Here is a 42,362-nt window from a genome sequence, read left to right as displayed (position 1 = left end):
AATATAAAGACTGGGCGCCGGATCGACGGCCTGTAACGGTAATGCCACCGAGGCGCGGGTGGTGGGGTCGGCGCTGGGCAGGATGCCGGCTTCATAGGGTCGGCCGTCGCCTTCCAGGTAGACATGCAGCCGTTCCGATGTCGTCGAGCCGGACCGGGAATAGGTATCGAGCCGGAAGCCGTTGGCGATCACGGTTTCGGCGGTTAAGCCGAATTGGCGGGCTTGATTTTGGAGCTTGGCGGTGGGCGAGGCGCAAGCGGCCGTGACGACCGTCAACAGCAGTGCCGCCAGCCGCCGCCTAATCGCGCAAGCTCGGCGGAATGGCGCAAGGCTTATCGGCATCGGCGGTCGCCGGTTTGCCGACGGCCTGAGCCAAACAGGCTAAAATCCATCATCGTCTTTAAACTTTGCATACTGTCATGTCCGCCTTTGATAACGCATTCACCGCCTTTCGGCAATCGCAAATCAGCTTAGCGCAATTGCTGGCGGCGGCCGAGGCCTTAAACGCCGGACCGGAAGCGGATTTGGCCGCCGCCCGGCTGAGCCTGGAGCAAGCGCTAGCCGAGGGTGAACTCGAAGGCGCGACCTACCGACTACTTGTCGGCATTTGGGATGACCGGACCCGATTGGCCGAGAGCACGAGTACGCCGCCGACCGCGGCCGACGATGCAACCTTGGTGGCGATGCCGGCGGATGGCCGGAAACTCGCCCAAGCCAAAAAACCGGAGGCGGGCGACGACCCGACGTGGGTCGCAACAGCGGCCGGCGACGGGGACGCCACCGAACTTCTGAACCCGGCGGCGACCGACGACGCGACTCGAGTTGGCGAGGCCGTGGTGCCGGACGCCGCGCCGGCTTCGACCACCAAGACGCCAACCTTGAATACCGAGTCCTTGCTGCAAGGTCTGGATCCCAATCTGCCGCGCACCGATCTGGTGGTCGGCGATACCGTCAAGAAACGTTTCGTGCTCGAGGAACTGCTGGGCGTCGGCGGGATGGGGATGGTATTCAAGGCCACCGACCTGCGTAAGGTCGAGGCGGCCGATAAGGATCCCTTTGTCGCGCTAAAGGTGCTGAACCGGGATTTTCAGTTCAACCCGATGGCCTTGGTGGCCTTGCAGCGCGAGACCAAGCGTGCTCAGACCCTAGCTCATCCGAATATCATTAAAGTCTACGACTTCGACCGCGACGACGCCGGCCACGTGTTTATGACGATGGAATATCTGCAAGGCCGGCCGCTCAGTCATTTGATCAGGGATCATGTCGATAGCGGTTTGCCGTTCAAGAAAGCTTGGCCGATCATTCACGCGATGGCCGAAGCGCTGGGTTACGCGCACAAGAAGAAGATCGTTCATTCCGATTTCAAGCCTGGTAACGTGTTTTTGGGCGACGACGGCGAAATTCGGGTGTTGGACTTCGGTATCGCTTGCGCGATCGGCCGTTCCGAAGCCGGCGGCGAGGACGCGACCGTGTTCAATGCCCGCGACTTGGGCGCGCTGACGCCGGCTTACGCCAGCTTGGAGCAATTGCAAAACCGCGATCCGGACCCGCGCGACGATATTTACGCGCTGGCCTGTATCAGTTACGAGCTGCTGACCGGCAAGCATCCGTTCGGTAAGTTGTCGGCGGAGAAAGTACTGGAAGTCAATTTGCAGCCCAAGGCCATTCCCAAGCTGGGTCGGCGGCAGTGGAAAGGCTTGCAAAAGGCCTTGGCCTTGCGTCAGGACAAACGCACCGCGACGATACGCGAGTTTTTGGCGGTGTTAGCGCCGCGTTCGGCGGCCTTCTTCGCGTTGTGGGGCGCGGCGGTGCTGGTGGCGCTGTCCGGCGGATTCAGCATTTACTGGCGTTTGGCGCATCCGCCCGGCGAAACCGTGCCTCAGGTCGCGATCAAGGCCTTGACGCCGGAAGAAGTACAGAAAATCCAGGATTTACAGGAATTGGCGGCGATTCATTTGGATGTCGGCTATCTAACCGCACCGACCGGCAGCAACGCCTGGTGGGCCTATCAGGAAATCTTGAAAATCGACCCCTACAATCAGGTAGCCGTCGACGGCATCAATAAAATCGCCGATTTGTTGGAGCAGCAAGCCTGGGAGCTTTACGAAAAAGGCCAGCGCGCCGAGGCTTTGAAAAAAGTCGGCGAAGGGTTGGAGGTCAATCCCGGTCACAAGGGCTTGCTGAGCTTGCAAGACAAATTGCGGAGTTAGTGAATCTGCGTGATTCTTATTTTGGCTTATAATTCAAGATGATTAATTACATTCTTAAATTTTGTCGAAATAGATTTGGCATGTAAGATGCCCGCATCGACTTAGAGGAGACATACTATGAAGAATAAGCAAAATACCGTTACGTCAATGTCGCCGACGGCGAGCCGGATCGGCGTGGGCGTCGCGCTGGCTCTGTGCGGAGCGGCGATGTCTACCGCGCGGGCGACGCCGGCCAGCTTCAACGAAAACCAGAGCTCGGTGGACAACGCCATTTCCAAATGCTCGAATTTTTACAATCAGCAGGAATCCAACGCGCCATCCGCGTGTAATATCGAGAGCATCTCGGACTTAAAGAGTCTGACGCCGGATCAGGTGTTCGGCATGGGCAGTATCGCTACACGGGTCAACGGCGGCAAGAATAGCTTGCCGTTCGGACAATCCGGCAAAATCAATTTGGGCGGTGGGGCCGGCGACGGCGATTTCTCGAAACTGTCGTTTTGGGGCAAGGTCGACAGTAGCTTCGGTTTGCACGACAACACGGCCGTGAATTTGGGCGGTTTTAAATTCGACAATCATAATTTCATGGCCGGCGCCGATTACCGTATCAGCGACCGCTGGTCCGCCGGCGCCGCCTTCAATTACAAGCGCGGCAATGCCACGTTTAACAGCGGTCGCGGCGAGACCTTGAGCGACAACTACATCGGCACGCTCTATAGCAGTTACTTCATTACCGATGCCTTGCACGTCGAGGGTACCGCGTCATACGGCGGCGTCGATTTCGAAACCAGCCGCAACATCAAGTTGGGCGGAACTTCGTCGATTGCCAGCGCGGCGCCGAGCGCCGATCAGTATGCTTTCAGCCTGGGCGGCGGCTACGACTTCAATTTCAAGGCTTTGACGGTCGCGCCTTATGCGCGCGGCGAATATACCGGTCTGGATATCGACAGCTATAGCGAGACCGGCAGTCCCGGCGCGGTGCGTTTCGGCAAGCAAAATATTCAATCGCTGATTTCGACGGTCGGCGTGCAGACCGCGTATTCGGTCAGCGTGCCGTGGGGGGTAGTGATTCCGCAGTTGCGCGGCGAATGGCACCATCAATTCATGGACGGCCGCCGCCAAGTCACCGGCAGCTTTGTCGCCGACGGCAGCGGCAGCACCTTTACGTTGGTCAACGACGCGCCGAGTCGCGATTACTATACCTTCGGCGCGGAAGTGTCCAGCGTGTTGCCGGGCGGCGTGTCGGCGTTTTTATCCTACGAAACCCTGCAAGGCTACCGGCATATCGACAGCAACCGCTTCATGCTGGGCGGCCGGATGGAGTTTTAAGCCGATTGCGTCCGCCAAACGCCGTCCGCGCCGCCTGGCGCGGCTGGCGTTTTTCGATGGGGCTCAATGCCTCGCCATGTTAGAATCCCGGCCATCATGACTTTCAGTTCGGCGAGTCCAGTGGCCAATTCATCCTTCCTAAGCGACCACACCGCGCCGGCGCGCGTGCGGGAAATCCCCTATAACTACACTTCGTTTTCCGACCGGGAAATCGTCATCCGCCTGCTCGGCGAGGACATCTGGTGGGTGTTGGATTCGCTGCGCGGCGAACAAATCACCGGTCGCTCGGCGCGCATGCTTTACGAAGTGTTGGGCGATATTTGGGCGGTGCGCCGCAATCCCTATCTGGAAGACGATTTGCTGAACAATCGCGACCGGCGCCGGGCCTTGCTCGATGCGTTGCGTCACCGGTTGCGGCAAATGGAGACGCGACAAGCGGAAATCGCCGGCGATCCCGATCGCGCCGAGCGCGTCGGTCAGTTGATCGCCGCCGTTCAGCAAGCCGTCGCCGATTTCGAGGCTCATTTCGAGCAAACCGGCCAGTTACGGCGTAGCGTATTGAGTTTGTTGACCCAATATACCCGCAAGGACAACATCTGTTTCGACGGTTTTGCCAGGGTCAGCCATGTTACCGACGCCACCGACTGGCGGGTCGAATATCCCTTCGTCGTGTTGTATCCGTCCAGCGAGGACGAGATCGGGCATTTGGTGCGCGGCTGCATCGAACTGGGTTTGACCATTATTCCGCGCGGCGGCGGCACCGGCTATACCGGCGGCGCGGTACCGCTGACGCCGTTTTCGGCGATCATCAATACCGAAAAACTGCTGGAAATGACGGCGGTCGAGCGCGAATCCCGCTTGCCGGGCGTGGATAGTCCGTACGCGACGATTTTCACCGGTGCTGGCGTCGTGACGCGCCGGGTCATGGAAGCCGCCGAGCGCTCGGGATTGGTGTTTGCCTGCGATCCAACCTCGGCCGATGCGTCTTGCGTGGGCGGCAATATCGCGATGAATGCCGGCGGTAAGAAAGCGGTGCTTTGGGGGACCGCGCTGGACAATCTGGCGTCGTGGCGGATGGTGACGCCGGACGGCAATTGGCTGGAAGTCGAGCGGCTCAATCACAATCTGGGCAAGATCCACGAGCAGGAGCAGGTCAGTTTTAACTTGAAGCGCTACGACAGTAGCCGTCGCAATCTGCTAAGCGAAGAACGCCTGGATCTGCCTGGCGCGTTGTTCCGCAAGGTCGGCTTGGGCAAGGATGTGACCGACAAGTTTCTTGGCGGTTTGCCGGGGATACAGAAAGAGGGTTGCGACGGCATTATTACTTCGGCGCGCTGGGTGCTGCATGAAATGCCGCCGCACGCGCGCACCTTCTGTCTGGAGTTTTTCGGGCAAGTGCGCGAGGCGGTGCCGTCCATCGTCGAAATTCGCGATTATCTGGCCGGGCTGCCGAAAGACGGTCCGGCGCGGGTGATGCTGGCGGGTCTGGAACACCTGGACGAGCGCTACGTCAAGGCGGTCGGTTACGCCACCAAGGCCAAGCGCCACGGTCGGCCCAAGATGGTGTTGATCGGCGACATTGTCGGCGACGACGAACAGCAGGTGGCGCTGGCCGCGTCCGAAGTGGTCCGCTTGTGCAACGCGCGCGGCGCCGAGGGTTTTATCGCGGTCAGCCCGGAAACCCGAGCCAAGTTTTGGCTGGATAGGGCTAGAACGGCGGCGATCGCTCGTCATACCAACGCCTTCAAAATCAACGAAGACGTGGTGATACCGTTGCCGCGCATGGGCGATTATTGCGACGGCATCGAACGCATCAACATCGAATTGTCGCTGAGCAATAAACTGCGGCTGTGCGATGCGGTGAGTGACTTGTTGCGCGGCGACTTGCCGTTACGCGCCTACGAAGACAGCGTCGACAAAAGCGAATTGATCGGCGATCGCCGGGCGTTGGCACTGGAGACGGTGGCGGCGGTGCGCGAGCGCTGGCAGTGGTTGTTCGACCATCTGGATTTGCCGCTGGCGCGGGCCGAGGCTGAATTCGAGCGTTACGGCATCAGCGTCGGTCCGTTGACCAATCGGGCCACGGAGCCGACCTTGTTTCACCGGGTTCAGGACTATTCGTTGCGGATTTCCTGGAAGACAGAGCTGTTGCCGCGCTTGCGGGAGATCTTCGAGGGCGACAACTTTCGGCCGGTCGTCGAACGGATCGAGGCCGCGCACAAGGAGATTTTACGTGGTCGAGTGTTCGTGGCCTTGCATATGCACGCCGGCGACGGCAATGTGCACACCAATCTGCCGGTCAACTCCGACCATTACCAAATGCTGCAGGAAGCCAACGCCGCGGTCGCCAGAATTATGGCGCTGGCACGCTCGCTGGGCGGGGCGATTTCCGGCGAGCACGGCATCGGTATTACCAAGTACGAATTTCTCGACGCGGCGGAACTTGCCGAGTTTCATCGTTATAAAAATCAGGTCGATCCGGAAGGGCGCTTCAATCGCGGCAAGTTGATGCCGGGCGGCGATCTGAGCTCGGCTTACACCACATCCTTCAGTTTGATGGGATTCGAGTCGCTGATCATGCAGCAGAGCGACATCGGCGCGATTTCCGATTCGGTCAAGGATTGCCTGCGTTGCGGTAAGTGCAAGCCGGTCTGCGCGACTCACGTGCCGCGCGCCAATCTGCTCTATTCGCCGCGCAACAAGATTTTGGCGACGTCGCTGTTGATCGAGGCGTTCTTGTACGAGGAGCAAACCCGGCGCGGTATTTCGATTACGCATTGGAAGGAATTCGAGGACGTCGGCGAACACTGCACGGTGTGCCATAAATGTTTCAACCCTTGTCCGGTCGATATCGATTTCGGCGAGGTGTCGATGAACATGCGCAATTTGCTGCATAAAATGGGCAAGCAGAGTTTCAACCCGGGCAAGGCGCTGGCGATGGCGTTTTTGAATACGACCAGTCCGGGTACCGTGAAGGCGCTACGCGCGGCGATGGTGGATTGGGGATACAAGGCGCAGCGTTTGGGAACGACGATGCTGGCACCGTGGGGCAGGGCGCAGAACCGCCAGCCGCCGGCGTCGGTGGGCAAGCCGGACGTGCGCGAGCAAGTCATTCATTTCATGAATCGGAAGATGCCGGCCAAGCTGCCGAACAAGACGGCCAGGGCCTTGCTGGACATCGAGGATAATCAAATCGTGCCGATTATTCGCGATCATGCCAAGACCCGTTCGGATTCCGAGTCGGTGTTTTATTTTCCCGGTTGCGGCTCCGAGCGCTTGTTCTCGCAAGTTGGTCTGGCGACCCAGGCGATGCTTTACGAGGTCGGCGTGCAAACCGTTTTACCGCCCGGTTATTTGTGTTGCGGTTACCCGCAGCGCGCGGCGGGTCAGTTCGACAAGGCCGAAAAAATCACCACCGATAACCGAGTGTTGTTTCATCGGGTGGCGAATACCTTGAACTATCTGGACATCAAGACCGTGATCGTCAGTTGCGGCACTTGCCTGGATCAGTTGGTCGATTACGAGTTCGAAAAAATTTTTCCGGGCTGCCGGCTATTGGATATTCACGAATATTTGTTAGAAAAGGGCGTTAGGTTGGACGGGGTCGACGGTGCTCGTTATCTGTATCACGATCCTTGTCACAGTCCGTTTAAGCAGCAAGAGCCGTTGAAAGTCGTCAGCGGCTTACTGGGCGCGCCGGTCGGCAAGTCCGACCGGTGCTGCGGCGAATCCGGTACTCTGGCTGTGGCGCGGCCAGACATCTCGACGCAGGTCCGCTATCGCAAGGCCGAGGAGTTGCAGAACGACGCCGCCAAGCTGCGCGCCGACGGTTACGATGGTGCGGTGCGAATGTTGACCTCCTGTCCGTCCTGCATGCAAGGATTGCAGCGTTATCAAGACGATGTCGAACAACTGGAAGTCGATTACATCGTCGTCGAAATTGCCAAGCATGTGTTGGGCGAAAATTGGATGGCCGACTATTTGACCAAGGCCGGCAGCGGCGGCGTGGAGCGGGTGCTGCTTTAGTCCAACAAGCGGAAGTGATTTTTTGCTTTGGAGAATATAATCGGCGGGCTTGGCGGCGGCTTCAGTCGCGCCGAAGATATTCCGACACCAGTGTTTCCGTACTTTGCCCAACGGCTTTCAACGTAAAACTACTGTCGGTCTTGAAAAGAACTGTTCGCTCAAGACCGGAGATTTTTCGGTCACCAAGTGACGGCGTTGCAGGCGGTTTATATAGGGTGTGTACTCGAACGAAGGGGTTTGAGTTCTGGCTTCCGAGGCGCGTTCCGCCCTACTCCAAATACTGATTCGCTCCCGGCGGGTTTGGCTCAATCCGATATGTCGCTGAATCCAGCCTGTACGAGGGGCTCGGATGCGATAAGAGTGACGAAGAAATGGACGATTTGGAGCGGGAAACGAGACTCGAACTCGCGACCCCAACCTTGGCAAGGTTGTGCTCTACCAACTGAGCTATTCCCGCTTGAAGATGACATTGCCCGCTTGGGAAAATGTCGGTTTGATATCGACATCGGTCCAATACCTATGGAGGCTGCGACCGGAATCGAACCGGTGTATACGGCTTTGCAGGCCGCTGCATAACCACTTTGCTACGCAGCCGTTTAAGGTCCAACAAAAAAGCCGCGTAGCGGCGCGGCTTTAAAATTTGGAGCGGGAAACGAGACTCGAACTCGCGACCCCAACCTTGGCAAGGTTGTGCTCTACCAACTGAGCTATTCCCGCTTTGTTTCCGATCCGGCGTATTATAGGGTGTAAATTTTTTTAGTCAACAGTTATTGCAGGTTGATGCCGGAAGTCCAGGCGCGACGGCCTTGGCATTCGCCGCTGGCGGTAATTTCGACTTCGGCCCAAACCAGGTTTTTGTCGGTGGTATCGTTCTGGATTTGTAGCAACTTGACCGGCGAATTCATCGGCATATGTTTGCATGCGCCGTCGCGGTCATTTTCCTCGGTATCGTCGTAAGCCGCCAAAGAGCCAGGGACGCCAACCAGTCTGACCGTGGCATTCGGATCGTAAGTATTCGGGCTTTTCAGAACGTAACTTTGTCCAACGACCAGCGGTTTTTGCTGATGAACGGGCAATTTGGGGTTCGATCCACCGCTAAAGATCATCAAGAGCAACAGCAAGGCCACGCCGCCGACGCCGCCGTAAAATACTTTCGGATTGGATTCCTTCAGGGCCAATATGGTCGCCAAAGCGTTAGCCGCTCCGGCTTCGACAGGGGCCGCGGCAGGTTCCGCAATTGATGCCGGTTGATTGGGTTCCTCGGCAGGGCTGCTGTTCTCTGTGTCGTTGGTGTTTTCTTCAAGGCTCATGCGATGTTTCCTCTTAAGCTAGTTATTATTATGGGACGGGCCGCTAAAGTTACCATGCTGACCAAACATTTCAAGCATTCGTTTAAAAGTCGTTTATTTTTGAGGAGTAGCTTGCGAGGTCTTATGAATTTAAGGCTGGAAAAATGCTCGGCTTGGCTATATATTAGGAAATACTTAATTACCCCCATTTCAACGCCATGCACACAACAGGTACACGTTTCGCAGTCTTGCTGATGGCTTCGTCGTTGGGTTTGACGGCCCATGCCGAGTCGGCCGGCTCGGTTTACACATTGGAGCGGGCCATTGATCAAGCGTTGGCCGGCAATCCCGAACTCAGCATTCTGCAAGCTAGAATCGAGCAGGCGAATGCTCAACTCGGCGAAGCCTTGGCCAGTTTTTATCCGCAGGTCAAAGCCAGCTTGTCCTACCAGCACAGCGACAATCCGGCGCAAGCGTTCGCTATGATCATCGCTCAGCGGCGGCTCGATTTTAACAGCGGTGATTTTAACCACCCAGGCGGCGTGGATAACTATCGCCCCCAAGTCACGGCTAGTTATTCGCTGTTTCGCGGCGGTCGGGATTACTATCTCGGTAAGGCCGCAGAGCTGGGCGTTGAGGCGTCGGAGCTGGAAAAATCGGCGCTTCGCAATCATTTGCTGAATAACGTGACCGCCGCCTATTACGGCGAACTGGCCGCGGTCGCGGCGCACAAGGTCAGTATCGGCGCGGTCGACGCGGTTGACAGCGAGTTGCGCCAATCCCGCTTGCGTTACGAGGCGGGCACCTTGCTGAAGTCGGAAGTCTTGTCGCTGGAGGTCCAATTGGCCGAAGCCAAGGATGCGGAAATTCAAGCGGCCAACGCCATCGAACTGGCACAGAACATGTTGAAAACCTTGCTCGGCTTGGGTGCCGGCGAGCCATTGTCGATAGCGGAGGCGGAGGCCGCGTTACCGGCCACGCCGGCGGCTTACGACGAGCTGTTGAATCAAGCGCGGACCCATCCGGAATTACAGGCGGCCCAAAAACGAGTCGAAATCGCCGAACGGCAACTTTCGGCCGCGCAAGGCGCGCATTTACCGCGCGCCGATGCTTACGTCAGTTACGGCTCCGATAGCCGGGACTTGGCTTTCAGTGCCAATCGCGACAATGTCACTGCCGGCGTCACGGTCGAGCTGGACTTGTTTTCAGGTTTCGCCACGCAAGAACGCATCAAAAAGGCCGAGCACGAATTGATCGCCGCCCAAGAAGCGGCGCGTCAGACCCGGTTACGTATCGAAAACGAGTTGCACAGTGCGCGCCTGAAACTGTCGGAAGCCCTGAATCGCGTGCAAGTCGCGGGCGTCGCGGTGTTGGCGGCCGAAGAAGCTCTGAGGCAGGTCAGCGAGCAATATCAGGTTGGCGTCGTGACGGTTACCCGCTATATCGAAGCCGAAGTGGCTAGAGACAAGGCCCACACCAGGCAAATCAACGCCCGATACGACGCGTTGCGCGCCGATGCGGAACTCAAGCAGGCTTACGGTGCTTGGCAATAAACTTCAGGAAGGAACATGACCTCTTCGAATACTCATTCCGCGTTGCCTGCTTGGGCAATTCCGCTGGCCGCCGTTTCGGCGCTGTTGTTGGTGATTTTCGTCGCATTGGGCATCATCGGCGGCCCAGAAAAAACCGAAGTCGGCACTACTCCGGCCGCCGTTAATTCGGTGCCGTCCGGCGCTCGAACTTACCGGGTCTCGTTGGCCGGTGCCGATCGAATGTTGGAATGGCAGGGCGTGGTGCGCTCGCGTCAGGCTGTCAAGATCAGTCCGAAATTTTCCGCGCGAATAGTGGAGATTCCGGTTAAGGTCGGAGACAGGCTGAAAAAAGGCGAGGTGATCGCCAAATTGGACGACCGCGACCCGCGTGCCGCCTATAGTGCGGCGGTTTCGGCGCAGGCAGCGGCTCAGGCTCAGGCCGTGCAAGCGGCTGCCGACGAAAAACGCGCTAGCGAACTGTTCGAAAAACAAGCCGCGACCCGACAAAGCTATGACGCCGCGCTGGCTCGGGCGAAGGCGGCCAGGGCCTTGGCCGAACAGGCCGCCAGCTCGGCTCGACAAAGTCAGGTGATGATGGCCGAAAACGTGTTGTACGCGCCGTTCGACGGCGTGGTGGGCGAACGTTACCAAGATCCCGGCGATATGGGCGCGCCCGGTCAGGCACTGGTCAGCTTTCACCAGCCCGATGCGCTTCGATTGGAAGTGTCGGTTGCCAGCACTTGTAGCGGCCGCATCGGTTTGGGCGATACCGCGGCGGTGCGTATCGACGGCGTCGATCTGATCGGCCGAGTGGCCGAATTGGCCCCGGAAGTCGATCCGCAAACCCGCACCCGTCTGGTCAAAGTCGATTTGCCGGCCACGCCCGGTTTGCAGCACGGTCAGTTCGCCACGTTGGCGCTGCCTTGCGATACGGCCGAATCGGCCCTGTTGATCCCGGCCGGCGCGGTACTGAATTTCGGCCAGTTGCAGGCGGTGCGCGTGGTCGAAAACGGTGCTTGGCATATCCGGCACATTCGCACCGGAAAGCGTTACGGCGACCGGCTGGAAGTACTGACCGGCCTGCGCGACGGCGAAACCATCCTGGCTGATAGCGAGCTAGCCTCATGAGTTCGAGCAACGAGGCCAAAAAAGACACGCTGACGGTGGCGATTGTCCGGCTGTTTACCACGTCGCATCTGTCCCTGCTATTCCTGCTGATCTCGCTGCTGGCCGGCGCGGCGGCACTGATACTGACGCCGCGCGAGGAAGATCCGCAAATCGTCGTGCCGGTGATGGACGTGTTCGTCAAGTATCCCGGCGCTACGGCCGAGGAAGTCGAGAAACGCGTCACGACGCCGCTGGAAGTGTTCCTAAAGCAAATTCAGGGCGTCGAATACGTTTACTCAGCCTCCAGTCCCGGTCAGGCGCTGGTCACGGTGCGCTACGAGGTGGGCCAAAGCATCGTCGATAGCTTGATCAAGACTCACGATAAGTTGCAGGCCAATCTGGACATCATCCCGCCGGGCGTCACCGATTGGGTGGTCAAGCCGGTCGAAATCGACGACGTGCCTATCGTGCTGCTGAGCTTGTCCAGCCCTAGGGGCAGCGAGGATAGCATGGCGGTTCGCCGGATCGCCGAGGAATTGATCGAACGCCTGCGCGCGATCGATGACATCGGCAAAAGTTGGGTGGTCGGCGCGGCGCCCAGGATGATTTCGGTATACCCCGACCCCGCCAAGCTGCAAGCCGCCGGTCTGGATTTGGCGGAGCTGCGGCAGGCCTTGTCGCAAGGCAATGCCAATCTGCAAATCGGTCATTTCAATCAAGCCGGAAAAGACATCTTGCTGGAAGCGGGGCCACAGTATCAAAACCTCGAAGCCGTCGGCGCCACGGTGTTGAAAAACGTCGGCGGCCGTTTGGTTTATCTGCGTGACGTCGCCGAAATCCTCGACGGTCCGCAAGATACCGACTACTACACCCGAATTGGTTTTGGTCCGGCGGCGCATGAAGCGGAAACGGTTGGACATGCTTCCGGGCAACAGGTGCAAATCGGCGGCGGACCCGCTGCCGCATTTCCACCATCCCTGGCGGGCGAGGAAAGGCAAATGGCGACCATCGCCATCGCCAAGCGCAAGGGCGCCAATGCGGTAGCCGTTGCCGAACAAGTACTGGCGCTAACCGAACAATTACACGGCACGCTGATACCGGATGATGTGCAAATCAACGTCACCCGCAACTACGGCGAAACCGCCAACCATAAGGTTAACGAACTGGTGATGCACTTGAGCATCGCGATTTTGACCATCATCGTGTTGCTGGCCTTGTCCTTGGGTTTTAAGGAATCGCTAATCGTGTCGTTGGCGGTGCCGATGACGTTTGCGGTAACGCTGTTGCTGGATCTGATCTTCGGCTACACCATCAATCGGGTTACGCTGTTCGCGTTGATCTTGTCCTTGGGCTTGTTGGTCGACGACCCGATCGTCGATGTCGAGAACATCCACCGCCACTACAAAATGCGTAAGGAGCCGCCGCTGCAAGCCTTGCTGACCGCGGTCAACGAAATCCGACCGCCGACGATATTGGCCACCTTTGCGGTGATCATGTCCTTCGTGCCGATGTTTTTCATCACCGGCATGATGGGGCCGTACATGGCACCGATGGCTTTCAACGTGCCGATCGCGATGCTGATGTCGCTGCTGATCGCCTTTACCGTTACACCTTGGGCCAGCTACAAACTGCTGAAAGGCGATTACGGCAAGGATCATGGTCCCGAGTTCAAACTACACGACACGCGCGGCTTCAAGCTGTATCAAGCCATCATGCGGCCGCTGTTGGGCAATCAAGCCAAGGCCAAGGGGTTTTTGCTGATCGTATTCATTGCCTTCGTGTTGTCGGCGTTGATGGCGGTGTTCCGCGTCGTGCCTTTGAAACTCTTGCCGTTCGACAATAAAAACGAGCTGCAAATGGTCATCGACATGCCGCGCGGCTCGTCGCTGGAAGCTACCGACGAAGTCGCGGCGGCGGTCGGACGCTATCTGGCCACCGTCAACGAGGTCGCCAATTATCAAAGCTATGTCGGTTTGGCCTCGCCGATGGATTTCAACGGTTTGGTGCGGCATTACTATTTGCGCCAAGGCGCTTACGTCGGCGACATCCGCGTGGTATTCGTCGATAAGACTCGCCGCGAACAACAGTCGCATGCGATTGCATTAAGAATGAGGCCCGAGATCGACAAAATCGAACGACAATACGGCGCCAACATCAAGATCGTCGAAATGCCGCCGGGGCCTCCGGTATTGTCTAGTGTGGTCGCGGAGCTCTACGGTCCACCGGAAGCGAGCTATCAGGACATCATCAAGGTTTCCAACAGGGTGCGGGCTGAATTGGAACAAACCGAAGGCGTGGTCGATGTCGACGATTACGTCGAAGCGCCGCAAGACCGCTTGCACTTCATGCTCGATCAGGACAAGGCCGCGTGGCTTGGCATCACTACCGAGCAAGTCGCCAACAGTCTGAAATTGGCCGTAGACGGTGGGGTTGCCGGCACCTTGCATATTGCCAGCGAGCGCCAGCCGCTGTTGATCGAGCTGCGCTTGCCGCGTTCGGCCCGTTCGTCGGAGGCCGATTTGCTGGCGCTGTCGGTTAAAACCGGGCAGGGCAAGCTGGTGCGGCTGGGCGAAATCGGCCGCTTCGAGCACGATCACGGCGATCAGACCATCTACCATAAAAACCTGGAGCGGGTGTCCTACGTGCTCGGCGAAATGGCCGGCCGCAGTCCGGTCGAGGCGGTGTGGGACTTGGGCGACAAGTTGGAAGAAAAACCGCTGCCGCCCGGTTATCGTGCCGAAATGGCCGGTGAGGGCGAATGGAAAATTACCGTGGACGTGTTCCGCGACCTGGGCCTGGCCTTCGCGGCGGCGATGGTGATGATCTACATCCTGTTGGTCGGCCAAACCGGCTCGCTGGGCGTGCCGCTGATCATGATGATAGCGATTCCGTTGACCGTGATCGGCATCATGCCCGGCTTTTGGTTCATCAACCTGTTTGCGTCGGACGTCGGCCAATACGCCGATCCGGTGTACTTCACCGCCACCGCGATGATAGGCATGATCGCGCTGGCCGGCATCGTCGTGCGCAACTCCATCATTCTGATCGACTTCATCGAGAACATCTATCGGGGCAACCCGGACATCAGTCTGGCCGACGCCATTATCGAAGCCGGCGCCACCCGTTTGAACCCGATCTTTCTGACCGCCGCGTCGGCCGTGCTGGGCTCGGTGATGATCGTGCTCGACCCGATCTTTTCCGGCTTGGCCTGGAGCTTCATCTTCGGCATCATCGCATCCACGTTGTTCTCGCTGGTGGTGATTCCGTTGGTGTATTTTCTGATTAATAGGAATATGCCCAAGGAAGTCGCGCTCGAAGAGTAACTATTGGGAGAGGCCAACCTGCGGGAGGACAATGTATGGCGTCAAGACTGATAAAGGCCGCGGCCGCGTTGCGCTTCTTCTGGCACCGCGCGGAGCGGTGTTTGCCGATTCCCGCCCGGCGCGGGGAATCAGGGGAGAACGGCGTGTCTAAGCAAAAAACCGTCGCAAATACTTTCCGGTATGCGAAGTCTTATGTTTGGCAATTTGCTTGGGCGTGCCTTCCGCCATCAGCGTGCCGCCGCCGCTACCGCCTTCCGGCCCCATGTCGACGATCCAGTCGGCGGTTTTGATCACATCCAGGTTGTGTTCGATGACGATCAAGGTGTTGCCGTGGTCGCGTAGGGTATGCAGCACGCTGAGCAACTGCTTGATGTCGTGGAAGTGCAGGCCGGTGGTGGGTTCGTCGAGAATATATAGCGTGGTGCCGGTGTCGCGTTTGGATAGTTCTTTCGCCAGCTTGACCCGTTGCGCTTCGCCACCGGACAGGGTCACGGCGTTCTGGCCAAGGGTGATGTAGCTCAAGCCGACATCGATCAGGGTGTGCAGCTTGCGGGCCAGGCCGGGAATTGCCGAGAAAAACGCCGCCGCGTCTTCGACGGTCATTTCCAAGACTTCGTGTATCGTCTTGCCCTTGTAGCGGATTTCCAGGGTTTCGCGGTTGTAGCGTTTGCCGTGGCAGATGTCGCAGGGTACGAAGATGTCTGGCAGAAAGTGCATTTCCACCTTGATTACGCCGTCGCCGGCGCAGGCCTCGCAGCGGCCGCCCTTGACGTTGAAACTGAAACGGCCTGGATTGTAACCACGCGAACGAGCCTCCGGCACCGCCGAGAACAGCTCGCGGATCGGCGTGAAGATGCCGGTGTAGGTGGCCGGATTCGAGCGGGGGGTACGGCCGATCGGGCTTTGATCGATGTCCACCACCTTGTCGAATTGCTCCAAGCCTTCGATGGCCGCGCACGGCGCCGGAATACAACTGGCGCCGTTGATCAGACGCGCGGCGTGGCTATATAGGGTGTCGTTGATCAAGGTCGATTTACCGGAGCCGGACACGCCGGTCACGCAGGTCAACAGGCCGATCGGGAAACCGACTGTGACATTTTTAAGATTGTTGCCGGTCGCACCCTTGATGGTCAATTGCCGGGCTGGATCGTTGGGCGCGGTTTTTTTCGGAATATCGATACCGAGGCTGCCGGACAGATACTGGCCGGTCAGCGAATTGGCATCGGCCAGAATTTGCGCGGGCGTGCCTTGCGCGACGATTTGACCGCCGTGCACGCCGGCGCCGGGGCCGATATCGACCACGTGGTCGGCGGCGCGAATGGCGTCTTCGTCGTGTTCGACGACGATCACGGTGTTGCCCAAGTCGCGCAATCTGAATAGCGTATTCAGCAAGCGTTCGTTGTCGCGCTGGTGCAAACCGATTGACGGTTCGTCCAGCACGTACATCACGCCGACCAGGCCGGCGCCGATCTGGCTGGCGAGTCGGATGCGTTGCGCTTCGCCGCCGGACAGCGTGTCTGCGCTGCGGTCCAGGGTCAGGTAATCCAGACCGACGTTGACTAAAAACTCCAGCCGTTCCTGGATTTCCTTGTTGATTTTGGCGGCGATTTCGCCGCGATGGCCGGGAATCGTCAGCGTCTGGAAGAAAGCCGATGTCTCCCGAATCGGCAAGCGAGTGATGTGATGTAGGGGACGGCCTTCGACGAACACGTTGCGCGCCGCTAAATTCAGGCGCGCGCCGTCGCAGACCGTGCAGGTCTGCTGCGCCAGATACTTGGCCAGTTCATCGCGTACCATCTGCGAATCGCTCTCGCGGTAGCGGCGCTCCATGTTGGGAATGATGCCTTCGAAGCTGTGCCGGCTGGTTTTGGCCTTGCCGTTGCCCATTTGGAATTGAAAGGCGATGGCCTCGTCGCCGCTACCATACAGAATCGCGGCTTGGACGGTTTTGGGGATATGCGAGAACGGCGCTTCCGGATCGAAACCGTAATGCGCGGCCAGCGCGCAGACGATTTGGTAGTAATAGGCGTTGCGCCGATCCCAGCCGCGCACCGCGCCGCCGGCCAGGCTGATCTCCGGATTGTGTACCACCAGTTGCGGATCGAAATGCTGGCGCACGCCCAGGCCGTCGCAACTGGGGCAGGCGCCTTTCGGGTTGTTGAACGAAAAGATGCGCGGTTCGAGTTCGCTGAGACTATAGCCGCAGTGGGGGCAGGCGTAACGTTCCGAAAACAGCAGTTGCTGGTCGGTTTCCATCGACGCGGCGATCGCCAGGCCTTCCGACAGCCGCAATGCGGTTTCGAAGGATTCGGCCAGCCGCAGTTGGATGTCGTCGCGGATTTTAAAGCGATCGACGATGACTTCGATGGTGTGTTTTTTCTTTAAATCCAGGGCAGGGGGCTCGTCCAACTCGTAGACTTCGCCGTCGATGCGGGCGCGTAAAAAGCCCTGGGCCTTCAAGTCTTCCAGCAACAGCACATGCTCGCCCTTACGCGCGTTGACCACCGGCGCCAGCAGCATCCAGCGCTCGCCTTCGGGCTGCGCCAATACTTGATCGACCATTTGGCTGACAGTCTGCGCTTCCAGCGATACGCCGTGCTCCGGGCAGCGCGGAATGCCGACCCTGGCGTATAGCAGACGCAGATAATCGTAAATCTCGGTGATCGTTCCGACGGTCGAGCGCGGGTTGTGCGAGGTGGATTTTTGCTCGATGGAAATCGCCGGCGACAAGCCTTCGATATGGTCGACGTCCGGCTTCTCCATCATCGACAAGAACTGGCGGGCGTAGGCCGACAGCGACTCGACGTAACGGCGTTGGCCCTCGGCGTAAATGGTATCGAAAGCCAGCGACGACTTGCCGGAACCGGACAGGCCGGTAATGACGATCAACTTGTCGCGCGGTAGGTCGATGTCGATGTTCTTTAGATTGTGGGTGCGGGCGCCGCGTATGCTTATGGTGTCCATTGCTGAGCATTGTGAAAATTTACACAGCTCGATACTATAAAGGGTGGCCTGAGTCTGGGTAAAGAAGGCTGCGTAATTTATCCTTGATCCGGATAATGGCAAATTCTAAGTTTTCCCGCATTTGAACGTCTTTTGTTTGGTCATCCGGATTTCGGGGTGGCTTATTAGCGGACTCAGAATAGACTGTTTGTTGAACTCCGAAACCTACATTGGTTATCAATGGAATAGCAGTGCTATGATTCGGTCGTTGACGATGTATTTCAAAGCTTAAATCCGACCTTTGGGGGATTAATGTCCGGCAAGATCATGGATTTTTACAACTGGGCTCGGCCTTGGCGAGAGCGGTTCGGTATATGGCACGGCCTGAAAATTGCGATGGTCATGCGTAAAGCACTTTGGTCTTTACCTGCGAACAGTGAAGTTGTTGTTAAAGTGCCAGGTATTTCTAAACCGATAACTCTTCGGGCCGGTACTTCCGATCCGGAAGTGTTTATGCAGATTTTTAAGGAACTTCAAGCTGATTTCCCCATTTTTGGTGAACCTCGAGTGATCGTCGATGCTGGTGCCAACATTGGATTGGCTAGCGTCGTGTTTGCACATCGGTTTCCTCGGGCGGAAATATTGGCGTTGGAGATTGACCGGCAAAATTTCGAACTATTACGGAGAAATACTGCGGACTATCCTAATGTCAAGGCAGTTTTGAAGGGGCTTTGGTCTAAAAAAACCGATATTTTCGTCACAAATCCTGGGGCCGAATCCTGGGCTTTTCAGGTATCTGAGCAATCTGTGTCGGATGGTCGGTCGATAAGCGCGTTGGGTGTGAAAGATATATTGGAAGAATATTCATACGCTAGAATCGATTTACTGAAGATAGACATTGAGGGGAGTGAGTATGAAGTTTTCAAGGATGGTGTTGACGATTGGATAGACCGGGTTGGAATGCTCGCCATAGAAGTACACGATAGATTCCGTCCCGGTTGTACGGAGGCGATTCGGCGAGCTCTGCAGCCTTATGGTTTTATTGAGTCAAACTGGGCGGAATACTTGCTGTTTACCCGCGATTATTTGCCGGCGTCGGCTCGAAACGGGTAGTCGATTTCCATCGAGTATACGTAGCTCAAACGCGGCAGTAGTCCGCAGACGAAAACGAAAGCGGCAAACATTGCCGCCGAATAGGGTTTTGCCCGCAGTGTCATCGGATTTAACAAGTTGAGGTGAAAACCTATCGTTGTCTTCGAGAAAGCACGCGGCGTTCCCGCAACAACGATAACCGGCATCTAACTGTAGCCGAAAAATCTCGGAAGTCCGTCAACAGGTCTCCGAAACATGCGCGCGAATATGGCCGATTAACGTGGCGCGGCCTGGATTGAAAGCCACTACAGTGGCTGTGGAGCCGTTTTCTCGCCGTAACGTCGCAAGTTCTAGGACTTCTGAAAAACCGCCGGATGTTAGTCGATAGTCTGAGTCCAGCGGCAGCGTTGCTTGACGGTTTCGGCGGTATGGGGATTGTCGATGCCCTTGGCGATCAGTGCGATGACTCGGTCATCGGTATCGTAGCCGACGTGCGCATCCATCGGGTTGGCCAGTTTGCCGAGCCCGAAGGCGTCGTAGACCCGGGCCACGTTGATATTGATGTTGGTGACGTTGACGCACAGACGCGAATCCAAATATTTGTTGGCGAAGTCGTGCGGGATCGCGTAGCTGAGTAGGTCGTTGGGGTCGCTGAAGGCAATGATCGAGGTTTTGGCCATGATGCGCTCGGCGTATTTGGCGCCGTCGGCTCGACAATAAGCGGCCGATTGATTGGCGACTTCGGGCAACGAGCGTCCCAATTGCAGCATCGGCAATTGGTTGGACATCATGTAGATCGGAATTTCCTTATTTTTAAGAATATTGGTTAGTGCCGTGTAATAGCTGGCGGTTTCGCCGTTGCCCAGCTTGGCGGCGATTTTCTGCAGGCCGTCTATCGTAATTCGGCTGCCCAGGCTGTGCGAGACGAAGGCATAGCTATCGTTGTAAAACGGCGTGACGTTCTTGGTGGTGCAAACTTGGCGCACTTCATCCGGCAAACTGTTCCAGTCGCCCTGTATCATCCAGCAAAACGACTGAGCGAAGGCCGACAGGATGTCTTCGCGTTTCTCGCCCAGATAAATGATCGGGTCCGGGCCGGTGTCGTTGGAGAATTTTTTCAGCAGATCGTTGACTTCCGCGCGCCGAAACGACTGTTCGCCGGAGTTGTCGTAGGACAACACTTCTTTTTCCTTGGCGGTGATTTCCGACCAGGTCAGCTCGTAAAATAGTAATTCTTGAGTTTGGCTGGCGTCCAGATAGCGGTTGATACGCAAATTGCCCAACGGCTTTTCCGGTACCGCCGTATCCGCCAATTGGATATTTTTGACGTTTTTACTGGTGACGGTCAGGTCCAATTCCTTGGTCAGCTTTTCCATGAACTGCGTCGAATAACCGGGCAAATGATTGCCGACGCCATGCACCATCAAAACCTTCATCGTCCGCTTGGGGACTTCGAGTTGCGGTTTAATGCCGTTGAATTTGTCGCCCTTGATTTCGCAGACCCGGGTATCTTCCTGATCCTGCTTTTCCAATATCGCTTCGGTGATGCCTTTGCCGATGCTGGAGCAGCCGGTCGTTACCAGCGCCATCGTTAGTAGTAGGGGGATGCAATCGAGTCGGTTCATGGGGCGAGTTTATAAGTGGTGTTTTGCCGATCGGCGCTTCGAAAATTATTTATCCAGTTTCTTTTTGGCGGCGTCGGCTTCCGCGCCGATTTTTTCGACGGCTTCCCGATACTTGGCCTGAGCCTGGTTGGCCGATTCGGCGATGATGGCATTGTCGGTATTGGCTTCCTTGATCAGGCATTCGAAATAATCGCGGGATTTTTGCTGCCAAGCGTTGATTGCGGCGATACTTTTATTGAAAGTATCCACGTCGCTGTCGTCGATGACCGGCGCGTCGGGTTTGACGCCGCAGCCGGCGGGTTGCCAAGCGCCGCCGGACAAGGTGCCGGCCGTGGCGGGGCCCGCGAACAGCAGGGCGCAAAAGCTGAAAGACAGAATCGGGGTTTTCATCGGCGGACTCCTTGGGTGTCGGTAGGGTGGATTAACTGAGCATCTGGCGTATGTGTTCGATTTCATCCTTGGCCTGATCCAGCACGTTGATGCTCAGATCGGCGTCCAGATTGCCGGCGGCGATTTTTTTATAGGCCGGCAAGTCGTCCATTTTGGGCATTTTCTTGATGTCGACCTTGCCGATGAAGCTATGCAATTGCGAGATCATCACGATATCGCAATAGCTGGCCTGGGCGCCGCCGTCGCGGTACCAGTTTTCGGCCTGAATGATGACATCCTCGAAATCGCTGGGAAAGTCCCATTTGCGAACGATCTGCACGCCGATCGGCGCGCGCAGTTCCCGCACCGCTTCGGCCAAGTCGTCGGGGTTGGTCAGAATGTCGGGTTGGCGGTCGGCGTAAGCCAATATCGGTACGACGCCGATGTCGTGAATCAGGCCCGCCAACATGGCGCGGTCCGGGTCGAAGCCCGGCGTCTTGTGCGCCAGTACCGCACTGATCGCCGCGACATAGCTGCTATGCGACCAGAGTTCCTGCATCTTGCGGCGTATCACCGGCGATTTGGCATTGAACACCGCCTTCAGCGCGAACGCGGTGATGATGTCCTGGGCGGCTTTCAGGCCGAGCCGGGTCAAGGCTTCCGGGCAGCTTTCGATTCGGCGGCGTCCCCTGTATAGCGGACTGTTGGAGATCTTGATCAAGCGCGCGGTGATGCTTGGATCGATCTGTACGACGCGAGCGATTTTATTGCTATTGGCACTGGGTTCGTTGATCGCCCGACGGATTTTCACCGAGACGTCGGGAATGGTCGGTAAAGCCAGGGAGTCGGATTGCATGTATTTGAAGCAATCCTGGTACAAGCGGTTTTTCGCCAGTTTGCTGTTTAGCGGGGGAGATATGGCCTCGGTCATTGTGTCGCTTAATTCGGACAAGCACGGGGGATTGGTTTAAAATCCGCCGCTTATGTTTAATCACCAATCGTCTATGAATCCAACATCGCCGGATGTTATCACAAGCCTGACCACCATCAGAGACTATATTCGCTGGGGTGCCAGCCGTTTCGCCGAGCACGGAATCTTTCTGGGGCACGGTACCGCGGCCCCGCTGGACGAAGCGGCGGCCATCGTATTGCATACCTTGCATCAGCCCTACGATTTGGCCGAGGCCTATCTGAACAGCGTGTTGACGATGTCCGAGCGCCAGGAAGTCTTGAATCTGATCGAGCGCCGCATCGTCGAGCGCAAGCCTTCGGCCTACCTGACCCATGAAGCGATTTTCGCCGGCTTGTCGTTTTACGTCGATGAGCGGGTGTTGGTGCCGCGCTCGCCGATCGCCGAATTGATCGCCGAGCGCTTCGAACCCTGGGTCGACGAATCCGAGGTGTTCAATGTGCTGGACCTGTGCACCGGTAGCGGCTGCATCGCGATCGCATGCGGCTACGCCTTTCCGGAAGCGCGTATCGATGCGCTGGATTTGTCGGAAGATGCGTTGGCGGTCGCTCAAATCAACGTCGAGAAACACGAGTTAACCGAACAAGTCGAGCTTTTCCAATCCGATCTGTTCGAACAACTGCCGGTCAAACCCTACGACATCATTGTCAGCAATCCGCCTTACGTGGCGTTGGCCGAGTGGCAAAGCCTGCCGGCCGAGTTTCACGCCGAGCCGGCCATGGGCTTCAAGGGCGGCGAGACCGGGTTGGATCTGGTGATTCGCATTCTGGCCGACGCCAACCAGTATTTGGCGGAGCAGGGCATCTTGGTGGTCGAGGTCGGCAGCAGCGCCGAGACCTTGCAGGCGATGTTTCCCAACGTGGCCTTCCATTGGCTGGAATTCGAACGCGGTGGCGACGGCGTATTTCTGTTGACCGCCCAACAGGTCGCGGCCCACCACACTCTTTTTGCTAGCGCTTTGTAGATCATGTCCGGAAATACCATAGGTAAACTGTTTACCGTCACCACCTTCGGCGAAAGCCATGGCCCGGCGCTCGGCGCGATCGTCGACGGCTGCCCGCCGGGATTGGAACTTTGCGAAGCCGATTTGCAATTCGATCTGGATCGCCGCAAGCCCGGCACGTCGCGCCACACCACCCAGCGCCGCGAAGCCGACGAGGTCAGGATTCTGTCCGGCGTGTTCGAAGGCAAAACCACCGGCTGTCCGATCGGCTTGTTGATCGAGAACACCGACCAGCGTTCCAAGGACTACGGCAAAATCGCCGACAGTTTCCGACCCGGCCACGCCGATTACACCTACCACCATAAATACGGTTTTCGCGATTATCGCGGCGGCGGCCGTTCGTCGGCGCGGGAAACCGCGATGCGGGTCGCGGCCGGGGCGATCGCTAAGAAATATTTGCTGCAGCAGCACGGCGTGCAGGTGCGCGGTTATTTGTCGCAATTGGGGCCGATCAAGATCGAAGCCTTCGATTGGCAGGAAATCCCCAACAATCCGTTTTTCTGTCCCGACGCCGGCAAGGTTGCCGAGATGGAGCGTTACATGGATGCCTTGCGCAAGGAAGGCGAATCTATCGGCGCCAAGATCGAGGTCGTCGCCAGCAACGTGCCGCCGGGCTTGGGCGAGCCGATTTTCGACCGCCTGGATGCCGAACTGGCTTATGCTCTGATGAGTATCAATGCCGTGAAAGGCGTGGAAATCGGCGACGGCTTCGCGTGCATCGCTACCAAGGGCACGCAATTTCGCGACGAAATCACCCCGGACGGTTTCTTGAGCAACCACGCCGGCGGCATCTTGGGCGGCATTTCCACCGGGCAGGACATCGTCGCGCGGATTGCGTTGAAACCGACGTCCAGTCTGCGCTTGCCCGGCCGTAGCATCAATAGCAAGGGCGAGCCGATAGAGGTGGTTACCGAAGGCCGTCACGACCCTTGCGTCGGTATTCGAGCCACGCCGATCGCCGAGGCGATGGTGGCGCTGGTGCTGATGGATCATCTGTTGCGCCACCGCGCTCAAAACCTGCACGTCGATTGCGGATTGCCGATCCTACGTTAAATGCCCGTTCCTTACTGGCGTTTATCGAGCTTTTACTTCTTTTATTTCGCGACGCTGGGTTCGTTCCTGCCGTTCTGGAGTCTGTATTTGCGGCAGGTCGGGTTTGCCGCCGATCAGATCGGCGAGCTGACCGCGCTGATGGTCGCGACTAAGATCGTCGCGCCCAATTGCTGGGGCTGGTTGGCCGACAAAACCGGCCGCAATCTGGGCCTGATTCGGCTGACCTCGCTGCTGGCGGTAGTCAGTTTCGCGGCGTTTGCCTATCGTAGCGACTTTCGTTGGTATGCGGCGGTCACGATATTGTTCAGTTTTTTTTGGAACGCGACACTGCCGCAGTTCGAAGCCGCGACCTTGTTTCATTTGAAAGCCGAGCCGCAACGTTACAGCCGGATTCGGCTGTGGGGGTCGATCGGGTTCATCACGGCAGTGTTGGGCATAGGCCGGTTTGTCGACGCTTTCAGTATCGCTTATTTGCCGCTCATCATTGCCGGCTTGATGATTCTGAATTGGTTGACCGCGCTGATCACGCCGGAAGCGGCGCCGCGTCACGCGAGTCGCAGCGGCGATGCCGGTTTGTGGCGGGTGCTGCGCCGGCCGGAGGTGTTGGCATTTTTGCTGGTCTATCTGTTGCTGCAGGCCGCGCACGGGCCGTATTACGTATTCTATTCCGTGTATTTGCAGCAACACGGTTATTCGGCCAGCGCGACCGGTCTGCTGTGGGCGTCCGGCGTCGCCGCCGAAGTGTTAATCTTCGTCGCGATGCGGCCCTTGCTGAAATGGATGGGACCACGCGGCCTGTTGCTGGCGTCCATCGTACTGAGCGTGGTGCGCTGGATGCTGATTGCCGACGCGGTCGACTCGCTGGCGCTGACCGTTGTCGCGCAACTGTTGCATGCCGCGACCTTCGGCGTGGCCCATGTCGTGGCGATGCAGTTGCTATTTCAATATTTCGGCGAAACCCATCAGGCCAAGGGCCAGGCCTTGTACAGCAGTGTCAGTTTCGGAGTCGGCGGCATGTTGGGTAGTTTGTACAGCGGTTACTTCTGGGCGTTGCTGGGCGGGCGTCTGGTTTACATCATCGCCGCGCTGATCTGCTGTCTGGCCTTGCTGGCGGCTTATCTGGGCGTTGCTCGGGAAAGCCGGCCGCGAATCGGTTAAAATTCGTCCGAAGTCACTACGAGGAAACGAAAGAGTGTTCGAGGTAATCAGAAACGGCGGCTGGATGATGGCGCCCATCATTTTATGTTCCATCGTCGCGATGGCGATTATCGGCGAGCGGTTTTGGTCGCTACGACGCAAACGGATTTTGCCGGTCGATCTGGTGCCTTACATTTGGCAGTTACACCGCGAGCACAAGTTGGACGAGGCGGCGATCCGCCGGATCAAACTCAGCTCGCCGCTTGGGCGGATACTGGCGGCCGGCTTGGTCAATCGTAAGCATGGCCGGGAAATCATGAAGTCCAGCATCGAGGAAGTCGGCCGCCAGGTCGCTCACGAACTGGAGCGCTATTTGAACGCGCTGGGTAGTATCGCATCGATCACGCCGCTGTTGGGCCTGCTCGGTACCGTGGACGGCATCATTCGGGTGTTTTCCGACATCGCGGTCGGCGGTATGGGCGACCCGGCGGTGCTGAGCGGCGGCATCTCCGAAGCCTTGATCTGTACCGCTTCCGGCTTGACGGTGGCGATTCCCAGTCTGTTCTTTCATCGCTATTTCGAGCGTTTGGTCGACGACCATGTGGTGCGGATGGAAGAGGAATCGTTGCGTTTGATCGACATCATGCAGGGTGCGCGGGAGGAAGTCTGATGGACTTTCGCCGTAAGCGCCGGGCGCCGGTCGACATCGGTTTGATTCCGATGATAGACGTGTTGTTGGTGTTGCTGTTTTTCTTCATGGTGGCGACGACGTTTCGCCATCATTCCGAACTGAAGATCAATCTGCCCGAAGCCCAGGGCAACGACACTCAGCCGCGAGGTAAGGAAATCAATCTGTACGTGGACGCCAAGGGCGTTTACGCGCTGGCCGGCGACGATAACCAGTTTCACGAACTGGTCAACCAAACTCCGGAAGGTTTGCGGACCGAACTTGCGAAACTGGCCGGCGAAACCCGTTTGTTACCGTTCATCATCAGCGCCGACGGCAAGGCGCCGCATCAGGCCGTCGTCGGCGCGCTGGATGTCGCCAATCAATTGGGCTTTCACCATATTACCTTTGCCGTGAATAAGCCGGAGCCGCGATGAAAGCCCGCCTGATCCGTTGGTTCGAGGACGCCTGGTACAAGGAAATGTATTTGTCCGCCTGGCTGATGCCTTGGTCGATGTTTTATGTCGATGCGATACGGCTGCGGCGCTGGCTTTACCGGGTCGGCATTTGGAAGACGGTCAAGCTGCCGGTGCCGGTCATCGTGGTTGGCAACATCACCGTCGGCGGTACCGGCAAAACGCCATTGGTGGTGTACGTTGTCGAATGGCTGAAAAGCCAAGGCTATCGGCCCGGCGTGATTAGTCGTGGCTACGGCGGAGCGAAGGACGAGAAGCCGCGCTGGGTCACCCCCGCCAGCGATCCGGCCCAAGTCGGCGACGAAGCCGTGCTGTTGGCGGCGCGTTGCGCTTGTCCGGTGGTGGTTGGCGCCGACCGGCCGGCCGCCGGCCGCGAGTTGCTGTCCAAACAAGCCTGCGACGTGCTGGTGTCCGACGATGGCTTGCAACATTATGCGTTGGCACGCGACATCGAAATCGTCGTGATCGACGGTCAGCGGCGTTTCGGCAACGGCTATTGCCTGCCGGTCGGGCCGCTACGTGAGCCGCCGGAACGTGTTAAGCAGGTGGATTTGGTCGTCGTCAACGGCGGTAACGAGCCGTTGGAACGCGAAATTGCCATGCAATGCCGGGGCGATACGTTGATCAATTTGCAGTCCGGCGAGCGCCGGCCGCTGGCTGAGTTTGCTGGCCTGGATTGCCGGGCGATTGCTGGGATCGGTAACCCTCAGCGTTTTTTCCGGCAGCTGGCGGAGGCCGGTTTGCGGTGTTCCTGCACGGCGTTTCCCGATCACCATATCTATACCGCCGCCGATCTGGGTGGCGACGATGGCACACCGCTAATCATGACCGAGAAAGATGCGGTTAAATGCCGCTACCTTGCTCGGCCGAATTTCTGGTATCTGCCGATCGCCGCCGAATTGCCGGAGGCGTTCTCTCAACAATTGCTCACACTACTGAAAGATAAAGCCCATGGATAAAAAATTGCTCGAGATCTTGGCCTGCCCGATCTGCAAAAGTTCGCTGATCTACGACAAGGACAACCAGGAATTGATCTGCAAGGCCGACAAACTGGCCTTCCCGATCCGCGACGGTATTCCGGTGATGTTGGAAGACGATGCTCGCGAACTGAGTTTCGAAGAAGCGGAAGCCTTGCGCAAATGACCGCGTTCAAAGTGGTGATTCCGGCGCGTTACGCGTCCACCCGTTTGCCTGGTAAACCGTTGCTGGACATCGCCGGCAAACCGATGATCGCCCATGTTTGTGAGCGGGCGCTGGAAGCCGATGCCGAGCAAGTCGTCGTCGCCACCGACGATAGCCGAATATTCGATACGGTGTCCGCGCTGGGAATACAAACCGTGATGACCGATCCTAATCATCAATCCGGCACCGAACGCATCGCCGAAGTGGCGGAAAAGCTCGGCTGGCGGGACGGCGACATCGTCGTGAATCTGCAGGGCGACGAGCCCTTGATACCGCCGGCCTGTATCCGCGACGCGGCCGAAGCCTTGGCCAGACAAAAACAAGCCGGTATCGCCACGCTGGCCGCGAAAATCGAAGATGCGGACGAGATCTTCAATCCGAACGCAGTCAAAGTGGTGCTCGATCAACACGGTTACGCGCTGTATTTCAGCAGGGCGCCGATACCCTGGCATCGCGCCAGTTTCCCGGATTGCCGCGACACCGCCGGATTAAACATGCCTTATTTGCGTCACATCGGCCTTTACGCCTACACGGTCGGATTTTTAAAGCGCTATTGCGGTTGGAGCCCATCGCCGCTGGAAAGCGTCGAGGCGCTGGAGCAGTTGCGCATTCTCTGGCACGGCGAGAAAGTCTTGGTCCAGATCGTCGACCGGATCCCGGAAGCCGGTGTCGATACCGAGGAGGATTTGCGGCGGGTTGCGGCACGACTGGCGCGGGCTTAGATCAAGTGGTTTCACCTTGCATCGCTGGGCGTGTATCGCCGCGATTCCGCTCGGGTCCCGCGGCCGACAGCTTGGCTGATTCAAGCCTAATTCTAATGGTACAATACACGGCTTTATGCCTGCCGCCGGAATCGTGGCCGGGAAGTTGCAATTAACGTGTGGTTGTCTATGAGTAAACTGAAGTGTGCCGTGATCGGTGCGGGATATTTAGGGAAATTTCATGCGGAAAAATACGCGTCGTTGAAAGACTGCGAGTTAGTGGCGGTCGTCGACATCAATCCCGAAGCGGCACAGTTGGTGGCGGAAAAACATGGGGTCGAGGCCATCACCGATTATCGGGCGTTGCTGGGTAAAGTCGATGCGGTCAGCATAGTCGTTCCGACCAGTCTGCACCATCAGGTTTCCAAGGATTTTTTGAATGCCGGCACGCATGTCCTGGTCGAGAAGCCGATTACGGTCACGGTCGAGGAAGCCGACGAACTGATCGCGATTGCCCGCGACAAGCATGTGATCTTGCAAGTCGGACATTTGGAGCGCTTCAATCCGGCGGTGCGAGGTCTGGAAAAACTCGAAGAGAAGCCGCTGTTCATCGAATCTCACCGCTTGTCGCCGTTCAATCCGCGCGCCAACGACGTCAGCGTCGTGTTGGACTTGATGATCCACGATATCGACATCATCCTGGCCCTGGTCGATTCCGAAATCGAGAAAATCGATGCTAGCGGTACCTCGGTATTGACCCAGGGTACCGACATCGCCAATGCCCGCATCACCTTCAAGAACGGTTGCGTCGCCAACGTGACCGCCAGCCGGATCAGCATGAAAATGGAACGCAAGATGCGGATGTTCCGGCCCAGTTCCTATATCTCGGTGGATTTTCAAAATAGGGTATTGATTAAGCATAAGACCGGCGACAAGGAAATGTTTCCCGGCATTCCGGAAATCGTCACCGAAGAGTCGGTGTTCGAAAGCGGCGATGCCTTGCTGGAGGAAATCAAACATTTCGTCGCCTGCGTGCAATCCGGCGACAACCCGTTGGTACCGGGCGAAGCCGGCCGCAAGGCCCTGGCCACGGCGATCGAAATCAGTCAATTCTTAATTCAACGCTAGAGGGCTTGCGATGATTCCGATGGTCAATCTGAAGGCGCAGTTCGCCGACATCAAAGACGAAATCGAAGCCGGCATCGCCGCGACGATCGACAGTTGCTCGTTCATCCTCGGCCCCAACGTGCAAGCGTTCGAAAAAGAAGCCGCCGACTATTTGGGCGTCAAGCATGCCATCGGCTGCGCTTCCGGCACCGATGCGCTGCATCTGGCCTTGTTGGCGCACGGCATCGGGCCGGGCGACGAAGTGATTACCAGCGCGTTCACCTTCATCGCCACCGCCGAGGCCATCAAATATGTCGGTGCGACGCCGGTATTTGTCGATATCGATCCCGGCACCTTCAACATCACGCCGGATAATATCAAGCGTGCCATCACCGAGAAAACCAAGGCGGTGATGCCGGTGCATTTGTTCGGTCAACCGGCCGATCTGCCGGCGATCCGGGCCATTTGCGATAAACACGGTCTGAAGTTGATCGAGGACTGCGCCCAGTCCTTCGGCGCAACCGTCGCCAATCGTCAGACCGGCAGTTACGGCGACGCGGCCGGTTTCAGCTTCTTCCCCAGCAAAAACCTGGGCTGTTTCGGCGACGGCGGGCTGGTGACGACGTCATCAGACGAAGCCGCCGCCAAGATCAAGCAGTTCCGCAACCACGGCTCCGAAGTCCGTTATTACCACGACGTAGTCGGCTACAACAGCCGCCTGGATGAATTGCAAGCGGTCGTGTTGCGCGCCAAGCTCAAGCGTATCGATCAGTACAACGCGGCTCGTCGGCACGCCGCGCATTTGTATTCCAAATTGCTGGCCGATCTGCCGTTGACGACGCCATTCGAGGACGGCGTCGGCGTGCATGTCTATCATCAATATACGTTGTTGTGCGAGCGTCGCGACGAGGTGATGAAGGCTTTACACGACCGGCAAATCTCCAGTGCGATTTACTATCCGGTGCCCTTGCACAAGCAAAACGTGTTCAAGGACGATTGCGCCGGGCTGTCGTTGCCGGTGACCGAGGCCGTGGCCGCCGAATGCTTCTCGCTGCCGATTTGCTCCAATTTGGCCGACGACACCGTCGTTGAAATCGCCGATGCGATTCGCGGCGTCTTCCAAGCTTAATATCCAAGATGTAGGGTGGGCTAAGCACAACGCAGCCCACCAGCCACTCACAAATGACTAAGCGACCAGCGTACACGGTGCTGTTCAGCGCCGGCGAGTCCTCCGGCGACCGGCACGCCGCCCACATGTATCAGGCAATGCGCGCCACAGATTCGGGAGTTCGCGGCCTGGGCATGGGGGGCAGCGCGATGCGCGAGGCCGGCATCGACATCCGCTACGACTCGTCCGGTATCGGCGTGATCGGTCTGGTCGAAGTCCTCAAACACTATCGGGAAATCCGCCGGGCGCTCAAGATCATGCAGGCCTTGGTTGTCGCCGAAAAGCCGGATTTGCTGGTGTGTGTCGATTACAAGGAATTCAACCTGAAGCTGGCCCAATTCGCCAAGCGGCTGGGCGTTAAGGTGTTGTTTTACGTCAGTCCGCAAGTGTGGGCCTGGCGGCCGGGTAGGGTGCTTACCTACGGCAAAGCCATCGACATGATGGCGGTAATTTTTCCGTTCGAAACCCGTTATTATCAGGCCGAAGGCGTCCCAGTCCGCTATGTCGGCCATCCGTCGGTCGATAAAGTAAAACCGCTATACGGCCGCGACGAAGATTTCAGCCGGTTCGATCTGGACCCTCTGCGGCCGGTGATCGGTATCCTGCCCGGTAGTCGAAGCAATGAAATTAAGCGCATGCTGCCGGTGATGCTGGAGGCGGCCGCCATACTGGCCCGTCGCGCACCTAAACCGCAATTTCTGTTGCCGCAGGCCGATAGCGTGGATGACGAGCAAATCCAATCCGCGCTAAGTCACGCCGGTGTCACGGTCCATGTGGTAAAACATCAAACTTATGATGCGATTCAATGCTGCGACGCGGTGATGACCACGTCGGGTACCGCATCCTTGGAAATCGCGTTGCTAACGGTGCCGATGGTGATTGTTTACCGCTTGGCCGCGTTCAGTTATTGGCTGGGCAAGCGCTTGGTCAGAATTCCGTTCATTGGCTTGCCGAACATCATCGCCGGACGAGCCATCGTCAAGGAACTGATTCAGGATGACTTGACGCCGGACAATCTAGCGGCCGAAGTAGAACGTTTGTTGGCGGACCGTGCGTATCGGGAAAATCAAATCGCCGACTTGCGCTCGGTCAAGCAGGCGCTAGGCGAGGGCGGTGGTTCCGCGAACATGGCGACGCTGGCCTGGGAAATGCTGAAGGCCGGCGCTTAGCGCGGTTTTTGGGCTATTATCTGCGCGTGGAGGATTCTTCTCGCACGCCGACGGAAGCGGAACATGAGATTGAAAAAAACCTTGGGTTTTATCGTTAAGTTGTCGATCAGCGCCGGATTGCTGGCTTATTTGTTTAGCGTGGCCGACATCGATCAGTTTGTCGGACGCATCGCCAGCTTGGGCCCCGAGTTCGTGGTGTTCGGTTGGGTGTATTACGCGGTCTGCCAATGGATTTCGGCCTATCGCTGGCAATTGTTTCTGGTCGCCGAAGGTGCCAGCGTCTCGGTCTATCGATTGTTCAAATTCTACATGGTCGGCATGTTCTTGAACAATTTCATCCCCGGCGGTCTGGGCGGCGACATCGTTAAGGGCTATCGCCTGCATCAGACTATTAACAATCCAAACCTCGCCATCGTTTCGGTGTTTCTGGAACGCCTGACCGGTTTGGTCGGGTTGACGGTGTTGGCGGTTGCGGTTTCGCCGTTCAATCTGGTCAAGCTGCAATCGCAGACCGCGCTTTTGGCGGTGGCCGGATCGGCGCTGTTTTTGCTGCTGTTGATGCTAGTGATCTGGTGTCCGCCGATGGCCCGCTTGAACCTGTGGTTGTCTAAGAAGCTGTTTCCCAAGGCCTTGGGCGAAAAGATCGCCCAGTTGTATATGGCGCTGTATTCGTTCCGCAATCATCGCCGCACCTTGTTGGGGGCGACGGCGGTATCGACCGTGCTGCAATTGATGTTCGCCATCTACTACGCCTTGGCCGCCAAGGCCTTGCATATCGACGTCGATCCGATTTATTTCATTTTGTTTTTGCCGGCGATTACCATCGTGACGATGGTACCGCTGTCGATCGGCGGATTGGGCATCCGCGAGGGCGTCATGATCGGGTTGTTCGGCTCGGTCGGGGTGTCCAGCGCCGACGTGTTGTCGATTTCGCTCAGCGTCTACAGCATCAATTTACTACTGAGCCTGTTCGGCGGACTGATGATGTTCGAGCGTCGGAAGGCCGGTAACCCGCGAGAGGCCACTTAGCATGTTGGCGCGGCTGACCCAAATTCCCCGGAATTATTATTTGTTCGCGGTCGGTTGGTTCGCCGTGCTGTTAGGCGTCCAGGCCGGCTGGTATTCGATCCCGTCTTCGGCGGCGTCCAGCTTCGGCAGCGCGAGCCTGCAACTGAGCGAGCACGCGGCTATCGGCTGGGAATTCGCCGTGCGCGCCGGACTGCTCTGCTATGCGGGCTTGGCGGTCGCCGCGCTGCGCGGGACTGTCGTTTTTCGGCGGCGGGTGATCGGCGCCGGCTGGTTGTTGTTGCTGTTAACACTGGCGTTTCCGTATGTGATGAATCACTGGTATCCGGAATACGGGCTGGATACCCGGGTGATTTATCGGCAGGTGGATAGGGTGGTGGACGACATGGAGGCCGGCTTGAACTGGCAACACTTCGACTGGCGGGAGAGTCGGATCATAATGACTCAAATGCCGCCGGATACGCTCAGCGCCACGGTGTTCGAGGACGAATGGGGCGTCAAGGCGGCGTTGCCGGAATATCAGACTCATGTTTTGCAAAATGTGCTCGGCTATTCGAACGAGTTTTTGAATTCGGTCGGCAAGGGCTGGATCTTTGCGATTCTTGGGTTGATTCTGACCATATTGCCGGCCCGTTGGCTGATTCCGGTATCCGCCGAAGCTGAACGATCGCCGAGGCTTTGGCCGATGTTCGTCGTGGTATTGGCCGGTTTGTTAATACCTAAATGGCTGGCTTATTATTACGTCGATCAGGGTAAAACCCGTTACGCCGCGGGCAATTGGCACGAAGCGGCGGACGATTGGCGGCGAGCGGCGTTCTGGAATCCGGGTGTGGATTACGCCTTGCCGTATTTCGCCGATTTGGGCGAAATGGCGCAAGCAAAAGAATGCGTCGCTTGCCCGGAATGGCCGCTGTTCGAACTGGCCAAAGCAGTCAGGACCGGCAATTACGCGCGCGCCGAACAATTGGCCGGCGAGCCGCTGACCCAACGCTTGGTCGAGATGCCGGCCTATCGATACTGGCTGTCGGCGGTGTTTCTCGAATACGGCGTGCAGGCGTTCAATGCCGGCCAGTACGGATTGGCCGAGGAATTGTGGAACAAAACCTTGGTGCAAATGCCGACCTCGGCGATGGCTTGGTATGGACTATCGTTGGTCTATTTGAAATACAAGCAATTCGAAAGGGCCGCCGAGGCGATCAATCAGGTGGTCGCCTTGCAGAAGTTCGTCAATTTCCGAAAGATGACGATCTCCGGACAATATTGGGCGACCAAAAGCTGGGCGGCGTTCCGGCGCGACGATCCGGTGGCGGCCCATCAGCTCTATACCAAATATCTGACGCCGGACAGTTGGAAATAATATGGGTACGAACGGGATTCGGCACTGGCTGCCGTCGTTAGGCGCGTTGCTGGTGGCTTCGTTTTTGATCGCGTTGTGCCTGGCGAATTGGTTGCTACCGATTCGCCAGGGTCCGATTCGGGACCAAATGCCCGACGGTTGGATGGGCGCCGAGCATGCGGAGCGGCGCGCCTACTTTCGGCAGACATGGCGTTTGCCGTTCAAACCTGAACACGGCTGGGTCGCTCTGGCTGCCGACGATTACCAGCTGATGGTGAATGGCCGGGTGGTCTCGTGGAACAAATATTCGATCAACGCCTCGCTCCCTTTTCAAACCCGCTTTTCCGATCGTGCCCAGGGCCAAGTTCCCCATAGTTGGGATATGCCGCGCAACCCGACCTCGCAACGCGCCGCCAATGAAGAATGGCGCGTCTTGCACTACATCGACATCACCGCGTATTTACTGCCTGGCGAGAATACTCTGGCGGTCTACGTACAGTCGCAACACCTGCCGCGGCTGGCGATTAAGGGGGGAGCCAGTGGCGAGGGGCTGACGGCTGAAATCGACGGACGCGCCGAGGCTTGGCGAGCGCTGGATGTGGCGGCCAATTTGACCGGTAAGCGATTTTTCGAACCCGGTTACAACGAAACAGAGTGGCCCGCCGCGCGGCCTTTGGGGGAATTGGAGAAGCCGGTTTACGCGCCGGTTGATCCGACGATATGGACGACACCGCGTTCCGAGTTGGGCTTGTCCGGCGTATGGTTGGCCGGCGATATGCGTCTAGCAACCGAATTGGTGGATTTGCATCGCGTCGCGGGCGATTCGGCCTGGGTCAGAATCGGCTGCGATTGGCCGTACTACCTGTTTTGGGATGACGAGTTGGTCGGTGCCGGCGGTGGCGGCGGCGGAATCGAAGCCTTCGATATGACGCGGTTTCTGGCTGCGGATCGAGGTCGGCTCAGCGTGCGGGTCGTTAGACCGAACAGCGAAACCGCTCCGTCGGTGTTGTTTGTCGATGGCCGTTTGGGCCAGCGGGTGTTGGACGGCGGTTTGCATTGGCAAACTCAAATTCAAGCGCATCCGGATTGGTTGTCCGGTGCCGGCCAATGGATCGCGGCCGCGACATTGTCGGCCGACAGTAGGTTGGGGGCGTTGAAGCTGCAAACCGCCGAGCCTATCGATGCCGACTGGATGGTTCAGTTTTTGAGCTTGTGGCTGGTATCGGCCGGCGCTTGTTGGTTGGCGGTGCGCTTGTTCCGGCTCGGGGCAGGCGCGTCGGCGGAAGGCTATGCCGGACGTGGACCGTCGGGCTTATTGGCAATCGGAGCGATTGCGGCGCTGATGCTGATTGCGTTGCGAGTCCGTTACGGCGAAACCGACAGTGTCCTGTGGTTGGAAGATCCTGTTTGGCGTCCGATCTGGATGGGATGGGTGCCGACAGTGACTTTGCTGTCTTGGTGGTTATTGCGCCGCCCTGCTTTTAGCGTGTCGTGGCCGGAGACGGGGCGGTGGGTTCGCGACTCGCGTCTGTGGCTAGGGCTGACATTAGTGGCCGGTTTTGCATTGCGTTACTATCAGATTGGTTTCGACGATTTACAAGCGGACGAAAACGTCAGTTGGGACGCTTCGCGCGGCATCCTGAAGGGCTTGTCGCCCGAGGCGGTTTCCGGTGTGTTGTACACCCGTTCGCCGCTCTATCATTACGTGTTGGCCTTATGGTTGGCGGTCTTTGGCGACAGCAAGGAAATCGCCCGAGGTTTGTCGATAGTGCCGGGTTTGGGCGTGATAATCGCCGCGTATTTACTGACGCTAAGAATCGGCGGACGGCGCGGTTTGGCGCTGTTGGTCGCGGTATTGCTGGCCTTCGATCCGTGGCAGATCTTTATTTCCCGGATTATCCGGTTTTACCAGTTTATGCAGTTTCTGGGCGTGGTCAGCGTCTATCTGTTTTTGCGCGGCTTTATCTGGCGAGACGGTCGCCGCTACCAACATTGGTTCTTTGTATTCTGCACCGCGACGGCACTGAGCCAGGAAGTATTCGTGATTACCTTTCCGGCGTTTTGTATCGCCGGCTTTTTGTATTACAAACCGTTCGACTGGCGCGCAGACAGGTCGATATTGATCGGATTCGCGACGATGATGACGGTCACGATCGCCGATATGGTGATCTTTACGATACTCTGTTTGACCCCGCACGTCGGTATCGCGACGTCCAGCGATTCGATCATGAAGCTGCATTTGATCAACCCGCATGTCTTCATCAACTTGTTTTTGCTGGGCAACCAGCGCATGGCCCTGGCTTATAGCGTCTTGGTGGTTTCGGGGTTTTGGTATTGGTTCAGGGGGCGGAAATCCAATCCGGCCATTGTCACGTTGTATTTGCTGGTCTTTGTCAGCGCATTCGTCGCGTCGGTGCTGTTAATGCAGATCGCCAATCGCTACGTGTCGCCGTTGTATCCGTTTCTGATCGTGTTGGCGGTGTTGACCGGGCGAGGTTGGATAGACGTGCTGGCTGAACGTATCTTCGGAACGGGCGCCGCCGTCGAGGTGTTGCGTAACCGGTGGCGAACCATCGTCGCCGGATTATTGCTGACCCTGGTTCCGTTTCAATCCGATCCTCTGGCGCTGGTGGATGCGTATTCGCGGCCGATCAATATGGGCCACGAAACCGCCTACCACTTTATCGCGGCGCAAAAGTCACCCGACGATAAGATCTTGACGGTATCGCCGATGTCGGCGGCGATAGTCATGGGTGGTGTCGATTACTATTTGATGGAAACCTTATCCTTCGACGAGGTATACCGGCACGCCTCGGTTCAGGGTCAAGTCGTGGATCGTTGGGCGGGCGGAAAACTGGTCACCAACCTCGATGAATTGAGGCACTTGTTCAATCAGCATCGACGGGTTTGGGTCATTACCGACGAGATGGAAAGCAAGAAAATGTCCGACGAGTTGCTTGGGTTTCTCGAGCGGACTAGCGAGGTCCGCTACGAATTCTTCGGCGGAAAGGTCTTGTTATGGGATGCCGGACGCGGTCTGTATTGAGTCTAGCTAGTCTCAAGAATGGGGCCGACGACGAAAAAAAGAGTTCCGCAAGCGCCGATGCGCGCGGAGGGTGGAGAAATGCATTTGCTAAACTATGTTAAATGACATAATATTTTCGCGGCATATCGCTTAACTGTTTTGTTGTTTTTAAGGTATTTGAATTTTTTTCTTGGAAATTCAATATCTAGGCTTGTGGCATTGTTTGTGCTCTCTTAGGAAATAGTGTGTTTTCACTTTTCCATCAGAGGTAGCAACATGGCGCAAGAATTGATCGTCACGAATTACGAAACCACTGCCCAACACTTAAACACCGGCGGTTTAGTCCTGGGCGCCGGGCTGGCAATTGCTTCGATGATTCTGGTACCGGCCCTAGCGATGCGTTTGGGGTTAAGCACCAGCTTGACCGGCGCGTTGCGCATCGCTTTGATGAAGGCATCCAGCAAAGCCGCGCGTGGTAAGTGCTGAACGGTAAAGTGTACCTGTGATTTCGTCATCCATTAGCCGCCACGGGCCAAGGCGTTTATAATTCCTCCGGTTTCAGGCAAGGAATGATTAGGATTGGATGATATGGCGACGACCGAAAACGATAAAAACTGCGATTTGTGCGGGCTGACTGTCGAAGTCAGCGGTTTTGAACTTAAAACTGTCGAGGGCGACAAACAGTTCTGTTGCGAGGGTTGTAAGGGCATCTTTCAGATGCTTCATGAAGAACTGATACTACCCGACGACCACGACACAAAATCCCAACCTACTCGGAGCTAACCAGAGGATCGTTATGGCGCACAATCACGACAAGCAGGCGCGTTCACCCGACTCGTCGATGAGTAAGCAGGTTGTCGCGGGAACACTGGCTACCGCAACCGTCAACACTGGAGGAAAATTGATGAGTAAAATTGCAAAACATCCGATTTTATTGTTTGGCGCCGGCATGGTCGCCGGTTATTTCGTATACAAATACCGAAAAGAAATCGTAGCCAGCGCGGCAAAGACTATCGACGCCGGTAAGGATTTCGTATTGCATCAAAAGGAAACGCTGGAAGACATCGTCGCCGAAGCGAAAGAAGAGAATTGATCGCGTTGATGCGAACCCGGTTCTTCGATTCTGTTTTAAGAACGGGCGACAGCCGGCAAAGGTGTCGCCCGTCTTTGTTTCTATCCCATTGATATGGCCATACAAAGAGAATTTGTTCTGCGTTATCGCCACGAGGGCCACCTGCGCTTTCAACTGCCGGAGCGTGCTTGTCGGCCAAGGGCCGCCGAGGCGCTGGTAAACCGGATTCGCGAGCTGCCGGGTGTCCGAGCAGTCGATTTGTTTCGCGGCCAACGCAAGCTGGCGATCCGTTTTCAAGAAGCGGTCTGCGACTTTACCGGTTTGGCGCGCGCCCTGCATAAAGTGCTGGCGGAATTGGAAGCCGAAGGGTGTTTCGACGACATCCCAGCGACGAAAGCGGCCGGCCGCTTGGCTCTGGGTATCAAACGACGACTAAAAAGCACACGGGTCGGCGCTTGGTTCGGTGAGAAAGTCCAGGCTGGCAAGGAAACCGTCGAGGCGGCCAAAGTGCTCGGCAAACTCAGTAGTAAAGGTCCCAAAGCCTTGTTCAAGGATCCCGAGAAAGCCGTGATCGACTTTCTGAACGACGTGTTGGTACTGTATTTGATCAAAGCGCACTGGCCGCGAATTACCCAGCAATGGCTGCCCAGACCATGGGCCTACCGCTACGAATGGCTGGCGGTGTTTTACATGTTTTTCTTGTTGGTCAGATCCCGCAGGCCCAAATAAGCCGACTGGTCGCAACCCGGCGCCGTTCGCCGGGTTCCTTGGCCAGTCACATCTAGGAGTGCAGTCTTAATGGTTACCGATAACAACCCCTATCGGCATTTTGAGGTCCGGCACCAATTGCGCAACCGGATCAGAATCGTTACGCCGGTGCTGGTCGGCGATCCCGAGCGCAGTTACATTTTCGAAATTCTGCTTAAAAAAAGACCGGAAATTAAACGAGTACGCTCGGTGATCGCGATCGGTTCGGTCGCGATCGAATTCGACTCGAGTCGGCTGCCGGCCAAAAATCTGTTGATTTTGCTGGATGCGGTCCTCGGCAATATCGCCAGCAAGCGGCGACTCGGCGCGGCCGATAAGAAAAAGCTGCCCGAGGGACCATTGGCCGACATCGATTTGGCGGTGGAAGGCATGAGTTGCGCATCTTGCGCGCTGTTGATCGAAATGGTCCTGAACCGCGACGAGCGTATCAAAAAGGCCAGCGTCAATTTCGCGACCGAAACCGTCAATGTGCAAGGGTGCTTGACTAAGGCCGACGTTATCGCAACCATCGAAAAACTCGGCTACAGCGCCTTGCAGGTCGACACTCTCTCGCAGAGGAAGAAATTGATCGAAAAGGAGTTGCAAAGAATTGACGTGGCCCGGCGTCGATTTGTATGGGCAGGGCTGCTGACCGCGCCGGTGGTGGCGGTCGCGATGACGATGCGCACCGGTGTTTGGCTGCACTGGTTGCAATTTGCCCTGACCACGCAAGTGGTATTCGGTACCGGCAGCCAGTTTTTCGTCAAGGCTTATCGGCTAGCCAAGCAGCGCGCCGCCAATATGGATAGTTTGATCGCACTCGGCGTTGGCTCGGCCTACGGCTACAGTTTGCCGGCCTTGTTCGGCCGGCGCAGTCACGTCTATTTCGAAGCGGCGGCGGCGATCGTCACCTTTGTATTGCTCGGGCGCTATCTGGAAGAACGCGCGCGCGGCAAAGCCGGCGAGGCGATCCGCAAACTGGTGGATCTGCAACCCCAAACCGCAACCTTATTGACCGAAAGCGGCGAAGAGCGGCGGGTGGATGTCGACGAGATTCAAGTTGGCGATGTGTTGTTGGTGCGTCCCGGCGAAAAAATTCCGACCGACGGCGTCGTCATCCACGGAATTTCCACGGTCGATGAATCGATGATTACCGGAGAAAGCATGCCGGTCGTCAAAGTGATCGGCAATACGGTGATTGGCGGCTGCGTCAACGGAAACGGCGTCTTGCAGGTGAGGACCAGCGCCATCGGCATGAATACCGTGCTGGCCGGCATCGTGCATATGGTCGATCAGGCGCAAGCCGCGAAGCTGCCGATTCAAAAGCAAGTAGACAAGATCTCGGCGGTGTTCGTGCCGGCCGTGATTGGCTTGTCCGCGCTGACGCTGTCGGGCTGGTTGATCGCCGGCGCGCCGTTTGGGATGGCGTTCGGCAACGCGATTACCGTGCTATTGATCGCCTGCCCCTGCGCGTTGGGATTGGCCACGCCGGCCGCGATCATGGTCGGCACCGGACAGGCTGCCAAGCAGGGGGTCTATATCCGCAACGGCGAGAGTCTGGAAATCGCCAGCAAGTTGAACGCCATCGTATTCGATAAGACCGGGACCATTACCGAAGGCAAGCCTAAGGTCGTCAAAATCCACAAAGTCTCGCGCATCGCCGAACACAAGCTGCTGATGCTGGCGGCTTCCGCCGAAAACAATTCCGAACATTTCCTGGGTAAGGCCATCGTCAAACATGCCGAAGAACAGGGAGTGGCCTTGCACGACTGCGCTTATTTTTACAGCGAGACCGGGCACGGCATCCGCGCCGAAGTTGACGGCTACAAGTTGCTGATCGGTAACCAGGCCTGGTTGCAAAGTCATCAGGTTGAGGTTCACGGATTGGCGGAGCCGGCCGATACCGCCGCCGCGCTGGGACAAACGCCGGTTTTCATGGCGGTTGACGGCAAGGAAGCCGCGGTATTCGCGATCGCCGATACGCCGCGACTCGAAGCTGCCGCCGCGATCGAGCGTTTGCATCGGATGGGTATCAAAACCATGATGGTCACCGGCGACACCGAAAAAACCGCCTACGCCATCGCGTTTCGGGTGGGAATAGCCGACGTGGTGGCACAGGCCAAGCCGGACGACAAACTCCGGATCATTCGGCAATTGCAGGCGGACGGTCTGAATGTCGGCATGATAGGTGACGGTATCAACGACGCGCCGGCATTGGCTGCCGCCGATGTCGGTTTCGCGGTCGGTGGCGGTACCGACGTCGCGATAGAATCCGCCGATCTGACGTTGGTGCAAGGCGACATCGGCAAAGTTACCGACACGATAGAACTCAGTGCCTTCACGATCAGCGTGATTAAACAAAACCTGTTTTGGGCATTCGGCTACAACACCATCGCCATCCCGGTAGCGGCAATGGGCAAACTTAACCCGATGATCGCCGCGGCAGCCATGGCGTTGAGTTCGGTGTCGGTCATCGTCAATTCACTCAGACTCAGCAAATAAATGGACCACCAAATGCACGGCATGGATCATGCGATGCATGGCATGACGGAGATGGCCGCCGCTAGCGGTTTCGACTATACCCTGGCATTCGCGGCAGGCTTTTTAGGTAGCGGACATTGTCTGGGCATGTGCGGGGCCTTGGTATCCGGCTTTTTCATGAAGGCCGGCAAAAGTCGAAGCTATTGGCCTTATCTGGCTTACCAAGTGGCCCGTATTACGGTGTATGCGACGATAGGCATGGCCGCTGCGACCCTGGGTGTCGTGTTGATATCCAGCGGCTTGTTCGGCAAGATTCAAAGTGTGCTGCAAATCACGATGGGCTTAGTTGTCATTGCGTTGGCGATGGGGGTTTTGGGTTGGATACCCTGGCAAGGTTCGCTTCGATTAATCCCGTTGGGAATGTTGCGTAAGGGTTACGCCACGGCGAATCAACGAGGACCTATTGTCGGCTCGATCATCGCCGGACTGTTAAACGGCTTGATGCCATGCATGCTAACCTTCGCGATGGCCGTCAAAGCCACAACCGCGACGAGCGTGCTGGAAGGGGGGGCGTTAATGTTGGCGTTTGGCGCCGGCACCTTGCCGATGATGCTATTCATCAGCGTGGCATTCGGCAAAATGAGCGCGAAACTGCGCGGTTTCATGTTCAAGGCCGCCGCGGTGATTATGCTGGTGATGGGCTTGAACACGATCAACAACGGCGTCAGCTTTTACATGGACCAGGACTTCGACCACAGTCATTTCCTGTTCTATCTACAAACCCAGCTCGATCTGGCGATAGCGTTTCTAAAGAACATGATGGACTACTTGTCGAGCATGATAGACAGCATACGCAACAAGTAGCGCGCCGCAAAAAATGCTGGATTACCTCGCCGTTTTTTGTATAATGGCGAGCCAATTTGCTGGCGTAGCTCAGTTGGTAGAGCAGCTGATTTGTAATCAGCCGGTCGCGGGTTCGAGTCCCATCGCCAGCTCCATATATATCAAGGCCTTACGAGAAATCGAAGGCCTTTTTTATTTTCTGGGGTTACGCCGGGGTTACTTTGCAGCGCGGTTGCTCCACGTTGTTTGCCATTTCCAAGGCTCGCCAGGATTAAAAAATCCGGCACCTCTCCCGACGCCTACCGGATAACCCCGGCCATCAATCCAGGCAATGGGTGTTTTGTCGGTTTAGTCAGT

Annotated in this window: 32 protein-coding genes, 4 tRNA genes and 1 pseudogene; 28 read left to right on the top strand and 9 right to left on the bottom strand. The window is 57.3% G+C overall.

The window, feature by feature from the left end; genetic code table 11:
* Positions 1 to 342: pseudogene (locus A1355_RS12660) on the bottom strand (hypothetical protein); the annotation flags it as partial.
* A 77-nt stretch (positions 343 to 419) separates the two neighbouring features.
* Between A1355_RS12660 and A1355_RS12655 the strand changes: the two are divergent.
* The 3 genes from A1355_RS12655 (at position 420) to A1355_RS12645 (ending at position 7,562) form a co-directional block, all read left to right on the top strand.
* Positions 420 to 2,210 carry a serine/threonine-protein kinase gene (locus A1355_RS12655; RefSeq protein ID WP_064028622.1) on the top strand — a complete coding sequence of 597 codons (1,791 nt, stop codon included), beginning with the start codon at positions 420 to 422 and terminating at the stop codon, positions 2,208 to 2,210.
* A 117-nt stretch (positions 2,211 to 2,327) separates the two neighbouring features.
* Positions 2,328 to 3,536: an autotransporter outer membrane beta-barrel domain-containing protein gene (locus tag A1355_RS12650; protein ID WP_064028620.1), complete on the top strand. Its 1,209-nt coding sequence runs from the start codon at positions 2,328 to 2,330 to the stop codon at positions 3,534 to 3,536.
* 120 nt (positions 3,537 to 3,656) lie between these two features.
* Positions 3,657 to 7,562, top strand: coding sequence for a DUF3683 domain-containing protein (locus tag A1355_RS12645; protein ID WP_064028625.1), 3,906 nt, complete (start codon positions 3,657 to 3,659; stop codon positions 7,560 to 7,562).
* A gap of 381 nt (positions 7,563 to 7,943) precedes the next feature.
* On the opposite strand, the gene A1355_RS12640 is transcribed toward A1355_RS12645, so the two are convergent.
* From A1355_RS12640 to A1355_RS12625, 4 genes are all read right to left on the bottom strand, one after another.
* Positions 7,944 to 8,019 (bottom strand) — tRNA-Gly (locus tag A1355_RS12640).
* Positions 8,020 to 8,082: 63 nt separating this feature from the next.
* A tRNA-Cys gene (locus tag A1355_RS12635) sits at positions 8,083 to 8,156 on the bottom strand.
* A gap of 47 nt (positions 8,157 to 8,203) precedes the next feature.
* Positions 8,204 to 8,279 (bottom strand) — tRNA-Gly (locus tag A1355_RS12630).
* Positions 8,280 to 8,329: 50 nt separating this feature from the next.
* Entirely contained in the window at positions 8,330 to 8,872 is a 543-nt protein-coding gene (locus A1355_RS12625) for a hypothetical protein (RefSeq protein ID WP_064028618.1), read from the bottom strand.
* Positions 8,873 to 9,105: 233 nt separating this feature from the next.
* On the opposite strand from A1355_RS12625, the gene A1355_RS12620 reads away from it, so the two are divergent.
* The 3 genes from A1355_RS12620 to A1355_RS12610 are packed head-to-tail and all read left to right on the top strand — an operon-like array spanning position 9,106 to position 14,813.
* A complete protein-coding gene (locus tag A1355_RS12620) occupies positions 9,106 to 10,404 on the top strand; it encodes a TolC family protein (protein ID WP_231883656.1) in 1,299 nt (432 codons plus the stop codon).
* Positions 10,405 to 10,419: 15 nt separating this feature from the next.
* Entirely contained in the window at positions 10,420 to 11,511 is a 1,092-nt protein-coding gene (locus A1355_RS12615; protein ID WP_064028613.1) for an efflux RND transporter periplasmic adaptor subunit, read from the top strand.
* Positions 11,508 to 14,813, top strand: a complete 3,306-nt coding sequence (locus A1355_RS12610) for an efflux RND transporter permease subunit (RefSeq protein WP_064028611.1) — start codon at positions 11,508 to 11,510, stop codon at positions 14,811 to 14,813. Before A1355_RS12615 ends, A1355_RS12610 begins: the two co-directional genes overlap by 4 nt.
* Before the next feature lie 147 nt (positions 14,814 to 14,960).
* Here the strand turns inward: A1355_RS12610 and uvrA are convergent, their stop codons facing one another.
* Positions 14,961 to 17,777: an excinuclease ABC subunit UvrA gene (gene uvrA, locus A1355_RS12605; RefSeq protein WP_064028609.1), complete on the bottom strand. Its 2,817-nt coding sequence runs from the start codon at positions 17,775 to 17,777 to the stop codon at positions 14,961 to 14,963.
* Positions 17,778 to 18,068: 291 nt separating this feature from the next.
* On the opposite strand from uvrA, the gene A1355_RS12600 reads away from it, so the two are divergent.
* Positions 18,069 to 18,869, top strand: coding sequence for an FkbM family methyltransferase (locus A1355_RS12600; protein WP_064028607.1), 801 nt, complete (start codon positions 18,069 to 18,071; stop codon positions 18,867 to 18,869).
* A 356-nt stretch (positions 18,870 to 19,225) separates the two neighbouring features.
* Here the strand turns inward: A1355_RS12600 and A1355_RS12595 are convergent, their stop codons facing one another.
* From A1355_RS12595 to A1355_RS12585, 3 genes are read right to left on the bottom strand one after another with little or no spacing between them, the layout of a single operon-like run.
* Positions 19,226 to 20,473: a hypothetical protein gene (locus A1355_RS12595; RefSeq protein WP_064028605.1), complete on the bottom strand. Its 1,248-nt coding sequence runs from the start codon at positions 20,471 to 20,473 to the stop codon at positions 19,226 to 19,228.
* Positions 20,474 to 20,518: 45 nt separating this feature from the next.
* Positions 20,519 to 20,863 carry a hypothetical protein gene (locus A1355_RS12590; RefSeq protein WP_064028603.1) on the bottom strand — a complete coding sequence of 115 codons (345 nt, stop codon included), beginning with the start codon at positions 20,861 to 20,863 and terminating at the stop codon, positions 20,519 to 20,521.
* 31 nt (positions 20,864 to 20,894) lie between these two features.
* A complete protein-coding gene (locus A1355_RS12585) occupies positions 20,895 to 21,773 on the bottom strand; it encodes an HDOD domain-containing protein (protein ID WP_064028602.1) in 879 nt (292 codons plus the stop codon).
* Between the two features lie 73 nt (positions 21,774 to 21,846).
* On the opposite strand from A1355_RS12585, the gene prmB reads away from it, so the two are divergent.
* From prmB to A1355_RS12485, 21 genes are all read left to right on the top strand, one after another.
* Positions 21,847 to 22,776 (top strand): 50S ribosomal protein L3 N(5)-glutamine methyltransferase, encoded by a 930-nt coding sequence (gene prmB / locus A1355_RS12580; protein ID WP_064028600.1) that lies wholly within the window; start codon positions 21,847 to 21,849, stop codon positions 22,774 to 22,776.
* 3 nt (positions 22,777 to 22,779) lie between these two features.
* On the top strand, positions 22,780 to 23,868 hold the full coding sequence (aroC, locus tag A1355_RS12575; RefSeq protein ID WP_064028598.1) for a chorismate synthase: 1,089 nt from the start codon (positions 22,780 to 22,782) through the stop codon (positions 23,866 to 23,868).
* The gene (locus A1355_RS12570; RefSeq protein WP_064028596.1) at positions 23,869 to 25,026 is read left to right on the top strand and encodes an MFS transporter; all 1,158 of its coding nucleotides are present in this window, start codon (positions 23,869 to 23,871) and stop codon (positions 25,024 to 25,026) included.
* Between the two features lie 34 nt (positions 25,027 to 25,060).
* A complete protein-coding gene (locus A1355_RS12565; protein ID WP_064028594.1) occupies positions 25,061 to 25,675 on the top strand; it encodes a MotA/TolQ/ExbB proton channel family protein in 615 nt (204 codons plus the stop codon).
* Positions 25,675 to 26,109 (top strand): ExbD/TolR family protein, encoded by a 435-nt coding sequence (locus tag A1355_RS12560; RefSeq protein ID WP_064028592.1) that lies wholly within the window; start codon positions 25,675 to 25,677, stop codon positions 26,107 to 26,109. Before A1355_RS12565 ends, A1355_RS12560 begins: the two co-directional genes overlap by 1 nt.
* Complete coding sequence (gene lpxK, locus A1355_RS12555) at positions 26,106 to 27,107, top strand: tetraacyldisaccharide 4'-kinase (RefSeq protein ID WP_064028590.1); 1,002 nt, start codon at positions 26,106 to 26,108, stop codon at positions 27,105 to 27,107. Before A1355_RS12560 ends, lpxK begins: the two co-directional genes overlap by 4 nt.
* Entirely contained in the window at positions 27,100 to 27,291 is a 192-nt protein-coding gene (locus A1355_RS12550) for a Trm112 family protein (protein WP_064028587.1), read from the top strand. Before lpxK ends, A1355_RS12550 begins: the two co-directional genes overlap by 8 nt.
* Positions 27,288 to 28,052: a 3-deoxy-manno-octulosonate cytidylyltransferase gene (gene kdsB / locus A1355_RS12545; protein WP_064028585.1), complete on the top strand. Its 765-nt coding sequence runs from the start codon at positions 27,288 to 27,290 to the stop codon at positions 28,050 to 28,052. Before A1355_RS12550 ends, kdsB begins: the two co-directional genes overlap by 4 nt.
* A gap of 168 nt (positions 28,053 to 28,220) precedes the next feature.
* On the top strand, positions 28,221 to 29,159 hold the full coding sequence (locus A1355_RS12540) for a Gfo/Idh/MocA family protein (protein ID WP_064028583.1): 939 nt from the start codon (positions 28,221 to 28,223) through the stop codon (positions 29,157 to 29,159).
* 10 nt (positions 29,160 to 29,169) lie between these two features.
* Entirely contained in the window at positions 29,170 to 30,267 is a 1,098-nt protein-coding gene (locus tag A1355_RS12535) for a DegT/DnrJ/EryC1/StrS family aminotransferase (RefSeq protein WP_064028581.1), read from the top strand.
* Between the two features lie 53 nt (positions 30,268 to 30,320).
* Positions 30,321 to 31,475 (top strand): lipid-A-disaccharide synthase, encoded by a 1,155-nt coding sequence (gene lpxB, locus A1355_RS12530; RefSeq protein ID WP_064028579.1) that lies wholly within the window; start codon positions 30,321 to 30,323, stop codon positions 31,473 to 31,475.
* Positions 31,476 to 31,538: 63 nt separating this feature from the next.
* Positions 31,539 to 32,504 (top strand): lysylphosphatidylglycerol synthase transmembrane domain-containing protein, encoded by a 966-nt coding sequence (locus A1355_RS12525; protein WP_064028577.1) that lies wholly within the window; start codon positions 31,539 to 31,541, stop codon positions 32,502 to 32,504.
* A gap of 1 nt (position 32,505) precedes the next feature.
* Positions 32,506 to 33,858 carry a tetratricopeptide repeat protein gene (locus A1355_RS12520; RefSeq protein WP_064028575.1) on the top strand — a complete coding sequence of 451 codons (1,353 nt, stop codon included), beginning with the start codon at positions 32,506 to 32,508 and terminating at the stop codon, positions 33,856 to 33,858.
* Position 33,859: 1 nt separating this feature from the next.
* Positions 33,860 to 36,883 (top strand): phospholipid carrier-dependent glycosyltransferase, encoded by a 3,024-nt coding sequence (locus tag A1355_RS12515; protein WP_064028573.1) that lies wholly within the window; start codon positions 33,860 to 33,862, stop codon positions 36,881 to 36,883.
* A 255-nt stretch (positions 36,884 to 37,138) separates the two neighbouring features.
* A complete protein-coding gene (locus A1355_RS12510; RefSeq protein ID WP_064028571.1) occupies positions 37,139 to 37,348 on the top strand; it encodes a hypothetical protein in 210 nt (69 codons plus the stop codon).
* Positions 37,349 to 37,450: 102 nt separating this feature from the next.
* Positions 37,451 to 37,645 carry a heavy metal translocating P-type ATPase metal-binding domain-containing protein gene (locus A1355_RS24580; protein ID WP_082885523.1) on the top strand — a complete coding sequence of 65 codons (195 nt, stop codon included), beginning with the start codon at positions 37,451 to 37,453 and terminating at the stop codon, positions 37,643 to 37,645.
* Between the two features lie 121 nt (positions 37,646 to 37,766).
* Complete coding sequence (locus tag A1355_RS26135; RefSeq protein WP_082885522.1) at positions 37,767 to 37,955, top strand: hypothetical protein; 189 nt, start codon at positions 37,767 to 37,769, stop codon at positions 37,953 to 37,955.
* 93 nt (positions 37,956 to 38,048) lie between these two features.
* A complete protein-coding gene (locus tag A1355_RS12500) occupies positions 38,049 to 38,663 on the top strand; it encodes a hypothetical protein (protein ID WP_064028567.1) in 615 nt (204 codons plus the stop codon).
* Between the two features lie 69 nt (positions 38,664 to 38,732).
* Positions 38,733 to 41,183 carry a heavy metal translocating P-type ATPase gene (locus A1355_RS12495; protein WP_064028565.1) on the top strand — a complete coding sequence of 817 codons (2,451 nt, stop codon included), beginning with the start codon at positions 38,733 to 38,735 and terminating at the stop codon, positions 41,181 to 41,183.
* Complete coding sequence (locus A1355_RS12490) at positions 41,184 to 42,026, top strand: sulfite exporter TauE/SafE family protein (RefSeq protein WP_064028563.1); 843 nt, start codon at positions 41,184 to 41,186, stop codon at positions 42,024 to 42,026. It begins immediately after the preceding gene.
* Between the two features lie 58 nt (positions 42,027 to 42,084).
* Positions 42,085 to 42,160, top strand: a tRNA-Thr gene (locus A1355_RS12485).
* The last annotated feature ends 202 nt before the right edge of the window (positions 42,161 to 42,362 follow it).

Origin of the sequence: Methylomonas koyamae (assembly GCF_001644025.1) — a bacterium.
GTDB lineage: Bacteria > Pseudomonadota > Gammaproteobacteria > Methylococcales > Methylomonadaceae > Methylomonas > Methylomonas koyamae_A.
This window is presented reverse-complemented; position numbering and strand designations above follow the sequence as displayed.

Excerpts from the sequence above, each read along its gene's own strand:
- A1355_RS12655 (WP_064028622.1), top strand. The coding sequence starts at position 420 with ATGTCCGCCTTTGATAACGCATTCACCGCCTTTCGGCAATCGCAAATC.
- A1355_RS12650 (WP_064028620.1), top strand. The coding sequence starts at position 2,328 with ATGAAGAATAAGCAAAATACCGTTACGTCAATGTCGCCGACGGCGAGC.
- A1355_RS12625 (WP_064028618.1), bottom strand. The coding sequence starts at position 8,872 with ATGAGCCTTGAAGAAAACACCAACGACACAGAGAACAGCAGCCCTGCC.
- A1355_RS12620 (WP_231883656.1), top strand. The coding sequence starts at position 9,106 with ATGGCTTCGTCGTTGGGTTTGACGGCCCATGCCGAGTCGGCCGGCTCG.
- A1355_RS12615 (WP_064028613.1), top strand. The coding sequence starts at position 10,420 with ATGACCTCTTCGAATACTCATTCCGCGTTGCCTGCTTGGGCAATTCCG.
- A1355_RS12610 (WP_064028611.1), top strand. The coding sequence starts at position 11,508 with ATGAGTTCGAGCAACGAGGCCAAAAAAGACACGCTGACGGTGGCGATT.
- uvrA (WP_064028609.1), bottom strand. The coding sequence starts at position 17,777 with ATGGACACCATAAGCATACGCGGCGCCCGCACCCACAATCTAAAGAAC.
- A1355_RS12600 (WP_064028607.1), top strand. The coding sequence starts at position 18,069 with ATGTCCGGCAAGATCATGGATTTTTACAACTGGGCTCGGCCTTGGCGA.
- A1355_RS12595 (WP_064028605.1), bottom strand. The coding sequence starts at position 20,473 with ATGAACCGACTCGATTGCATCCCCCTACTACTAACGATGGCGCTGGTA.
- A1355_RS12590 (WP_064028603.1), bottom strand. The coding sequence starts at position 20,863 with ATGAAAACCCCGATTCTGTCTTTCAGCTTTTGCGCCCTGCTGTTCGCG.
- A1355_RS12585 (WP_064028602.1), bottom strand. The coding sequence starts at position 21,773 with ATGACCGAGGCCATATCTCCCCCGCTAAACAGCAAACTGGCGAAAAAC.
- prmB (WP_064028600.1), top strand. The coding sequence starts at position 21,847 with ATGAATCCAACATCGCCGGATGTTATCACAAGCCTGACCACCATCAGA.
- aroC (WP_064028598.1), top strand. The coding sequence starts at position 22,780 with ATGTCCGGAAATACCATAGGTAAACTGTTTACCGTCACCACCTTCGGC.
- A1355_RS12570 (WP_064028596.1), top strand. The coding sequence starts at position 23,869 with ATGCCCGTTCCTTACTGGCGTTTATCGAGCTTTTACTTCTTTTATTTC.
- A1355_RS12560 (WP_064028592.1), top strand. The coding sequence starts at position 25,675 with ATGGACTTTCGCCGTAAGCGCCGGGCGCCGGTCGACATCGGTTTGATT.
- lpxK (WP_064028590.1), top strand. The coding sequence starts at position 26,106 with ATGAAAGCCCGCCTGATCCGTTGGTTCGAGGACGCCTGGTACAAGGAA.
- A1355_RS12550 (WP_064028587.1), top strand. The coding sequence starts at position 27,100 with ATGGATAAAAAATTGCTCGAGATCTTGGCCTGCCCGATCTGCAAAAGT.
- kdsB (WP_064028585.1), top strand. The coding sequence starts at position 27,288 with ATGACCGCGTTCAAAGTGGTGATTCCGGCGCGTTACGCGTCCACCCGT.
- A1355_RS12540 (WP_064028583.1), top strand. The coding sequence starts at position 28,221 with ATGAGTAAACTGAAGTGTGCCGTGATCGGTGCGGGATATTTAGGGAAA.
- A1355_RS12535 (WP_064028581.1), top strand. The coding sequence starts at position 29,170 with ATGATTCCGATGGTCAATCTGAAGGCGCAGTTCGCCGACATCAAAGAC.
- lpxB (WP_064028579.1), top strand. The coding sequence starts at position 30,321 with ATGACTAAGCGACCAGCGTACACGGTGCTGTTCAGCGCCGGCGAGTCC.
- A1355_RS12525 (WP_064028577.1), top strand. The coding sequence starts at position 31,539 with ATGAGATTGAAAAAAACCTTGGGTTTTATCGTTAAGTTGTCGATCAGC.
- A1355_RS12520 (WP_064028575.1), top strand. The coding sequence starts at position 32,506 with ATGTTGGCGCGGCTGACCCAAATTCCCCGGAATTATTATTTGTTCGCG.
- A1355_RS12515 (WP_064028573.1), top strand. The coding sequence starts at position 33,860 with ATGGGTACGAACGGGATTCGGCACTGGCTGCCGTCGTTAGGCGCGTTG.
- A1355_RS12510 (WP_064028571.1), top strand. The coding sequence starts at position 37,139 with ATGGCGCAAGAATTGATCGTCACGAATTACGAAACCACTGCCCAACAC.
- A1355_RS24580 (WP_082885523.1), top strand. The coding sequence starts at position 37,451 with ATGGCGACGACCGAAAACGATAAAAACTGCGATTTGTGCGGGCTGACT.
- A1355_RS26135 (WP_082885522.1), top strand. The coding sequence starts at position 37,767 with ATGAGTAAAATTGCAAAACATCCGATTTTATTGTTTGGCGCCGGCATG.
- A1355_RS12500 (WP_064028567.1), top strand. The coding sequence starts at position 38,049 with ATGGCCATACAAAGAGAATTTGTTCTGCGTTATCGCCACGAGGGCCAC.
- A1355_RS12495 (WP_064028565.1), top strand. The coding sequence starts at position 38,733 with ATGGTTACCGATAACAACCCCTATCGGCATTTTGAGGTCCGGCACCAA.
- A1355_RS12490 (WP_064028563.1), top strand. The coding sequence starts at position 41,184 with ATGGACCACCAAATGCACGGCATGGATCATGCGATGCATGGCATGACG.